Annotated in this window: 55 protein-coding genes and 1 pseudogene; 23 read left to right on the top strand and 33 right to left on the bottom strand. The window is 63.4% G+C overall.

The window, feature by feature from the left end:
• Positions 1–828 precede the first annotated feature (828 nt).
• The 5 genes from rpsN to ACIQLI_RS22250 form a co-directional block, all read right to left on the bottom strand.
• Positions 829–1,134 (bottom strand): 30S ribosomal protein S14, encoded by a 306-nt coding sequence (rpsN, locus tag ACIQLI_RS22270; protein ID WP_011776360.1) that lies wholly within the window; start codon positions 1,132–1,134, stop codon positions 829–831.
• A 4-nt stretch (positions 1,135–1,138) separates the two neighbouring features.
• Positions 1,139–1,306 (bottom strand): 50S ribosomal protein L33, encoded by a 168-nt coding sequence (gene rpmG / locus ACIQLI_RS22265; protein WP_003798558.1) that lies wholly within the window; start codon positions 1,304–1,306, stop codon positions 1,139–1,141.
• Positions 1,306–1,542 carry a 50S ribosomal protein L28 gene (gene rpmB, locus ACIQLI_RS22260; protein ID WP_011776361.1) on the bottom strand — a complete coding sequence of 79 codons (237 nt, stop codon included), beginning with the start codon at positions 1,540–1,542 and terminating at the stop codon, positions 1,306–1,308. The genes rpmG and rpmB overlap by 1 nt, the downstream gene beginning before the upstream one ends.
• 403 nt (positions 1,543–1,945) lie before the next feature.
• Complete coding sequence (locus ACIQLI_RS22255) at positions 1,946–2,710, bottom strand: SGNH/GDSL hydrolase family protein (RefSeq protein WP_354232820.1); 765 nt, start codon at positions 2,708–2,710, stop codon at positions 1,946–1,948.
• Positions 2,711–2,753: 43 nt separating this feature from the next.
• The gene (locus ACIQLI_RS22250; RefSeq protein ID WP_400392555.1) at positions 2,754–3,233 is read right to left on the bottom strand and encodes a MarR family winged helix-turn-helix transcriptional regulator; all 480 of its coding nucleotides are present in this window, start codon (positions 3,231–3,233) and stop codon (positions 2,754–2,756) included.
• A gap of 68 nt (positions 3,234–3,301) precedes the next feature.
• On the opposite strand from ACIQLI_RS22250, the gene ACIQLI_RS22245 reads away from it, so the two are divergent.
• The gene (locus ACIQLI_RS22245) at positions 3,302–3,589 is read left to right on the top strand and encodes a YciI family protein (RefSeq protein WP_311212088.1); all 288 of its coding nucleotides are present in this window, start codon (positions 3,302–3,304) and stop codon (positions 3,587–3,589) included.
• Here ACIQLI_RS22245 and ACIQLI_RS22240 read toward each other — a convergent pair.
• From ACIQLI_RS22240 to ACIQLI_RS22210, 7 genes are all read right to left on the bottom strand, one after another.
• On the bottom strand, positions 3,565–4,389 hold the full coding sequence (locus ACIQLI_RS22240; RefSeq protein ID WP_400392553.1) for an SGNH/GDSL hydrolase family protein: 825 nt from the start codon (positions 4,387–4,389) through the stop codon (positions 3,565–3,567). The two genes, ACIQLI_RS22245 and ACIQLI_RS22240, sit on opposite strands and share 25 nt — an antisense overlap.
• A complete protein-coding gene (locus ACIQLI_RS22235) occupies positions 4,386–5,216 on the bottom strand; it encodes an SGNH/GDSL hydrolase family protein (RefSeq protein WP_400392552.1) in 831 nt (276 codons plus the stop codon). The genes ACIQLI_RS22240 and ACIQLI_RS22235 overlap by 4 nt, the downstream gene beginning before the upstream one ends.
• A 238-nt stretch (positions 5,217–5,454) precedes the next feature.
• A complete protein-coding gene (locus ACIQLI_RS22230) occupies positions 5,455–6,510 on the bottom strand; it encodes a siderophore-interacting protein (RefSeq protein ID WP_089596483.1) in 1,056 nt (351 codons plus the stop codon).
• Positions 6,507–7,343 carry an ABC transporter ATP-binding protein gene (locus ACIQLI_RS22225; protein ID WP_400392549.1) on the bottom strand — a complete coding sequence of 279 codons (837 nt, stop codon included), beginning with the start codon at positions 7,341–7,343 and terminating at the stop codon, positions 6,507–6,509. Before ACIQLI_RS22225 ends, ACIQLI_RS22230 begins: the two co-directional genes overlap by 4 nt.
• Before the next feature lies 1 nt (position 7,344).
• Complete coding sequence (locus tag ACIQLI_RS22220; RefSeq protein ID WP_400392546.1) at positions 7,345–8,454, bottom strand: FecCD family ABC transporter permease; 1,110 nt, start codon at positions 8,452–8,454, stop codon at positions 7,345–7,347.
• Complete coding sequence (locus tag ACIQLI_RS22215) at positions 8,451–9,563, bottom strand: iron chelate uptake ABC transporter family permease subunit (RefSeq protein ID WP_354232825.1); 1,113 nt, start codon at positions 9,561–9,563, stop codon at positions 8,451–8,453. Before ACIQLI_RS22215 ends, ACIQLI_RS22220 begins: the two co-directional genes overlap by 4 nt.
• Before the next feature lie 5 nt (positions 9,564–9,568).
• Complete coding sequence (locus ACIQLI_RS22210; RefSeq protein WP_354232826.1) at positions 9,569–10,639, bottom strand: iron-siderophore ABC transporter substrate-binding protein; 1,071 nt, start codon at positions 10,637–10,639, stop codon at positions 9,569–9,571.
• A 489-nt stretch (positions 10,640–11,128) separates the two neighbouring features.
• On the opposite strand from ACIQLI_RS22210, the gene ACIQLI_RS22205 reads away from it, so the two are divergent.
• Positions 11,129–11,623 carry an FBP domain-containing protein gene (locus ACIQLI_RS22205; protein ID WP_354232827.1) on the top strand — a complete coding sequence of 165 codons (495 nt, stop codon included), beginning with the start codon at positions 11,129–11,131 and terminating at the stop codon, positions 11,621–11,623.
• Between the two features lie 77 nt (positions 11,624–11,700).
• Here ACIQLI_RS22205 and ACIQLI_RS22200 read toward each other — a convergent pair whose 3' ends face one another.
• From ACIQLI_RS22200 to ACIQLI_RS22190, 3 genes and pseudogenes are all read right to left on the bottom strand, one after another.
• Positions 11,701–15,171, bottom strand: a complete 3,471-nt coding sequence (locus ACIQLI_RS22200; protein WP_400392541.1) for an ATP-binding protein — start codon at positions 15,169–15,171, stop codon at positions 11,701–11,703.
• Between the two features lie 230 nt (positions 15,172–15,401).
• Positions 15,402–16,220 (bottom strand): annotated as a pseudogene (locus tag ACIQLI_RS22195) (DUF4194 domain-containing protein); the annotation flags it as partial.
• Entirely contained in the window at positions 16,213–17,670 is a 1,458-nt protein-coding gene (locus tag ACIQLI_RS22190; RefSeq protein WP_400392538.1) for a DUF3375 family protein, read from the bottom strand. The gene ACIQLI_RS22190 and the pseudogene ACIQLI_RS22195, both read right to left, overlap by 8 nt.
• 247 nt (positions 17,671–17,917) lie before the next feature.
• Between ACIQLI_RS22190 and ACIQLI_RS22185 the strand changes: the two genes are divergently transcribed.
• Positions 17,918–18,220 (top strand): hypothetical protein, encoded by a 303-nt coding sequence (locus ACIQLI_RS22185; RefSeq protein ID WP_354232830.1) that lies wholly within the window; start codon positions 17,918–17,920, stop codon positions 18,218–18,220.
• Positions 18,221–18,282: 62 nt separating this feature from the next.
• Positions 18,283–20,247 (top strand): acyl-CoA dehydrogenase family protein, encoded by a 1,965-nt coding sequence (locus ACIQLI_RS22180; RefSeq protein ID WP_400392535.1) that lies wholly within the window; start codon positions 18,283–18,285, stop codon positions 20,245–20,247.
• Between the two features lie 4 nt (positions 20,248–20,251).
• On the opposite strand, the gene ACIQLI_RS22175 is transcribed toward ACIQLI_RS22180, so the two are convergent.
• Positions 20,252–20,707, bottom strand: coding sequence for a YchJ family protein (locus tag ACIQLI_RS22175; RefSeq protein ID WP_400392532.1), 456 nt, complete (start codon positions 20,705–20,707; stop codon positions 20,252–20,254).
• A 135-nt stretch (positions 20,708–20,842) separates the two neighbouring features.
• Between ACIQLI_RS22175 and ACIQLI_RS22170 the strand changes: the two genes are divergently transcribed.
• Positions 20,843–21,781, top strand: a complete 939-nt coding sequence (locus ACIQLI_RS22170) for a hypothetical protein (protein ID WP_400392529.1) — start codon at positions 20,843–20,845, stop codon at positions 21,779–21,781.
• A 3-nt stretch (positions 21,782–21,784) separates the two neighbouring features.
• Here the strand turns inward: ACIQLI_RS22170 and ACIQLI_RS22165 are convergent, their stop codons facing one another.
• A complete protein-coding gene (locus ACIQLI_RS22165) occupies positions 21,785–22,276 on the bottom strand; it encodes a flavin reductase family protein (RefSeq protein ID WP_400392528.1) in 492 nt (163 codons plus the stop codon).
• A 295-nt stretch (positions 22,277–22,571) separates the two neighbouring features.
• Between ACIQLI_RS22165 and ACIQLI_RS22160 the strand changes: the two genes are divergently transcribed.
• From ACIQLI_RS22160 to ACIQLI_RS22140, 5 genes are all read left to right on the top strand, one after another.
• Complete coding sequence (locus ACIQLI_RS22160) at positions 22,572–23,606, top strand: aldo/keto reductase (protein ID WP_400392525.1); 1,035 nt, start codon at positions 22,572–22,574, stop codon at positions 23,604–23,606.
• Between the two features lie 164 nt (positions 23,607–23,770).
• The gene (locus ACIQLI_RS22155) at positions 23,771–24,874 is read left to right on the top strand and encodes a sulfite oxidase (protein WP_400392522.1); all 1,104 of its coding nucleotides are present in this window, start codon (positions 23,771–23,773) and stop codon (positions 24,872–24,874) included.
• A gap of 177 nt (positions 24,875–25,051) precedes the next feature.
• A complete protein-coding gene (locus ACIQLI_RS22150; protein WP_400392520.1) occupies positions 25,052–25,429 on the top strand; it encodes an RNA-binding S4 domain-containing protein in 378 nt (125 codons plus the stop codon).
• A gap of 97 nt (positions 25,430–25,526) precedes the next feature.
• Complete coding sequence (locus ACIQLI_RS22145) at positions 25,527–26,201, top strand: DUF6318 family protein (protein WP_400392517.1); 675 nt, start codon at positions 25,527–25,529, stop codon at positions 26,199–26,201.
• 22 nt (positions 26,202–26,223) lie between these two features.
• Positions 26,224–27,159, top strand: a complete 936-nt coding sequence (locus ACIQLI_RS22140) for a PKD domain-containing protein (protein ID WP_400392514.1) — start codon at positions 26,224–26,226, stop codon at positions 27,157–27,159.
• A gap of 203 nt (positions 27,160–27,362) precedes the next feature.
• Here ACIQLI_RS22140 and ACIQLI_RS22135 read toward each other — a convergent pair whose 3' ends face one another.
• The 3 genes from ACIQLI_RS22135 to ACIQLI_RS22125 all read right to left on the bottom strand — a co-directional run bounded on the left by ACIQLI_RS22135 (position 27,363) and on the right by ACIQLI_RS22125 (position 29,100).
• Positions 27,363–27,824: a DUF3817 domain-containing protein gene (locus ACIQLI_RS22135; RefSeq protein WP_400392511.1), complete on the bottom strand. Its 462-nt coding sequence runs from the start codon at positions 27,822–27,824 to the stop codon at positions 27,363–27,365.
• Positions 27,825–27,906: 82 nt separating this feature from the next.
• Entirely contained in the window at positions 27,907–28,515 is a 609-nt protein-coding gene (locus tag ACIQLI_RS22130; protein ID WP_400392508.1) for a hypothetical protein, read from the bottom strand.
• A 78-nt stretch (positions 28,516–28,593) separates the two neighbouring features.
• Positions 28,594–29,100 (bottom strand): hypothetical protein, encoded by a 507-nt coding sequence (locus tag ACIQLI_RS22125; protein WP_400392505.1) that lies wholly within the window; start codon positions 29,098–29,100, stop codon positions 28,594–28,596.
• Positions 29,101–29,234: 134 nt separating this feature from the next.
• Here ACIQLI_RS22125 and ACIQLI_RS22120 point away from each other — a divergent pair, with 134 nt between their 5' ends.
• From ACIQLI_RS22120 to ACIQLI_RS22100, 5 genes are all read left to right on the top strand, one after another.
• Positions 29,235–29,954: a FadR/GntR family transcriptional regulator gene (locus ACIQLI_RS22120; RefSeq protein WP_354232842.1), complete on the top strand. Its 720-nt coding sequence runs from the start codon at positions 29,235–29,237 to the stop codon at positions 29,952–29,954.
• Entirely contained in the window at positions 29,951–30,979 is a 1,029-nt protein-coding gene (locus tag ACIQLI_RS22115; RefSeq protein WP_400392502.1) for an asparaginase, read from the top strand. Before ACIQLI_RS22120 ends, ACIQLI_RS22115 begins: the two co-directional genes overlap by 4 nt.
• A gap of 13 nt (positions 30,980–30,992) precedes the next feature.
• Positions 30,993–32,408, top strand: a complete 1,416-nt coding sequence (gene aspA / locus ACIQLI_RS22110) for an aspartate ammonia-lyase (protein ID WP_354232843.1) — start codon at positions 30,993–30,995, stop codon at positions 32,406–32,408.
• A 138-nt stretch (positions 32,409–32,546) separates the two neighbouring features.
• A complete protein-coding gene (locus ACIQLI_RS22105) occupies positions 32,547–34,055 on the top strand; it encodes an amino acid permease (protein WP_091463511.1) in 1,509 nt (502 codons plus the stop codon).
• 201 nt (positions 34,056–34,256) lie between these two features.
• Entirely contained in the window at positions 34,257–34,928 is a 672-nt protein-coding gene (locus tag ACIQLI_RS22100) for a FadR/GntR family transcriptional regulator (protein ID WP_400392498.1), read from the top strand.
• Here the strand turns inward: ACIQLI_RS22100 and ACIQLI_RS22095 are convergent.
• The 5 genes from ACIQLI_RS22095 to ACIQLI_RS22075 are packed head-to-tail and all read right to left on the bottom strand — an operon-like array spanning position 34,925 to position 39,665.
• On the bottom strand, positions 34,925–35,794 hold the full coding sequence (locus ACIQLI_RS22095) for an amidohydrolase family protein (RefSeq protein WP_400392495.1): 870 nt from the start codon (positions 35,792–35,794) through the stop codon (positions 34,925–34,927). The two genes, ACIQLI_RS22100 and ACIQLI_RS22095, sit on opposite strands and share 4 nt — an antisense overlap.
• Positions 35,791–36,765: an aldo/keto reductase gene (locus tag ACIQLI_RS22090; RefSeq protein ID WP_400392492.1), complete on the bottom strand. Its 975-nt coding sequence runs from the start codon at positions 36,763–36,765 to the stop codon at positions 35,791–35,793. Before ACIQLI_RS22090 ends, ACIQLI_RS22095 begins: the two co-directional genes overlap by 4 nt.
• On the bottom strand, positions 36,750–37,064 hold the full coding sequence (locus ACIQLI_RS22085; RefSeq protein WP_400392489.1) for an L-rhamnose mutarotase: 315 nt from the start codon (positions 37,062–37,064) through the stop codon (positions 36,750–36,752). Before ACIQLI_RS22085 ends, ACIQLI_RS22090 begins: the two co-directional genes overlap by 16 nt.
• Positions 37,057–38,364 (bottom strand): alpha-L-fucosidase, encoded by a 1,308-nt coding sequence (locus ACIQLI_RS22080; RefSeq protein WP_400392486.1) that lies wholly within the window; start codon positions 38,362–38,364, stop codon positions 37,057–37,059. The genes ACIQLI_RS22085 and ACIQLI_RS22080 overlap by 8 nt, the downstream gene beginning before the upstream one ends.
• On the bottom strand, positions 38,361–39,665 hold the full coding sequence (locus ACIQLI_RS22075; RefSeq protein WP_400392483.1) for an L-fuconate dehydratase: 1,305 nt from the start codon (positions 39,663–39,665) through the stop codon (positions 38,361–38,363). Before ACIQLI_RS22075 ends, ACIQLI_RS22080 begins: the two co-directional genes overlap by 4 nt.
• A gap of 138 nt (positions 39,666–39,803) precedes the next feature.
• Here ACIQLI_RS22075 and ACIQLI_RS22070 point away from each other — a divergent pair, with 138 nt between their 5' ends.
• The 4 genes from ACIQLI_RS22070 (at position 39,804) to ACIQLI_RS22055 (ending at position 44,291) form a co-directional block, all read left to right on the top strand.
• On the top strand, positions 39,804–40,730 hold the full coding sequence (locus tag ACIQLI_RS22070; protein ID WP_400392480.1) for a fumarylacetoacetate hydrolase family protein: 927 nt from the start codon (positions 39,804–39,806) through the stop codon (positions 40,728–40,730).
• On the top strand, positions 40,730–41,500 hold the full coding sequence (locus ACIQLI_RS22065) for an SDR family NAD(P)-dependent oxidoreductase (RefSeq protein WP_400392477.1): 771 nt from the start codon (positions 40,730–40,732) through the stop codon (positions 41,498–41,500). The genes ACIQLI_RS22070 and ACIQLI_RS22065 overlap by 1 nt, the downstream gene beginning before the upstream one ends.
• A 107-nt stretch (positions 41,501–41,607) precedes the next feature.
• On the top strand, positions 41,608–42,933 hold the full coding sequence (locus tag ACIQLI_RS22060) for an ATP-binding protein (RefSeq protein ID WP_400392474.1): 1,326 nt from the start codon (positions 41,608–41,610) through the stop codon (positions 42,931–42,933).
• A 113-nt stretch (positions 42,934–43,046) separates the two neighbouring features.
• Positions 43,047–44,291 carry a low temperature requirement protein A gene (locus ACIQLI_RS22055; RefSeq protein WP_400392471.1) on the top strand — a complete coding sequence of 415 codons (1,245 nt, stop codon included), beginning with the start codon at positions 43,047–43,049 and terminating at the stop codon, positions 44,289–44,291.
• Positions 44,292–44,399: 108 nt separating this feature from the next.
• On the opposite strand, the gene ACIQLI_RS22050 is transcribed toward ACIQLI_RS22055, so the two are convergent.
• Together ACIQLI_RS22050 and ACIQLI_RS22045 are read right to left on the bottom strand one after the other, a co-directional pair.
• Positions 44,400–44,981 (bottom strand): HD domain-containing protein, encoded by a 582-nt coding sequence (locus ACIQLI_RS22050; protein ID WP_354232853.1) that lies wholly within the window; start codon positions 44,979–44,981, stop codon positions 44,400–44,402.
• A gap of 47 nt (positions 44,982–45,028) precedes the next feature.
• Positions 45,029–45,820, bottom strand: coding sequence for an SDR family NAD(P)-dependent oxidoreductase (locus ACIQLI_RS22045; protein ID WP_400392468.1), 792 nt, complete (start codon positions 45,818–45,820; stop codon positions 45,029–45,031).
• A 103-nt stretch (positions 45,821–45,923) separates the two neighbouring features.
• Here ACIQLI_RS22045 and ACIQLI_RS22040 point away from each other — a divergent pair, with 103 nt between their 5' ends.
• On the top strand, positions 45,924–46,535 hold the full coding sequence (locus ACIQLI_RS22040; RefSeq protein WP_400392466.1) for a TetR/AcrR family transcriptional regulator: 612 nt from the start codon (positions 45,924–45,926) through the stop codon (positions 46,533–46,535).
• A 51-nt stretch (positions 46,536–46,586) separates the two neighbouring features.
• Here the strand turns inward: ACIQLI_RS22040 and ACIQLI_RS22035 are convergent, their stop codons facing one another.
• Together ACIQLI_RS22035 and gluQRS are read right to left on the bottom strand one after the other, a co-directional pair.
• Positions 46,587–47,717: a serine hydrolase domain-containing protein gene (locus ACIQLI_RS22035; RefSeq protein WP_400392463.1), complete on the bottom strand. Its 1,131-nt coding sequence runs from the start codon at positions 47,715–47,717 to the stop codon at positions 46,587–46,589.
• Positions 47,718–47,742: 25 nt separating this feature from the next.
• Positions 47,743–48,630, bottom strand: coding sequence for a tRNA glutamyl-Q(34) synthetase GluQRS (gene gluQRS, locus ACIQLI_RS22030; RefSeq protein ID WP_400392460.1), 888 nt, complete (start codon positions 48,628–48,630; stop codon positions 47,743–47,745).
• Between the two features lie 312 nt (positions 48,631–48,942).
• Here gluQRS and ACIQLI_RS22025 point away from each other — a divergent pair, with 312 nt between their 5' ends.
• Positions 48,943–49,452, top strand: coding sequence for an Lrp/AsnC family transcriptional regulator (locus ACIQLI_RS22025; RefSeq protein WP_354232858.1), 510 nt, complete (start codon positions 48,943–48,945; stop codon positions 49,450–49,452).
• Between the two features lie 7 nt (positions 49,453–49,459).
• Here the strand turns inward: ACIQLI_RS22025 and ACIQLI_RS22020 are convergent, their stop codons facing one another.
• Entirely contained in the window at positions 49,460–49,915 is a 456-nt protein-coding gene (locus ACIQLI_RS22020) for an Lrp/AsnC family transcriptional regulator (RefSeq protein WP_400392457.1), read from the bottom strand.
• 105 nt (positions 49,916–50,020) lie between these two features.
• Between ACIQLI_RS22020 and ACIQLI_RS22015 the strand changes: the two genes are divergently transcribed.
• Positions 50,021–50,677 (top strand): LysE family translocator, encoded by a 657-nt coding sequence (locus tag ACIQLI_RS22015; RefSeq protein WP_354232859.1) that lies wholly within the window; start codon positions 50,021–50,023, stop codon positions 50,675–50,677.
• On the opposite strand, the gene ACIQLI_RS22010 is transcribed toward ACIQLI_RS22015, so the two are convergent.
• The 3 genes from ACIQLI_RS22010 to ACIQLI_RS22000 all read right to left on the bottom strand — a co-directional run bounded on the left by ACIQLI_RS22010 (position 50,674) and on the right by ACIQLI_RS22000 (position 52,620).
• Positions 50,674–51,141 (bottom strand): SRPBCC family protein, encoded by a 468-nt coding sequence (locus tag ACIQLI_RS22010; RefSeq protein WP_400392454.1) that lies wholly within the window; start codon positions 51,139–51,141, stop codon positions 50,674–50,676. The two genes, ACIQLI_RS22015 and ACIQLI_RS22010, sit on opposite strands and share 4 nt — an antisense overlap.
• Entirely contained in the window at positions 51,138–51,524 is a 387-nt protein-coding gene (locus ACIQLI_RS22005) for a metalloregulator ArsR/SmtB family transcription factor (protein ID WP_354232861.1), read from the bottom strand. Before ACIQLI_RS22005 ends, ACIQLI_RS22010 begins: the two co-directional genes overlap by 4 nt.
• Positions 51,525–51,648: 124 nt before the next feature.
• Positions 51,649–52,620 (bottom strand): hypothetical protein, encoded by a 972-nt coding sequence (locus tag ACIQLI_RS22000; RefSeq protein WP_400392451.1) that lies wholly within the window; start codon positions 52,618–52,620, stop codon positions 51,649–51,651.
• 156 nt (positions 52,621–52,776) lie between these two features.
• Between ACIQLI_RS22000 and ACIQLI_RS21995 the strand changes: the two genes are divergently transcribed.
• Complete coding sequence (locus tag ACIQLI_RS21995; RefSeq protein WP_400392449.1) at positions 52,777–53,256, top strand: DUF4383 domain-containing protein; 480 nt, start codon at positions 52,777–52,779, stop codon at positions 53,254–53,256.
• Positions 53,257–53,606: the final 350 nt, after the last annotated feature.

Genomic DNA, 53,606 nt, shown 5'->3' with positions numbered 1-53,606 from the left:
TGGCACACTATTGAGTTCTCAAACAACAGGTCACTATTCCAAAGCAGTACCACCAGCCTTCGCTGGATCGCTCCGGAGCAACTTTTCAAACTTACCCGATCAACCAGATCTTGGCAAATCAACGTTTCCGCGATTCATGATCCAGTCTTCGGCCCCACCCTGCACAGGAACGCTCAAAAGCGAACCATTTTTCAGGCTGTCATCAAGGGGGTTCGGCCTCCGCGGCTCTCAGCTCCAGGCTGTCTCACTCGCGGCGACTCAGAAGACATTACACGCCTACGCGCCCCGGCACAAATCACTCCCAACACCATCCAAAACCCCGTCCTCACAGGCCAAAAGGGCCAATCGAGGCCTCAAACCAACCAAAATCCGCCGGAAACAGGACGAGTGAAGCCCGTCACGCCACCAAGACCCGCCAAGGCCTCCGCCTCGGCACAAAGCCAACAACCGCCGTCGAGCATTCCACCAAACCCGAGGGACATGTGCGAGCGACGACTCCAAACCCGAGGGACGTGAGAGAGCGACCGGCCCAAACCCGAGGGACGTGAGCGAGCGTCGGCCGGAAGCCCGAGGGATGTGAGATAGCGACGAATGGAAGCGGCGGTCATCCGGCAGCGCGCGTCCAAGGTGGGCCCACAGCCACCGGGTTCCCTGGGCGAGCTTGCGAGGCCAGGGAGTCGATGGGGAGGCACGACCGAGCGCGCCGAGGATGACCGCCGCCTCCGGCGCCACTGAACGCCGCCGCCTCCGCCACACACCGGAAACCACGCTTAAACACAAAAAAGGCCGGCAACCATAACGATTGCCGGCCTTTTCAGAGCTTCGTGATTACCAGGAAGACTTGGTGATGCCCGGGAGCTCACCGCGGTGAGCCATGTCGCGGAAGCGAACACGGGAGATACCGAACTTCTGGAGCGTGCCGCGGGGACGGCCGTCGATCTGGTCGCGGTTACGCAGACGGATCGGGGAGGCGTTGCGGGGCAGCTTCTGCAGGCCGAGGCGTGCAGCTTCGCGTGCTTCGTCAGTCGCGTTGGGATCAACCAGGGTCTTCTTCAGTTCGAGACGCTTGGCAGCGTAACGCTCAACAATGACCTTGCGCTGCTCGTTGCGAGCAATCTTTGACTTCTTTGCCATGTGTTTAGCGCTCCTCTCGGAATTCGACGTGCTGGCGGATCTTGGGGTCGTACTTCTTCAGGACCAGACGGTCAGGATCGTTACGACGGTTCTTGCGGGTTACGTAGGTGTAACCGGTGCCCGCGGTGGACTTCAGCTTGATGATGGGACGTACGTCCTTGTCCTTTGCCATTAGAGCTTTACTCCTCGTGCCAGGATGTCGGCGACGACTGAGTCGATGCCGCGGACGTCGATTGTCTTGATGCCACGGGCTGACAGGGTCAGCGTGACATTACGGCGCAGGGACGGAACCCAGTAGCGCTTCTTCTGAATGTTCGGGTCGAACCGACGCTTGTTGCGACGGTGCGAGTGCGAAATGCTGTGTCCAAAGCCCGGCTCGGCTCCGGTCACTTGGCAGTGTGCTGCCATGACTCTCCTCCAAAGATTGAATGTAACGGCGTGCAGATGTTCCTGCGTTACCGTGCGACAGGCAGCGTCCGCATCCGGGTCCAAACCATTTCGGTAGTTTCCGCAGCAAGTGCGGCGAAGAAGGTTGGCCTCAGGACCGGGCAGTGATGAACACTGGAACAGGTCCTGGGATACCGGGCGAATACAGGAATGCACGCAACTTGAGCCCCTAACTACCGGCCACCGGGACGTCGGAAAAACCGACAGTCACCACCAACCGGAGCAATTGCACACGAACCGCACTACCTAGCGCCTAACTATTCTACGGGCCAGGCCAAATTAAGACCAATCCGGCATCATAAGCCCTGCGCGCCCACTGCCCGGACCACCGCCTCGACGCTGGCGGGTCGCCCGCAAGATCGGGCTAGAGGGGCCTGATCAATTCGGGGTACTTCGGGCTCAAACCGTCGCCGGAGGAGACGCCCCGGACCCGGCGGGCCACCCATGGCGCTGCGGATTCCCGGAACCAGCGTGCATTGGCTTTGAGTGCTTCAACCCGGTTCATCAGCCGCGCCGGCGCCAGCTCGGGGACCTCGATGACGTGCTCGTGCTCAAGGACATCGAGCACCCGCTTTGCCATGTTGACGTGGCCTGCCGTGGACATGTGCATCCGGTCTTCGCCCCAGAGGCGCCAATCGTCGTACTCGTCAAACCGCCAATAATCCACCAGCAAGGCGCCGTGGTTCTCGGCTATTTCGCGCACCAGTTCGTTGTAGATCGCGGTGCGGCCGCGCATGGCGCCGAAAACTTTGGAGCCCTTTGCGTCAAAGCCCGTGAAGAGGACAACGGTGGCGCCTGCCGCACTTAACTTGGCGATACCGGCGTCGTACTCCTCAAGAAGCGAGTCAATATCGATCTTGGGCCGCAGGATGTCGTTCGCCCCTGCGTACAGCGTCACCAACGTTGGATTCATGGCGATGGCGGCGTCCACTTGCTCTGCCATGATCTGACGGAGCTTCCGGCCGCGGATCGCAAGATTCGCGTAGCCGAAGTCCTCGTTGCTGCTTGCCAGCTGCCCGGCTACGACGTCGGCCCACCCTCGAACGCCATTGGGACGGCGGGGATCGTCGTCGCCGACGCCCTCAGTGAACGAGTCGCCCAAGGCAACGTAACGGGCAGAAAAATCCATGCCGTCAGTCTGCCACCTCAACGCCCGGGGCCACAAAGCACCCTCACGAGTCCCGCAGGATCCAGTGGTTGTTGTCCAGGCGGGCCACGATCTTCTCCCCGATCCGGGCGAGGTCTGCGACGTCGTCCGGGGTCAGCGAATCAAGCATCAGCGTACGCACGGATTCCACGTGTCCCGGGGCAAGGGAAACGATGGTGGACATGCCGGCCTCGGTGAGGTGCGCAACGGTCACGCGGGCATCGCCGGGGTGCGCCTGCCGCTCTACCCAGCCACGTTTCTGCAGCTTGGTCACCACATGCGACAGACGCGACAAGGAGGCACTTGTTCGCGCAGCAAGCTCGCTCATGGGAAGGTATCGGCCTTCGCTTTCGGAGAGCATCGCCAATACGTTGTAGTCGAAAAGAGACAGTTTGCCGACCGACTGGAGTTGAGTGTCCAACGCCGAAGGAAGCAAGGTGTTGATGCTCAGAAGGGCCAGCCAGGCACGGCGTTCGTCGGCGTTCAGCCAGCGGGGTTGAGTCATGAACCCATCTTAGGAGAATTCACAGCCTCCTTAGGTCCGGGGAGCAGCCCAACCGATAGGCTGGCCGCATGTTCGTAGTCTCGTTGACCTACAAAGTTCCCGACGAAATCGTCGACTTCCACCGTCCGGGCCACATGGCCTGGCTTAAGGACGCGTTCGACGGCGGCATCTTCCTTGCGTCCGGACGTCGCGTCCCGGCCACGGGCGGCGTGCTGCTGTCCAAAGTGGACCGGGCAACCTTGGACGCCTCCTTGGCCGAGGATCCGTTCTACAGCAATGGTGTGGCGGAGTTCGAGATCATCGAGTTCACGGCAACCAGCGTTGCCGAGGGTTACGAAAACCTGCTGGATAACTGAGGCGCCTGCGCTTTCGCGGTGCCCAGCCGCTCGGGCAGCACTACCGGCATGAGTTCCGGCCAGCGCGCCTCCACGTGGTCACCGCTGGATACTCCGCGAAGCCGACGCGAAAACCAGGGTCCGACGTCGCGCCTCAGCCAGGCGACGTCGTCGGCGATGTTTTCGGTGCGGGTCCGGGGACGAGGCGCTGCGAGCCTCGGCGACTGGAGTGAGTGCTGCGCCCCGAGCACCTCGAGGACCTTTTTTGCCATGTAGCTGTGGCCGGGAGTGGACATATGCAGGCGATCGGGGGCCCACATCCGCGGGTCCTGGAACTTCTCGAAGCACCAATAGTCCACCAGGAGCGCCTGGTATTTCGCGGCGATGCGCCGAATGTTGCGGTTGTAGATTGCCGTGCGGACTTTGAGCGGCTCCAGGAGGGGCGACAAGGGGACGTTGTACCCCGTGAACAGCAGCACCGTGGCTCCATTGGCTGTGATCCGTTGGACGGCATCCTCATAGTCCCTGATGAGGTTGGCCATGTTGGGCCGGGCCATCAGGAGGTCATTGCCACCGGCGTAGAAACTGACCAGCGTTGGTTTCATGGCGAGGGCGGGCTTGATTTGTTCGCCGGCGATCCGCTGGAGGCGCCTGCCACGGATGGCCAGATTTGCGTATCGCACGGTTTCGTCGTGCCGTGCCAGCTCTTCCGCAACCCGGTCCGCCCAACCCCGGCAATGGTTGGGAAGCCGGAGGTCGATGTCGCCCACGCCCTCAGTGAAGGAATCGCCGAGCGCCACGAACCTGGTTTGTTCCGTCACTGCGTTGCCTTTTCCACGAGCTTCTTCAAACCGCCCTTGCGCGGGACCTTCACGGGTTGGGGCCAGCGTGGGCTGAGTGCATCGCCCAGCGTGACGCCCCGCAGTTTCCGCCCGAAGAGCGGGACCACCCAGTCGTTCACCCAGCGACGCTGCCGGCGTTCCCATTCGCGCATGGACAATCGTGTGGGCGGGTCCCAATCCTTGGGCGAGAATTTGTGGGGGACGTTGAGGTGGTCCAGGACCTGCGCGGCCAGGTACTTGTGCCCCGCTTTGGACATGTGGAGCCGGTCCGGGGCCCACATCCGCCGGTCCTTGTAGGCGTCAAAGCACCAGTAATCCACCAGGACTGCGCCGTACTTGGCGGCGATATCACGGACCCTTTGGTTGTAGAGGGTGTTGCGCTTTTTGAAAGGCTCCAAGACCGCGGAGACTTTCACGTCGAACCCAGTGAACAGCACCAGGGTGGCCCCGGTTTCGCTCAGCCGGGCGACCAGCAGCTCATAGTCGCTGAGGAGCGCGTCCATGTCAGTACCAAAGTCCAGGATGTCGTTGCCGCCCGCGTAGAGCGTAATGAGCGTCGGCTCCATGGCCACCGCAGGCTCGAGTTGTTCATCAATGATGTGCCGGAGCCTTTTGCTGCGTACTGCCAGGTTGGCGTACTCCCAGCCCGGCTCCGCTTTCGCCAACTTCTCGGCCACCCGGTCCGCCCATCCGCGGACCCCGTTGGGCAGGACCTTGCTCGGGTCCCCCACTCCCTCGGTGAAGGAATCCCCGATGGCGACAAACCGCCGTCGAGCCTTAACCCCGTCCCCGAATTCCTCCCGCACCCCACCGAAGCTACCCGCCCCCGGTTACACCAGAGCCAACCCCAAGTGAACAAGCCAACGGGAAGTGAGAGAGCGCCGCCCCCAAACCCGAGGGAAGTGAGAGAGCGCCGGAAGGTGACTCGCGCGCAAGGCTGGTTGGCGGGCATCCGGCAGCGTGCGTCAGAGCGACGGAGGAGCAGCAACGCCGAGGATGGCCGTCAACCGGCCGCCCAGCGGCGGACTAAGCGGACCAGCAGGCTTAGCCCTCTGCCTTGCCCCGACGCCAGTAACCCATGAAAGCAACCTGCTTCCGGTCAATACCAACGTCCCGCACCAGGTAGCGTCGCATTTCCTTGATGACGAACGCTTCGCCGGCGATCCAGGCATAGAACGGCAGGGCACCGGCGGGAAGGGTGGGGTTCTTGGTTGCTTCGATGGCAGCGGCGTCCATGCGCTGCGGGGTTTCCCAGAGGATGTCCTGGTCAACATTGACGTCTTCGGGCTCGGGCCCGGCTGCGGTCCCGGCACCCTTGATGCCTACCCAGCCCGGCACGGGAACGGCCTTGGCCACGGCTTCCTTGAGGAGTTCTCCGTGGGGACGTGCGCGTCCGATGGCCGCACCGCGTGCAAGCCAGGTGATTTCGATGTCGGCTGCGGTGTTGATGTCCTGGAAGTCGCCGGCTTCCGGTACTTCGAGGAAGGCGTGGCCGGTCATATCGGCGGGCAGGCTTTCAAGGATGGCGCTGATGGCGGGGACGGCAGTTTCGTCGCCGGCCAGGAGCACGCGCTGGGCCATGCCCGGGCGCCATTCGATGCCACCATATGCGCCGGCTGTGGTGCATTGCGCTGCGCGGTTGTTGGGGCCGATGATGGTGAGCGCGTCGCCTGGTTTCGCTCCAAGTGCCCAGTTGGCTGCGGGGCCGCCGTGGCCGGCGTCGTCAAAGTGCATGACGAAGTCGATGTCGATCTCCGGGTACACGGCGTCGAGGCGCTCGGAGCGCACGGTGTAGGTGCGCATGTCACCGCGGACGGACGGGTCCATGGCGAGCCATTCCTGGTACCAGCCGGCTTCTTCCATCTTGAAGGGAGGCAGCGGAATGACGTTGCCGGACGCGTCGAAGGACGGGATCATCAGCTTCACGCGGAGGTCCAGGGTGTCACCTGCAACGCCGAAGTCACGCAGGGAGTAACCGCCGAAGGTGATGCGGCGGAAGTTCGGGCTCAATTCCTGCACGGCCGTCACAGTGACGTCGAAGGCGAGGGTCATGGGCTCCACGGCGGCGCTTGCTTTTGCCTGTGTCGGTTGTGCACTCATGAGGCGATCTCCAGTTCGTTGGTTGAAGCGGGGCGTGCGTGGTGGCGTCCGATGGGGACGATCAGCGGTGTGCCTGAAATGGGGTCCGGAACCACGCGGGATTCCAAGCCGAAGACGTTGTAGACCAACTCTTCGGTGACGACGACGGGAGCGGGCCCTTCGGCCACGATGCACCCGCCCTTCATGGCGATGACGTGGTCCGCGTACCGTGCTGCCAGGTTGAGGTCGTGGAGCACGATCGCCACCGTGGTGCCGCGGCTGCGGTTGAGGTCGGTGATCAGGTCCAGGACTTCCACTTGGTGCGCGAGGTCGAGGTAGGTGGTGGGCTCGTCCAGCAGCAGGACTTCGGTCTCCTGCGCCAGGGCCATGGCGATCCAAACACGCTGGCGCTGACCGCCGGACAGTTCGTCGATGCTGCGGTCAGCGAGTTCCAGCGTCGAGGTGGCGTCGAGCGCGCGTTGCACCGCGAGATCGTGCCGGGACAAGTCCCCTGCGCTCCAGCTGCGGAAGAAGCCCTGGTGCGGGTAACGGCCGCGGCCCACGAGGTCGCGCACGGTGATACCGTCCGGGGCGGTGGGATGCTGGGGCAGGAGTCCCAGCGTGCGCGCCAGTTCGCGGGCGGGACGGGTGTGGATGTCTTTGCCGTCGAGGGTCACCGATCCGCCAGCGGGTTTGAGAAGCCGTGACAGACCGCGCAGGAGCGTGGACTTGCCGCAGGCGTTGGCGCCCACAATCATGGTCACTTTGCCCTCGGGGATCTCGGTGCAGAGTCCCTCCACTACTTTGCGTGCTTCGTATTGGAGCGTCAGGTCCTGGGCATTAAGGACGGCCATGTCAGGCCTCCTTTCGGTTCGACGTGACCAGCAGCCACAGCAGGAAGGGAGCACCGAGGGCGCCGGTGATGACGCCGACCGGAAGGACGGTTCCGTCGAGGATGACGGGAGCGATGTTGGAGGCGAAGAAGTCGGCCAGGAGCACAATCAGCGCACCGGTCAGGGCGGACGCCGGGAGGCTCGGTTTACGGACGATCCGGCGTGCGATCGGACCGGCGAGGAAAGCCACGAACGCCACCGGGCCCGCAGCGGCGGTTGCGACGGCGGCGAGTCCGACGGCGGTCAGGACCAGTCCCAGCCGGGCGGCGTTGACCTTGATTCCAAGGCCTGCAGCGGCGTCGTCGCCAAGTTCGAGGATGCGCAACGGGCCGGCGAGGGCAATGACAGCGGGGATCAGGACCAGCAGCGAGACCGCAAGAACGCCTGCCCGGTCCCAGGTGGCGGAGTTCAAGGATCCGTTAAGCCAGATCAGGGCATCGGCTGCAGTACGGATGTCAGCGCGGGTCATGAGGAAGTTGACCACTGCGTGAAGTGCGGCGGCGATGCCCACGCCGGCCAGGATGAGGCGGTTGCCGGCGGCGTTGCCGCGGCTTCCGCCGCCAGCACCGGTTCCACCGCGGGAGATTGCGTAGATGATGGCGGCGACGCCGAGCGCTCCGCCAAGTGCTGCCCCGGAAACTACGGCTCCGGAAGCGCCGAAAATCACGATCGCCGTGACAGCCGCCGCGCTGGCACCGTAGCTGATGCCGATGATGTCCGGGCTGGCCAAGGGGTTGCGCAGCATGGTCTGGAACAGTGCGCCGGCGAGGCCGAAGGCGATGCCGATCATGGTTCCCACCACTGCGCGGGGAAGTTTGTGCTCCATGACAATGAAGCTGGCCCCGGGGATCTTCTCCCCGCCGGTCAGGTGGTTGATGACTATCTTGAAGAAGTCCGGGATGGTGACGGTGTAGCTTCCCAGGAGTACGTACACCGCGAACGTGACCACTACAGCGAGCCCGAGGAAGAACGTAGGGCTCAGCACGCGCCGAAGTGACAATTGATGGCCATGTTTGCCGGGATCTTTGGCATTAAGTGCCAACTTGGTGGGGAGTTTATGGACGGTTGTCACAGTCCGGCCCCCTTGCCGCGGCGGATGAGCCAGACGAACACGGGAGCGCCGATGATTGCCGTCATGATTCCTGCGGGGACTTCGCCCGGGAGAAGGATCACGCGGCCAATGATGTCGGCGCTGATCAGCAGGATGGGTGCCACAACGGCGGAGAACGGCAGGATCCACCGGTAGTCCGGCCCGGTCAGCGAGCGGACAGCGTGCGGAATGACGAGGCCCAGGAAGGCGATCGGTCCGGCCACAGCTGTGGCGGATCCACAGAGCAGGACGATGCCCAGCCCGGTGATACCCCGGGCCAAAGCCACGTTCTGGCCGAGGCCGCGGGCAATGTCGTCACCAAGTGCCAGGCTGTTCAAAATGCGGCCGCCGGCCAGGATGATCAGGGCCCCGATGGCGAGGAATGGCAGCGCGGGAAGGAGGACGGACCAGTCACGTCCACCAATGGTGCCCACCTGCCAGAAACGGAAACGGTCGAACGTGTCCTGGCTCGAAACCAGGATGACGTTCATCAGGGAGAACAGGCCTGCGCTCAGGGCCGCACCCGCGAGGGCGAGTTTGACCGGCGTCGCGCCATCACGACCCAGGGAAGCAACGGCATACACCACGACGGCGGCCGCAGCGGCGCCGATGAAGGCAAACCAGATGTAGCCGGACAGAGAGCCAATACCGAAAACGTAAATCCCCACGACTACGGCCAAGGCAGCGCCGGCGTTGAGTCCCAGGATTCCGGGATCGGCCAGCGGGTTGCGGGCCACGCCCTGCATGGCTGCACCGGCAAGGCCAAGTGCGGCTCCGGCAAGCAGGCCCAGGACAGTGCGGGGAATCCGGGCGATGACCACTGCGTGGTTACCGTCTGCCGGATTGAAGTTGGTGAGGGCTTCCCACACAGTGGTGAGAGGAAGCCCGCGTGCGCCGATCGCCAAGGATGCGGCGCAGACTGCGACGAGTACGACGACGGCCGTCAACAGCCAAGCGGTGCGCTTGCCTGCCGTGCCGCGGGAACCGGTTCCCCCTCCGGTTCCAGCAGTTTCAGGGGTGATGCCTCCCGGGCCCGGCACCGAAGTGCCGTTGCCCCGCCCCTGGACTGCCGTCGTCGTACTCAGTTTCATTGCAGTTACTTGCCCGCTGCGTCTGCTGCTTTACCCAGCTGCGGCAGGAACGTATCCAGCGCCCACGGCAGGCTCAGCGGCGATGAGGCGGAGATGGAGAGCGTCAGCGTGTTGTCCGAATCGGCAACCAGGGCGCCCTTCTTGATGGCCGGGATCTGTCCGAGCAGCGGATCAGCCTTGATGGCATCTGCCGTGGTGGCGTCCGGGACCCAGGTGACAAAGATGTCGGAATCGAGCTCGTTGGCCTTCTCAGCGGACCACGGAATGAAGAACTCAGTAGTCGACTTGGTGTTCTGCTCAACTACGGGAGCCAGCTTCATGCCGATTTCGGAGAGGAAGCGGGGACGGTTGTCGATAGCCGTGTAAACGTTGGCTCCGTCGCCCTTGGCGGGCTCGAGATTGCCGTAGATGAAGGTTTTGTCCTTGATCTGCGGGAACTTGGAGACCTTGTCCTTGACGGTGGCCTCGGTGTCTTCGATCAGCTTCTTGGCTTCGGCTTCCTTGCCCAATGCCTTGCCGATCAGAGTGGTGCTTTCCTGCCACGGAGTGCCGTAGGCGAGTTCCGGCTGCGCCACGACGGGGGCGATTTCGCTGAGCTTCTTGTAGTCAGCTTCCTCCAGGCCCGAGTATGCGGCCAGGATGACGTCCGGGCTGAGCTTGGCGATCTCGGTGAAGTTGATGCCGTCTGCTTCGGAGAACTGGACCGGAGCCTTGTCGGTGCCAAAGCCGGCGCCGAGCTTCTCGAGTGCGGCGTCCTTCCAAGGGGTGGAGCCCTTGTCGTTATTGCCCCACTCGTTCTTCGGGACGCCGACCGGAACAACGCCCAGGGCGATCGCGACATCGTCATTGACCCACGAGACGGTGACTACGCGCTTGGGCTGTTCCTTGATGGTCGTTTCACCAAAGACGTTCTTGATGGTCACCGGGAAAGCCGAGGATGCTGCCTGCTCAGTTGCCGGAGCGGAAGTTGCCGGACCAGTGGAGCAGCCGGTGAGGGTAAGAGCGACGGCGGCCAAAGCGGCCGTCGCGGTTCCTGCTGTTTTGAGCAGGGCGCGGCGTGGGAGAAGGGATGCCACGGGACTCCTTAAGTAAGTGATGCGAACCTAAGTAAGGCTAGCCTAGCCTCCCGATAATTAAGAAACGTTTGCGTCACCTAATCCTCCGCATTCGCAAAATGCGATGCAGATCACACCCTCTCCCACATCCCGCGCCCTTCAGCCGGGCCCTCTCGCACATCCCACGCCCTTCAGCCGAACGCTCTCGCAGTGGACAGCTGCCCTGAACTTTTGAAAGTATGAACGGCAGCGGACTACCGCTTCTGACGGAATTTAACGAGGGGATGAGCGTGCGCACTGTTTCAGTTGCTGCAGCCATGGTTGGCGAGGTGGCCGTTTTGGCCTGCTTGGCACTCCCCCACACGTCGGCATCCTTCTAGGCACTCACCCAGCACCCTTTTTGGGGTCCCTTTGCAGTGCCCTCTTTCTCGGTGACCGACGTCTTCTGCCAATTCCCGCGCGCCCAACCTCAGCGCGCGGACGTCGACCATTCTCGAAAGAAGCTTTGCCATGCAAAAAATCACAGCCCAACAGATCCGCTCGTCATTCATCAACGCCAGCCGCTCGGAGGCCGCCAAGGCCAACCTCCCCAGCGATTTCGAAGCCCTCGACTGGGACAACCTGGAGTTCCTGGGGTGGCGGGACGAAAAGATGCCCCAGCGCGGCTACCTCGTGGTTCCGCACCGGGGCAAGCTCACGGGCATCCTGCTCCGGGCTCCTGAAGGTGGGTCCGGCAAGAGGCGCGTTGTCCTCTGCGAACTGTGCCGTGACGTCTTCTCCAAGGACGACGTCTACCTGTGGGTTGCCAAAAAAGCCGGACAATCCGGCAAGGACGGGAACACCGTGGGGACACTGATCTGCGCCGAGTTCGGCTGCAGCGCCAATGTGCGGAAGGAACCGCCTGCCAACGAGATCAACCCGGACCCGGCCGCCGTCGTGGTTCGTCAGATCGCCGGACTGGAGTCCAGGACCGAACAGTTCCTGGACCGCGTCCGGGCGAAGTAGCCCAATGTAGCTGGCAGTAGTGGTTGCTATGAGAGCTCATAACGACCACTACTGCCAGCCAGTTGGGTGGGCGGACCCTAACGCAGGACGATGTCCACCGGGTTGGCTTCGGACCGCCATGCTCCAGGCTCGCCAGGTCCGGCAATGACTGGAGCCGTGAGCACACCCGAGCGGTTGGTTCGCTTGTCCCGGAGGATTTCCGTGACGGATCCAAGGTGCCGGGACAGGTCAATCACGTTTTCCGGGGCAGCAAGCAGCAACTGGAACCCGAATTCGTGAAGCGCCTTGATACCCGCACCTGCGAATTCCTCGGAAGCCAACACGAACGCCTCGTCCATCATCACGGTGCCATACGTCGTGAAGCCCTGCTCGGCAATGCCCAACTGGTAACTCAGTGCCGCAGCCATGATGAACGCAGTGAAACGCTGGCGCTCACCGCCGGACATGGAGCCGGTGTCGGCATGCATGAAAACTTCGGTCTTCCGCTTGGTTGCCTTGCCGGTGCCGGCCTTGCCCGATTTCGAAGCAACTTCCCGGTGCTCCTTGCACTGGATAAACAGGTGCCCACGAACATCCAGCACCTCGGACCGCCAACGTCGATCCTCCGGGGTTTGGGATCCAAGGCGCTTGACCAAGGTTTCCAACGACTTGTAACGCGCGGTGAGTTCGGCGTCGTCGTCCACTTCTGTGGCTGAAGCGGCGCCGCGCGAGGGGCGCGTGTGCTTCGCCTTCAAGGCGTTCTGGATCGCATCCTTGAACTGTTTGGCCGTGGCCGGAAGCGTTTGTTTGATGTCCAGTTCCAGGAAGCTTCCCTCGTGGAAATTCACCTGGGACAGGATGCCGTTGAGCGGCAGGATGCGGCTGGTGATGCTGCGGCGTTCCTCGTCCAAGAGGTGCAGGAGCGTGCTGAACGACTCGTGGGTGCGCTGGTTGAAGAACAGCCGGAACTCGGCCTCCTGCGCAGGCAAGCCATCGCTCACAATCGCGTGATACCGGGATTCGAAGTCCCCGGCAGCACCGATCGACGTACCGTGGTCGGCGCTGATGGCACTTCCCCAGTCGCGCACGAAGGCTTCGAACATGCGGGTCAACCGCTCGGCCGTCGCCTGGCCACGCGATTCCGCGGAATGCAGTTCGTCGAGCAGCTTGTTGCGGACACTGTTGGCGAGGTTGTCCAGCTCATACAGTTCAGAGACCTCGCCGACGCCGTCAAAGTACGGCTCCAGCGCGGTGACGGTAGAGGCCGACGGCGGTGCTTGCTCCAGCTTCAGCCTCGCGGCATCGAGCAGGCCGTCCGCCGTGGTCATCTTGTGGTCCAGCGCCTTGTATTCGCTCTGGAGCACAGCGGCCGAACCTGTGGAGGACTGGTGCTTTTCGCGCACGGATTCGATGGTGGCCCGCAACGGTTCAAGGTCTGCCTGCGCGGCCAAAGCATCCGCGAGGCGCTGTTCGATCCGGGCAAGTTCCTCGGCTGCGACGGCTGCGGAAACCTGCTCCCACGGCCGCTCATCCTCAGCGACGCGGCGCAGTGCCTCAAGCTGGCGGGCCATGCCCTGGTGCGAATCCTCGCGGCTCTGCGCAAGTTCTGCGGCTTTAGCGAGCTCGTTCTCCAACTCGCCCACGCGGGCTGCCACAAGCTCCAGTTTGGACGCGTTGTCGAAGCCCAGGACGTAATCCTGTCGGCTTGTGAACCGGTCGTCCTTTTCCACGGTGTGACGGTTGCGCTTGACCACCCCACCCAGGCTCAGGCCCTTGTCCATCGACGCAAGCTCGTCGGGATCCTCCACGCACGGATACGCGAAGTCCACGGCGATCCGCTCGCGGATCCACTCTCCTGCGTCCGCGTTGGCGCCCGAGGTGAGGATGCTCAACTTCGTCAAGAGGTCGCCGTCGGACACGTCCTCCACAGCCAGCGCGCCACCGGCGAGCGGCTTGGACACATCAACGGCGCGGAGGGCGCCACGGACGCTGTTGTCATTCAAATACCGGGTCACCGCAGCAAAATGCTCACCCGGGACCAGCAGCGTGGTGGCGAGGTTACGCAGCGCGCGCTCAGCGGCCGGACGCCACTGGTCCTGCCCCTCCGCGAGGTCGATCAACTCGCCGCCAAACGGCATCCGCTCTTCCGGGACGCCGGTTGCGGCCGCGATGGCAGCGCGGTTTTCAATGCTCGACGGCGGCAGCAAGGACTTGCGCGACCGCAACGACAGGAGTTCCTGCTGGGCCGCCGCAAGTTCACGCTTCTTGGTGGCGTGCCCGTCGAACGCCTCGAAACGAAGCTCCTTCAGGGCCTCCGAATCGTCCTTCAACTCTGCCGATCGAGCTGCCGCCTGCTCGTGTGCCTGGTCCCACCCTTCGGCGGACCACTCGAGGTTCAACCCGGCGTCGGCCAGTGCTTTCCGGGCCGAGTCCTCTACCTGCTGACGGAGCTTCAAGCCAACTTTGGCGTTCTCCAGCGACTGTTCAATGGCCGAAATCGCGTTGCCGCCGCGGTTGTTGTAATCGAGTTCAAGGTCGCGGAGTTCCTTGGCCAACGCATCCCGCACGGTGCGCTCGGCGGCGAGTTCCTGGGCCTTGGACTGCGCCAACTCCTTGAAACGGGCCAGCGTCTTGGCGTGCACCGTGACCGCGAGCTGCTGCTTGTACGCTTCAAACTCCTCGCCGGCCAGCTCCCGGAGACGGTTCGCGTCCAGCAGCGCCTGCGCGTACTCCTTGTTCAACCCCGGAACGGGTGCCAACTGGTCGCGCTGCTGGCGGACATCCTCGAGCCGCTGCCGGATGGACATCAGGTTGCTGAATTCCTCCACCACATCATCAGCGGCAGCCAACGTGGCCGGAGCATCGAGCACCTGATCGCGGAAGAATGTGTTCACGCTGCCGCCCAAACCCTTACCGGCCTGGATCACACGAAGCAGCGGAAGCGCCTGGTCCGAGTTGATACCCAGGAGCCTCCGGAAACGCTCGGCGAACGCCTTGTGGACATCGAAAACCTGTCCATCCGGGAAGATCGACTCCAACGCGCCCTTGGTAAACCGCTTCTGCGCGATCCCCTCAATGGCCTCAAGGTCCAACGGCTTGCTGTCGATCACATAAAAGCGCCCAACGCTCGACTCCGTACCGTTTTTTGGCAGATCGAAAAGCGCCGACACCGTCACCTTCGTGCCAGCCGCATTATCAAACGTCAGCGCGACGGCGGACCAGGTGGCACCCGGGCGCTGGAAGGCACTGGCCGAGCTGTCGCCCACCGCCTTATCACCCACCTTGCCGCGCATGTAAGTGAACGTGGTCCTCTTATCCTCCACAGCCCCGCCGGACCGCTGGGCAGCAGCCTCATTCGAGCGCGGACGGGCATCGAAGACCCGGAGCATCGCATCAAAGAGCGTCGACTTACCGACACCCGAGTTACCCGTCAGGAGGGTGCCCTTGCGGTCCACGTGCATGGTGTGGGCCCCATGGAAGGTGCCCCAGTTGACCACCTGCACGAGGGCCAACCGCATCTGGCCCGGGTTGGTGAGCTCGCCGAGCGGGAGCATGCTTGCGATGGTCACTTGGTGATCCCGTCAGTCGTGGTTGCGTCCGCGGCGGTACTGGACACATGCTCTGCATGCTCGCTCGTACCTCGCTTAGACGCATGCTGCCGCATGTCTCCGGCATCGCCGCTCGCTTCGGTGAGGTGCTCGCGCGAGGTAGACGACGATGCCGCCCCGGGAGTGGCTTCGGGCCTGTCGGAGCCGGCAGCATCGTCCGCAGGACGAGTGCTGTCCGGCGAAGGGGCGGGGGCGGCATCGGCGTCGTCGTCCCCATCAGCAGAGGAGTCGGGGTCCAGGTCCAGGAGGGGTTCTGTTCCGGATTCGTCGGCGGCTACTGCTACCAGGGCCTCTATTTGGGCCGGGATGTCGCCGATGTTTTCGAAAGGCAGGGCCAGCGGAAGGGCGTTGCTGATGGTGTAGCTGTCGTCCAGCGGGGTGGGGAGGAGGAGTTGGCGGGCCAGGAGTTTGGTGATGGTGCGGGTGACCACGTCGGAGTCGCGCAGGGCGTCTTGCTGGCCTGCGGGTGTGTAGTTGGCGACGAGGTCCGAGATTTCCTCGCGGGTGATCGTCGGGTCCGTCTGGGCGGTGACGTGGCGGTCCAGCAGGAGGCGCAGGCGCAGCAGGACGATGGTTTCCACGCGGCTCAAAGCACGCTGCTGCCGGAGGATGCTGGACCGGGAGCTTGCGCCGATGATTTCGGGATCGACAGGGCGGAGGACCGCGATTTTGCGGTCGTGATCGAGCTGGAGGGTGAGGAACAGTTCGGACAGGCGGCTGCGGAGGATCAGCTGGTTGTCCAAGAGGGTGGTCCACAATTTCTCGTCACGGCCGCCGTCGATGTAGGGGCCTTTAAGGAGCTTCACCAAGGCGTGGCGGACTTTCATGGGGAGTACGCCCGTGTCGCCGGGGAACAGCGCGGCGCCGTCAACGAAGGAGTCCCGCGGAGTCACCCGGAACGGATCCGCATGGCTGATTTCAACACCACGCTCAGCCACCTCCTCGGTGACCTCGTCCGCTTCGGCGCCATCCGCCGTCGTGATGTCCTCTGTTGTGATTTCCTCAGTCATCAGAATCCTCATTCAGCGTGACGACGGGCAGGTATGCCGTGCGGATGCTGCCGTCGATTTGTTCGAAGTCGATGTGTTCCCAGGCGGCCCGGTCGAAGGCGGCGCCGCCTTGCAATGCCATGGACAGCAGGGTGCGCACGGTGTTGATGTGCCGTTCCTCGGCGGGCAGGTTGTCCCAGGCGTCGCCCAAGGTTGCCGCGCCGGCCATGGCTGCCCGGATAACGGCCGGCTTGGCCTTGCCGGTGCGCGCAGACCGCACCCGGTCGGAGTCGCTGAAGGCGATGGGGTCGGCCAGGCGCGGGGGCGTGGCGAATTCGTCGGGGTCGAACAATTTGACCATCGCCAGCGACTCGAACCCGGCATTGAACAGGACTGGCCCTGGGATCAGGCCGGGTCGGTCCCGTTCGTACGGCATGGAGCGGATGGCTTGCTCGGCCTCGGCCAACACCTTGCGGAGGCTGACGGATTGCCGGACGTCGTCGCTCTGGATATACGTATTCAGGCTTTCGGACAGCTTGCCGTAGATACGTTGGATCTGGCTGTGCTGTGTTCGCAGTTCGGCCACGAGGTTCTTGAGCGTCTCGCGGTCTTCGTGGGAGAGGTCGTCGGCGAATTGCCTGCTCAACACTTCGCCGATCGCCGAGCGGAAGCGCAATTGCTGCTGCGGGTCCTCCAGGAAGGCCGTGAACGACCGGAAGGTGCGGCCCTCGGGGCTTTGGCGCAGCCGCTTGTCGGCCTCCAAAACCTGGGCCATGGTGGCGCCCTTGCTCAGGGACTCCTCGATGATCTGGTTGCGGAGTTCACCCACCAATTCCTCGATGCGGTCACGCATTTTTTTGTAGTCCGCGGGTAGGCTGGCGGCGAGGTCCAGGATGTTGCCGGCAGCTTCCACAGCTTCTTCGTCGTCCAGAAGGCCATCGAATTCGCCCGAGCTGATGTCCTCCACCAACTGCTGCCGCTCCTGGATTTCCTCCTCCAGGGCCTCCAGCCGCGCACTCTGGTCCGGGTTGGTCTCGTTGGCGAGCTTCTCCACATCTCCCAGAAGCGTGCCGAGCCGCGATCCATTCAGCGTGGAACGCTCGCTGGAAAGGCTGTCCAGGAACGCCAGCACGCGGGCGGCGGGTTCTGTGACTTCATAGACGATCTGGCCGGACTGATTGCGGCGGGTCAGGAACTGCTTGCGCGTCCATTCATCGCCGAACAGCTTGCCGTTCTGCTGGCCGCCCAAGGCCGGGTCCTGGCGCCGGAGCTGCTCAAGGAAAGCGTCGACGTCGGCGTGGAACTCTTCGAGCGGAAGCTGCGGCCGGGTGCGGGTGAAGGATGCTTGCAGCACGGCGATGACCCACGGTGCCGATCGGGTCAAAGCCCACGCTGGGCCTTTGGTCAGCTGCTCGAGGTCACGGAGCCTGGCGCTGATGGCGTCGGCGGAGGACATGGCTGAACGGGACAATTACTCTCCTTCAGCTGCTGCGTAACCTGGCTGGCAGCGGAAACTGCCCCGTACAAGGTTAACGCAGAGCGTCAGAGCCTCCCCACCGCAACCATTTCGTAACCTACCGTGCGGTATGGTTTCGATCCCATATCAACGGCGTCGCGAGGCGTTTCCGCTCTGGCCGGAAAGCATTCACACCCCTAGTGTCAGAACATCGACGCAGCCACGCCGCGCCGACCCACGCACCGTCGCTCCGGGGGGAACCATGGATTTCGATTTCACTGCGCTGGAAACAGGCACCTACGTAGTTATTGGAACGCTGGTCTTCGCTGCACTTTTAGTGGCATTCATCGCAGCAGCAGCAATGGCAACAATCATTCTTATTGGCACCATGGGCATGGTCTGGTACGCCGTCAAAGGCATTCTGGGTGGCCTCGTCCATGGCATTAATTTCGCGTGGGACCGCCTGGTTCACCACGCAGGCCAAGTGGAAATTCCAGCTGAATTCCAGCCACAGATTTCCTCTGGCACGGGTAGCTACCCGCGGGTAGCATTGAGGGACAGCTGAAGGGTTCCCACCCACGGCGGACCCTGGCTCCATCCGGCACAACCGGCTAGAGGAGTTACTCCATGACGTCCGCCACTGACAACAGTCTCGCCGCCGCAAGCGTCAACGCCACCGCAGAAGAAGCCCGCGCCGTCGCCGAGGCCGCGCGCGAAACCGAATGGAACCGGCCCAGCTTCGCCAAGGGCCTCTACCTGGGCAGCTTCGACCTCAGCCTGATCCACCCCTGGCCACAAGCACGGGCAGGCGACCTGGAGCGGGGTGAGGAATTCATGGGCCGGCTGCTCACGTTCGCCAAGACCATGTCCGGCCGGGTCATTGAACGCGACGCCAAGATCCCTGACGAGTACCTCCGAGGACTCGCGGACCTTGGCGTGTTCGGCATGAAAATCCCGCGCGAATACGGCGGGCTGGGTTTGTCCCTGGTCTACTACGGCCGGGCGCTGGCCCTGCTGGGATCGGTTCATCCAAGCCTCGGCGCCCTCATTTCCGCGCACCAGTCCATCGGCGTCCCGGAGCCTGTTAAGGAATTCGGCACACCGGAACAGAAACAGGAATACCTGCCTCGCTGCGCCGCCGGCGCCATCACCGCTTTCCTCCTGACAGAGCCCGACGTCGGCAGCGACCCCGCGCGCATGGGCGCCACTGCCGTGTTGTCCGACGACGGCGGCTCTTACCTTTTGGACGGCGTGAAGCTCTGGACCACCAACGGCGTGATCGCCGAACTGGTGGTGGTCATGGCCCGGGTCCCGGCACATACCGACCCCGACGGGACGGAGCACAAAGGCGGCATATCCGCTTTCGTGGTGGAGATGGACTCCCCCGGTATCACCGTCGAGAACCGCAACGCCTTCATGGGCCTTCGCGGAATCGAAAACGGCGTGACCCGGTTCCATCAGGTCCGGGTCCCTGCAGCCAACCGGCTTGGCCGCGAAGGTCAGGGACTCAAAATTGCCCTCACCACCCTCAATACAGGGCGGCTTTCCATTCCCGGTTTGTGCGTTGCCGCCGGAAAGTGGAGCCTGAAAATCTCCCGCGAATGGTCCAACGCCAGGACCCAATGGGGACGTCCGGTGGGCCAACACGAGGCCGTGGGCAAAAAGATCGCGTTCATCGCCGCCACCACTTTTGCGCTGGAGGCGGTGTTCGAATTGTCCGCCGAGATGGCCGACGCCGGCCAGAAGGATGTGCGCATCGAGGCTGCGCTGGCCAAGCTGTGGTCCACTGAACTGAGCTGCAGGATCGCCGATGAACTTGTCCAGATCCGTGGCGGCCGGGGCTTCGAAACCGCTGATTCCCTTGAGGCCCGGGGCGAGCGTGCTGTCCCCGCCGAGCAACAGCTCCGGGACCTCCGCATCAACCGGATCTTCGAGGGTTCCAGCGAGATCATGAAACTCCTGATCGCCCGCGAAGCCGTGGACGCGCACCTTGCCGCCGCGGGCGACCTCGCCTCAGCGGATGCGAGCCTGCAGGACAAGGCGAGGGCCGCCGTCGGGGCCTCTGGCTTCTATGCGAAATGGCTGCCGAAACTCGTGGCAGGTGCCGGCATGGATCCGCGGTCCTACGCGGAATTCGGACGATTGGCCAAGCAGCTGCGATTCGTAGAGAGGTCCTCGCGACGGCTTGCACGGCAAACCTTCTACGGCATGGGCAGGTGGCAGGCGAAGCTCGAGCACAAGCAGGCGTTCCTGGGCAGGATCGTGGACATCGGCGCCGAGTTGTTCGCGATGGCCGCGTGCTGCTCGCGGGCTGAAATGCTGCTCCGCAAGCACCCGGAACAAGGTGCCACCGCGTTCGAACTGGCAGAGGCATTCTGCGAGCAGGCCCGTGTGCGGGTGGACGAATACTTCGATCAGCTGTGGAGGAATACTGACGACGGCGATCACGGACTCTCGCGCAAAGTCCTCGCCGGTGACTACGCCTGGCTGGAGGCCGGAGTCCTGGACCAGTCCGAAGGTACCGGGCCGTGGATCGGCGACGCCTCGCCCGGAGCCTCAACCAAGGAGAACCTGCACCGCAACTATCGATGAAGCGCTAGCGAACGTCCCCCTCCACGTAGAACCATCGCTTGCCTTCCCGAACAAAGCGGCTGACTTCGCGCTGGACGCCGCGTTCGCCGTCGAGCCTGTAATGTGCGGCGAACTCCACGGTGCCCGTCGTGTCCAAGGGGCCGCCACCGGACGCAGACACGATGTCCAGCCTGCGCCACTGCATGTCCGCATCGAGGTCCATGGATTCCGGCCGGGTGGAGGCGTGCCAGGTGCGCAGCAGGTAGCTGGGGTCCAGGACAACGAAAGCCGAATAGCGGGAACGCATGAGTTGTTCGGCGGTGGGCGCGTCGGCGGCATCGCGGTGGAACCGGGCGCAGCAATCGTCGTACTGCTCCCCGGAGAGGCAGGGACAGGCGCCGTTGTGGAGTCTGGCAAAGTCAGGGGTCACGAGGTCCCAATCTGAGGCTGTAAATGAGAGCTGGGCAACATATTTTCCCACGCCATATAACAGCTTTGAAACAACCCCGCCAGAGTAGGGGGCGGCGCGTGATTCCGTCGGTGCTGGACCTTAGGCTAGATACGCAAGCTGGGTGGGCAATGCGCGCATCACAAAACGACAGCCAGGGGAGGCTACGTGGAGGATCCGACAACACTCGCCATCAACCTGACGTACTTGGGAACACTCGGACTTGCCGTCCTCATGTTCCTGGGTCTCGGGTTGGTCATCATCATCACGTTGGTGGTAGCGGGAGTCGGGCGCCTGCTCTCGATTGTTCTCCTGGCGATGGTGGGCATTTTTCCGAAGAAGGAAACCACTCCGATCGTCAAGTTGCCGCCGCGCCCCGCACGCGTCCCTGATCCTGTGACCGGCGTCGAGTCTCCGGCAGCTGTTGAATCACCTCTGGATGACCTCGCTTATCTTGAAACCGGATCTACTGCGGCGCAGGCTCCCACCGCGGTTGCTACGGCTTCACAGCCTGCTGCCTCTGCGCCGGTTTCGAAGGTTGCCGCCGCGCCTTCCGCTCCTGCCCGACCTGACGCGCCCAAGCGCGACCTCCTGGGAGACGTTCGACGACGACTCTCGGGTGCGTCGGCCGCTGTCAAAGACGGCGCGTGGAAGGCCAAAGTAGACCCCCGCAACCTTCCCAAGCCGGCGGAGGTCAAGTCGGTGGTCGAAAACCAGGCTGCCCACCATCCGATTCTCGTGGCGGCCACCAAGGAGCCGCCGGTTCTGGCGAAGGATTGGGCTGATGCCGTGGCTGAGGCCGATCGTCGTGCAGCCGCCCGCGCTCAGGCTGAGCAGCCGCCCGCCATCAAGGTGACGGTCCGCGACGTCGGCGAGCCCACGCCGTCGTCGTCCAATGGCACAAAGCCAGCTCCGAAGACGCCGGACAATTCGGCAAAACCGGGCGGCAATGGCACCGGCAAAACCGGTTCCGGCAGCGACGGCGGCAGCGGAAGTGGCAGCAGCGGCAGCGGCACGAAGAAATCGGGCCCGAACACTTCCAAGAATGGGAAGTCTCCGAGCCCAATCCGAAAAGGTTCGCTCAGCAGCGCCAGCCGCAACTCCTAGCGGCTACGCAGCCAACTGCCGGAACGACGCGCCATGGTAGATCAGCGGCCTTGACTCCAGGTTGATGATGGTCGCTTTGACCTCCAGGACCACGATCGCGTGATCACCGGCGGGCGTCTCGGAGACAACTTCGCATTCGAAGCCCAGCACTGCACCGTCGATCAGCACTGCACCTGAGTCGCTCACGCTGGTGTCCAGCCCCGCGAAACGGTCGCGCGTCTTGGAGGCCAGTTGGAGGGCTGCCGCTTCCTGGCCCTCGGCGAGCACCGAAACACCCAAGCGCTGGGCTTGGCGGAGCTTCGGCCACGTTGTGGAGGAGTTCTGCACGGCAAACATCACCAGGGGCGGTTCCAGCGAAACACCCACGGTGAAGGACGAGGCCACCAGGGCTTCCGGGGTGAAGTCCACCATGGCGCTGAACGCGGCAATTCCGGACGGGAACTGCGCAAATGCAGCCTTGATGGCCGCCGTTTCTTCCACTGTGGTCTGTGTCATTCCGCTGTCCCCTATTCGTGCGTTGCTTGAGTTCCTTTCCCATAATTCCCCTGCTTCCGGGAACAGCAATATTTGTTGATTCGAAAGACATTTGTGTTGCCGTGTGTCAAGAAATGTCGCGAACTAAGGCCTCTTCCATTACTTCGCAAGACGAAAAACGAAGAAGTTCTACCGCTTGCGTTTATGCCTCCGACGGCCGTGTGTAGCCTCGATTGAACATCCCGTCCGTGGCCACCGACTTACGCCTGGACACCAGCACCGCCCCCTCAGCACAGTCCCACCACAGGAAGCCGACATGAGCCTCAACGAGCTACGAACGCTTGGACGCACTGGCGCCCTGATCAGCCCGCTCACCCTGGGCACCCTCAACTTCGGCACCGGCGCCGCGCCCACGGGTCCCGCCGAGAGCATCCGCATCATCAAAGCAGCGCTGGACGCCGGCATCACCAGCGTCGACACGGCGGACATCTACTCCCAGGGCGAGGCCGAAACTGTGGTTGGCCAGGCCATCCACAGCCGGCGCGACGACGTTTTCCTCGCCACCAAGTTCCACGGCCAGATGGGTTCCAACCCGGCGCACGCAGGCAACTCACGCCGTTGGATCGTCCGGGCTGTGGAGGACAGCTTGCGGCGGCTGAACACGGACAGGATCGACCTTTACCAAGCGCACCGGCCTGACTACAACACTGATCTCCTGGAAACCATCACAGCGCTGAACGACCTCATCCGGCAGGGAAAGATCCTGTACTACGGCACGTCCGTGTTCAGCCCCGCCCAGCTTGTTGAGGCCCAGTGGATCGCCAACACCAACCACCTCACCCCGCCCGTGGTTGACCAGGTGCCGTACTCGCTCCTGGTGCGCGCCAACGAACGTGACGTTTTCCCCATCACCCAGCAGTACGGCGTCGGGGTTTTGAGTTATGGACCGCTCGACGGCGGGTGGCTGGCCGGCGGATACCGCGTGGGTGCAGGGCAGCCTGAAAGTTCGCGATCGGCTGCCGTCCCGGGCCGCTTCGACGTCAACGCGCCCTTCAACCAGGGCAAGCTGCATGCGGCCGACGCCCTTGCGCAGCTCGCGGCCCGGCACGGGCTGACCCTGATCCAGCTCGCTGTGGCTTTCGCACTGAATCACCCCGCCGTGACCAGCGTCGTCATCGGGCCGCGCACCGAGGACCACCTCACCGACTATTTGAAGGCAGCAGACGTGGTGCTCAGCGAGGCTATCCTCGACGAAATCGACGACATCGTTGCACCCGCCGTGAACTTCCTTGAACGCGACGCCGGTACAGTTGCACCGCACCTTGAGTACCCGGAATTACGACGTCGGTAGCCTCCTTCGGGTTGCGAGGCCTCCTTTGCGCGCTCCTTGCCCCCGTTGGGGCGCAGAGCGGGCCTCGCAACAGACTCTTGACGGGGTTCGGCCGCGGCGTGATCCTTGTCCTAAGTGCTGCGGCACTCCGCAGCGTTTAGCTTCCAGTAGAACGCCGCCATCCCATGTCCAAGCACCACGTCAAGCAAAGGGCAGCAAAAGCCGCCACCCCCGGGCAGCCGACCGAAGGTCCCCTGACCCACGAAGAACTGCAACTCTCCGGCCGGAACCATTCCATGCCGCTCGAGGCCCTGCACGACGACATCACGCCGGCGGGCCTCCACTACCTGCTCATCCATTTCGACATCCCGCACGTTCCCGCCGACACTTGGCGGTTGCGGCTGGGCGGGGCCATGGATCACAGCCTCGAACTGAGTCTTGAGGACATCAAGGCCAGGCCCGCAGTCACCATGCCAGTGACCATGGAATGCGCAGGAAACGGCCGGTCACTTTTGGAACCGCGGCCGTTGAGTCAGCCGTGGGTACTCGGTGCAGTGGGCACCGCCGAGTGGACCGGAACTCCCTTGGCACCCCTCCTGGAGGAAGCAGGTTTGGCGAGTGACGCCGTCGAACTTGTCTTTACCGGTGCCGACGCCGGTGTCCAGGGTGGCATCGAAGAGCCGTATGCGCGCAGCCTTTCTCTCGCCGAGGCAATGCATCCCGAGGTCATGCTGGCCTACGCCATGAACGGAAGTCCCCTGCCGATCCAGCACGGGTTCCCTCTCAGGCTGCTGGTGCCGGGGTGGTATGGCATGGCGAGTGTGAAGTGGTTGACGTCGATCGAGGCTGTGACGTCGCGGTTCATGGGTTTCCAGCAGGCGGTCGCGTACCACTATCTGCAAGGACCCGATGGGCCTGGGCTGCCTGTCACACACATCCGGGTTCGATCTCTGATGGTGCCTCCCGGGATTCCTGATTTCTTCACCCGACGCCGCATTGTGGACTCCGGCCCGGTCATGCTGCACGGCCGCGCGTGGTCCGGCCACGGCGAGGTGGAACGGGTGGAGGTAGGGATCGACGGCGAATGGATGCCTGCCCATGTGGACCCGCCCGTGGGTGATTTCGCGTGGAGGTCGTGGTCCATGGTGTGGGTCGCGAGTCCCGGCGAGCACGTGCTGCGGTGCCGGGCCATGGATACGTCCGGTGCGCTGCAGCCCACCGACCAGGTGTGGAACTATCAGGGCATTGGGAACAACATGGCGCAGCGGGTTGAGGTGACGGTTCGGTAGTTTGTTCCTCCTGGCCCCGTCGGACGGGCCGCGCCTGCCCCGCGCCCGTCGGCCCGAGATCGCTGGAATGCTCCGGGATCGCCGGAACCTTCCAGGGGTTTTGACTGGCTTTCCACGATCTCGCTGCTCCTGGCGTTCCCGCAGGGCTTGCGAGGCCCGGTTAGACTCTTCCCAATCATGAGTATCCCGTCATCATCCCCGGCAAACGTCCGCGTCGACGCCTGGCTGTGGGCGATCCGCGCCTACAAGACTCGCTCGGCCGCCACCGCTGCCTGCCGTGCCGGGCACATCCGCATCAACGGGAACCCGGTCAAAGCGTCGCAAAGCGTGATCATCGGAGACATCATCCGGGTCCGCGAATCCGGCTGGGAACGCATCCTTGAAGTCCGACGACTCATCGCGAAGCGTGTAGGTGCGGAAGCTGCCTCACACTGCTTCACGGACCACACTCCCCCGCGTCCTGTGGCACCCAAGCTCGGACTCCCCCAGCGCGACCGCGGCGCGGGTCGGCCCACCAAGAAGGACCGCAGGGATATGGAGAAGCTGCGCGGGTAGGTGGTTTTCCACAGGCCGCCGTTACCGACGTGAATCTGGCTTCCCTCCCGACCTAGACTGACCGGCACACCGCCAAACAGCTGCTGGGGAGCCTGTCATGTCACGCCTTTCGTTTGCCACTTTTCCGTTGGTCCTGGCCCGGACGGGAGCCATAGCTGCGGCATTGGCCCTGCTCCTCACGGGTTGCCAGGGCGGCACCACACCCAGCGCGCCACCCTCCGAACCAAGCACGACGACGGCGTCGCCCACCACGAGCGCTTCGGTTCCGGCGGCTTCGGCTACTCCGGATAGTCCGCCGACATCCGCCGTATACAAGCCCGCGGATGCCAAGGGGAAGGCTGAGAATGTGCCCGTTCCCGTGATGCCCGAGTTGGCGAAGGAGAACTCGAAGGCGGGGTTGGAGGCGTTTATTGGGTACTGGTACGCGCAGCTGTCTTACGTGGGCGAGACAGGAGACATGTCATCATGGCTGCCGTTGATCTCCCCAGATTGCCTGCTTTGTCTCCGCCTCCAAGAGTCCGGTGAAGATGGATACATCGACGGACGGTGGTTGTCGGGCGGAAGGATCTCGGTCCCGGTTGTAGAGGTGCTTTGGAGGGACAACTCCCTACCGTCAGCAAAAGTCCAGGTGATTCAGCAGCAGATTGACTATTACAACGCAGACGGCAGCATTGGGCGGTCGAGTTCAGAAGCGTCCAATGATGCGTTCGCCCTGTTCGCCAAGTACGTTGACGGTTCATGGGTCGTGGTGGATCTTGGCGTCATTGCGTAAGCCCATCGTGAAAGTTATTGCAGTGGTCGCTTGGCATGCGATCTGGTTTGCCGCCTGCCTCGCCGTGGCGACCCCGTCCTCGGCATCTGACGATACGTGGGCCGCCAACAACGCGGGTGATCGAGGGATCGACATCGGCGCGCGTTTTAGAATCGACCCCCAGACAGGGCTGCTAGGCGCCCGCCTCGATGGTTCACCCGCATCGCAAGCTATCGATGACCCCAACCAGTACATGGCTGACACCCACTGCCGTGCCGATGGACCTGACACCAAGGACCCCGGTTGCGATGCCCTTGAGTGTCCAGCCACCGCAACCAACAGTGAAGCAGGCACCCCCGTCATCTGGAAGGAAGCCCCCAAAGCCATCACCAATCCGGGTTGGACAGACTGGATCCCAGTCAGCGGACCCACCTGCCTCTACGACCCCCAGCCGGAAAACGTCCTGGCCAACATCGCAGCCCGCATCCTCACCGACTTCCAACAACTACCCGTCAACCCCGGAACCCTCCAAGCCCAACCCTTCCCGCACACCCTCAAAGGCGGACCCACCAACTTCTACACCACCACCGCAGAACAAGGCTTCAACCTCACCATCCTCGGCCAAGCAGTCCACCTCACCGCAACACCGACCAACTACACCTACACCTTCGGCGACGGAGGAACCCTAGGCCCCACACCGGTGGCCGGCTACTCCATCCCCGAAGCCGACTGGCTCACCAACCAGACCCGAACCAGCCACACCTACACCGAAACCGGCAACTACCAAGCCACCCTCACCACCGCCTTCACCGGCACCTACTCCGTCAACAACGGACCACCCCTACCCATCAACGGAACCCTGAACCTCACCACACCAGCCAAAACCATCCACGTCTGGAAAACAGAACGAGCACTCGTCGCCGACACCTGCCAGCAAAACCCCAACTCCTGGGGCTGCCCCGGCGCAAAACCGAGATAGCCGGTGACTCACCTTGGGCCTTTGCCCGCATCACGAACCGCAGACACCCACTTCGAAGGCGAACAGCCCATCGACACACCGTGCATACGGCGCGTCTTGTCATTCAAGATTCAAAGTGGGTGGTGGCGGCCCCCCCCGGAACGGGCACGCCAAAAAGAAGAAAGCACCAGTTCCGAAGAACGGTGCTTTCCGCTGGCTGAATTCTAGGAGAACCACGTACCTGGAGGGCCCATCAACAACAGGAAGCTGAACACTGCGCCCACGGCAACCAGGGTGACAACTACGGCCAGAATGGGATTGCGCAGAACCCAAGCCTGGGCTTTCTCGAATCCGCCTCGCGGCGTTTCTCCCCCGGCTGCCAGGCGCCAACCGCCGGCGAGGAGGCCACGGCGGTCCAGCGACTTCTCCATGGGAATGGTGGCATACGGAATCACGGCTGAACCGATGGCAAGGAGACCGGTTCGTGTTGACCACTTCTGGTTGATCCAGGTGAAGGCGGCCGTCGCTGCGTAGCAAAGGAAGACGAAGCCGTGAATGCCACCTGCGATGCTGACCCCAACCTCGGTGGTGCGTGTGACGTACTTAAGGAACAACCCGATCAGCAGCAGCGTCCAAGTCACGGCCTCGGCAAAAGCAACGGTGCGGAACAAAGTGCGGGGCTGCATGGAAGTCCTCAGGTAGCAAACGGGAGACACGTCGTATTTTACCGGCTGTAGAACTTTCCGTGCGTCACCTCCCAGCAACAATTCACTTTGCCGAGGGCAGTGCCTGCCCGTTCCGGATACGGGAATCGCCACATTCGATGGCAACGGGCGCGATTTCCATCTCAGGTTCGTGACGGGTCCGGGCTTTGCCGACGGCGATGTGAGGCAACCAGCGGGGTGACCTGTAACCCAGTGCGGGTGAGCTCAGGATGAAGTCGTCAATGTTGTCCAGGCCCAGATCGTCCAGAAGTGTGTGAAGCCCTTGCACCAAAAGTGCCTGATAGTCGTGCACTTCCTGCGGCACATCCACCTCGAGCCCCATCAGGCGGCCACCGCCCAACGGGATCAACTTTTCCGACTTGCCCAGAAAGCCCTGCAACACCGGCAGCTCGGTCAACCAGCTGGCGATCTCCGGAAGTGTCTTTTCAGGAGATGACAAACCTTTGGTCCACGCCACGATGTCCTGGGCCAAGTCGTCGAGGATTCCAACGTGCAGCAGGGTCAGGTGCAATCCCGGCGGATTCCGGAGGGAATCTACGTACCGGGCCAGGCCCTCATAGTCGGAGGCTCCCTCTCCGATACGGAGAACGGGCACCTCAACTGTGATGCGAGGCCCCTCGGATTTGCTTCCAACTGGCTTGCTGGCCGTCATGGTTGCCATTATGCGCCGAACGCCCAGCGGGCGGGAGGCCGACGGCGGAACTCACCTGACGCCGTCGTGCCCTGTTCGCTACTTCTTGGGACGCGCTTGGACGAGGTTGGCGAACGGAAGCCGCCCGAAAAACAAAACGAAGTCAGAATGGTAGTCAGCTTCGGCGGCATTGACCTCGGAGGCCGGGAGCTCCTTCCAGGCAACGATGAGGTCCAAGGCGTCCCGCAATTGCCAGATGAGCCGCGCATCCCAGACAACGGTGGGCCGTCCCCGGCCATAGTCCATGAATTCCTGGATCTGCTTGCGAAGCCCTCGGTTGCCTTGGCTGCCGGCGTTCGCTTTGCCTATGTAGACCACGGATGCATCCGCAATCCATTCGGCTTCCAAGGCTTCCCGCTTGAGCGAGGGGTCCTTCTTCTTGAACGTGCCGGCAGTGCTCTTGCTAAGGAATACGGGGTCGAAATCCGCGGGGCACAGGATGGCGAAGACGCCGGGGCCTTGGGGAATCCTCATGGGATCGAGTTCGTCGAGCGGCCGGAATCCGGTGAACCCGTCCTGCATGAGGGACTTTTTGGTGAAGAGCATGGTCCATTGTGTCAAGGATGGCTCGTCCCAAAGAAGCGCGTGGTGGCGGCCACAGAACGCCTTACCAGTCCCCAAACCGTGAAGCAAGCCTTTCAGCGTTGACAGCCCCTTGTGACCCGTGCCATATTCGAAGCGTGAACCTGTCAGACAGCCGGACAGCCGGACAGCAAGAGCCCCAGGGCGGGCATATGCCCATTTCGCGCATCTCCGCAGCTGAAGCGGTCTTCGCGGCCCTGAGGCGTGCGATCGAGGGCGGCCAGTTCGATATCGGCACCAAGCTGAGCTCGGAAGCGACTTTGGCGGGCCAGTACGGCGTCAGCCGCTCCGTCATCCGGGAAGCGCTGCGATCCTGCAACACCTTGGGCCTCACCGTGACCAAAACGGGCAAGGGCACGTTCATTGTGGCCAACAAGGTCGCTAACGACCTTACCTTGGGTCAGTACAGTGCGCGTGATCTCAACGAGGCCCGCCCGCACATCGAGATCCCGGCAGCGGGCCTCGCCGCGCAAAGAAGGACGGAGGAGGAACTTGAGCACCTCAAGGAAATCATCCAGGAAATGCTCAGCGAGACCGACCCCGAGGCCTGGGTCAACCTGGACGCGAGCTTCCACTCCGCTGTAGCCCGCGCCAGCGGAAACCGGGTGTTCGCCAGCGTCGTCTCGGATATCCGCGAGGCCCTGGCGCACCAATCCGAAACCCTCAACCTCGTCGCAGACCGGCAACACCGCTCTGATGAAGAACACGTCGCCGTGCTCAACGCGATCGAAGCCGGAGACTCTGAAGCCGCAAGCAAAGCGATGGCTGCCCACCTGCAGGCCGTCAGCGTGGCACTGGACACGATCCTCAGCAAATGAATATCCCAAAGGACACCATGCCCGCCCCCGCAGCAACCGCCAACCGAACCGCGGCACAAAACCTCAAAGCGCCGCACCACGTCCCCCTCGTCGAGGTAACCCGCGACGGCCTGGTGGAGAGCATCCACTACGGCTCGCTGATCGCGCTCCACAAAAACGGCACCACCGCCGCGGAAGCCGGCGAACCGGACGCGCCGATGTACCCGCGTTCAAGCCTGAAGCCACTGCAGGCCGTTGCGCTGCTCAAGGCCGGTTTGGACATCCCCCAAAACCTCCTGGCTCTCACCGCTGCCAGCCACTCGGGCGCACAGATGCACCGCGATGGAGCCACTGAAATCCTGAAGCTGCACGGACTGACCGAGGCGGCACTGGCCAACAGCACGGACCTGCCGTACGGCGTTCAGGAGCGCGAAGAGTGGCTGCGCGCCGGCAACGGTCCCACCCAAATTGCACAGAACTGTTCCGGCAAGCACGCTTCCATGGCCGCCGTCTGCATCATCAACGGCTGGCCTGTGGAGGGGTATTTGCACCCCGAGCATCCCTTGCAGGTCCTGGTCCGCGACACCATCACGGACCTCACCGGCGAGGAAGCAGCAGCGGTCAGCACCGACGGCTGCGGGACTCCGCTCTTCGCACACTCCTTGCACGGCATGGCCCGGGCCTATGGCCGTCTCGCCGCTGCCGACGCAAGCACCGATGAGGGCAAAGTCGCCCACGCCATGCGCCGCTTCCCTGAGATGGTGGCAGGCGAAGGCCGCGACGTCACCGCCCTCATGCGGGCCGTACCTGGGCTTCTGGCGAAGGACGGCTTTGAGGGCCTCCAACTGGTGGGCCTCCCGGACGGCACCGGTGTAGCCGTGAAGATCTCCGACGGCGGCGATCGCGCCCGCATGCCTGTCACCGTTGAGGTTCTTCGCCGGCTGGGCGTCGACGGCGGCAGCTTGGACACGCTTCAGAGCCCACCCGTGCTGGGCGGCGGCCTTCCGGTCGGCGAACTCCGCGCGGCCCACATTTTCAGTAACTAAACCAAGGACAGCTATGACCACCGTCGATCAGGCGATCCCCCTCCGTTCCGAACACGACCTCTTGGGCGACCGTGATGTACCCGCGGATGCCTACTGGGGCGTCCACACCCTCCGTGCCATGGAGAACTTCCCCATCACAGGGCAGCCCCTCTCCACCAACAAGCACCTGGTCCGCGGCCTGGCCGCAGTGAAGCAGGCCGCAGCCCGCACCAACCACGAGCTTGGCCTCCTGGATGCCGTGAAGGCGGATGCCATTGTGCAGGCCTGCCAGGACATCATGGACGGCATGCTCCACGAGCAGTTCATGGTGGACGTGATCCAGGGCGGCGCCGGCACCAGCTCCAACATGAACGCCAACGAGGTCATCGCCAACCGTGCACTGGAAATCCTGGGGCACCCCAAGGGCGAGTACTCCAAGCTGCACCCCAATGACCACGTGAACTTGAGCCAGTCCACCAACGACGTTTACCCGACGGCGGTGAACCTGGCCACGATCTTCTCCGTGAAGGAGCTCCTGGAAGCCCTCGAAGAACTCGAGCTGGCCTTCGCTGAGAAGGGCCGGGAGTTCCGGACTGTGGTGAAGATGGGTCGCACCCAGCTGCAGGACGCTGTTCCCATGACGCTGGGCCAGGAGTTCGGCGGCTACGCCGTGACCATCGGCGAGGACCGGGCACGGCTGGACGAGTCCCACATGCTGATCCATGAGATCAACCTTGGGGCCACCGCCATCGGCACCGGGTTGAATGCCCCGGCAGGTTACGCCGAGGCCGCCTGCCGGCACCTCGCCGAAATCACGGGCCTTCCCCTCCTCACGGCCGCCGACCTCATTGAAGCTACCCAGGACGTTGGCGCGTTTGTTCACTTGTCCGGCGTGCTGAAGCGCGTGGCAGTAAAACTCTCCAAGATTTGTAATGACCTCCGCCTGCTGTCTTCCGGACCGCGTGCGGGTTTGGGCGAGATCAACCTTCCGGCCGTGCAGTCCGGCTCGTCGATCATGCCCGGCAAGATCAATCCGGTGATCCCGGAAGTGGTCAGCCAGGTGGCATACGAAGTCATCGGCAACGATGTCACCGTCACCATGGCCGCGGAGGCCGGCCAGCTTCAGCTGAACGCCTTCGAACCGATCATTGTGCACAGCCTGCACAAGAGCATCTCCCACCTGGAAGCAGCGTGCCGCACCCTTACGGCGCGTTGCGTCCGGGGCATCACTGCAAACACCGAACGGCTACGGCTTACCGTGGAGCAGTCGATCGGTCTCGTCACGGCATTGAACCCCCACATCGGTTACGCCTCCGCCACCGCTATCGCGCAGGAAGCGCTGGCAACGGGCAAGGGCGTTGCGGAACTCGTGCTGGAGCACGGTCTTCTGACCGCCACCCAGCTGGAGGAACTGCTGAGCCCCGAGCGTCTGGCAAATCTCAGCAAATAGGCCGAAACTGGCCTGCAAAACCTCCAACCAGCCGTCCCGCCCCATGAGGCATACCCCCACGAGGCTTTGCTCTGTGTGCCCGGATCCCCAACCGGACGCGCCCAGGACACCCCCAACAGGACACCCCTAAGGATTCCAATGACCAATCCCATCACGGACCACACGGTCCCGGCCCAAGCGCACGCCAGCGAGAAAGCCCTCCACAAGGAGGACTCCGGCTACCACAAGGACCTCAAGCCCCGCCAGATCCAGATGATCGCGATCGGCGGCGCAATCGGCACCGGACTGTTCCTGGGCGCCGGCGGCCGACTCAACGCAGCTGGTCCCTCCCTCGTTATCGCGTACGCAATCTGTGGCTTCTTCGCCTTCCTGATCCTCCGGGCACTCGGTGAACTGGTTCTGCACCGCCCGTCGTCGGGATCCTTCGTCTCCTACGCCCGTGAGTTCTACGGCGAAAAGGCAGCCTTCGTTTCGGGCTGGTTCTACTGGATCAACTGGGCCACCACCACCATCGTGGACATCACCGCAGCGGCCCTCTACATGGAGTTCTTCGGCAAATACGTCGCCTGGATTGGTGCCGTTCCACAGTGGGCGTGGGCGCTCATTGCGCTGGTTGTCGTGCTCTGCCTGAACCTGGTCTCCGTGAAGGTCTTCGGTGAAATGGAGTTCTGGTTCGCGCTGATCAAGGTGGCAGCGCTGGTGGCCTTCCTCCTGGTGGGCACCTACTTCGTCATCTTCGGCACCCCGGTGGAGGGCCAGGAAGTCGGCTTCAGCCTCATCGCAGACAACGGCGGAGTCTTCCCCAATGGCGTCCTGCCCATGATCATCCTCATGCAGGGTGTGCTCTTCGCTTACGCCTCGATCGAACTCATCGGTACCGCAGCCGGCGAAACCGCCAACCCGGAAAAGATCATGCCCAAGGCCATCAACTCCGTGGTCATCCGCATCGCCCTCTTCTACGTCGGCTCCGTGATCCTGCTGGCTCTGCTGCTCCCGTACACCTCTTACGAGAAGGGCGTCAGCCCGTTCGTGACGTTCTTCGGCTCGATCGGGGTGGAGGGCGTGGACGTCATCATGAACCTTGTGGTCCTCACCGCAGCCCTGTCTTCGCTGAACGCCGGGCTCTACTCCACAGGCCGCATCCTCCGCTCCATGTCGGTTGCCGGCTCTGCCCCGAAGTTCGCCCAGCGCATGAACAAGGCAGGCGTCCCCTACGGTGGAATCGCCATCACGGCCGGCGTTTCCCTGCTCGGTGTTCCGCTGAACTACCTGGTCCCGGCCGACGCTTTCGAGATCGTCCTGAACGTCGCTTCCGTGGGCATCATCGTCACCTGGGCCACCATCGTCCTGTGCCAGATGCAACTCAAGCGCTGGGCCGACAAGGGATGGCTGAAACGCCCGTCCTTCCGGATGTTCGGCGCCCCCTACACCGGCTGGTTGTCCTTGATCTTCCTGGCGGCCGTGCTGATCATGGTGTTCATCGAGTCCCCGTTGACCATGCTGGTCACCGCGATTGCCTGCGGACTCATGGTGTGGGGCTGGTTCCTGTGCCGCAAGCAAATTCATGAGCTTGCTGCCACCCGCGACGGCTACACCGGCAGCGCGCCGGTGATCGCCAACCGCCCGCTGCCCGGCGGCGACAAGTAACAAGCAACAACCGCTGAATCACGACGGCGGCACCCGGGTTCCGTAACAAGCGGAACCCGGGTGCCGCCGTCGTTGATTAACACCCCAAACCAGGTCGCAGTTGAGCGCGTTTTGAGCACTGAAAACGCGCTCAACTGCGACTCAGTTGGGTGGGGACGCGGCGGAGGCAGACATCGGATCATTCGTGGCTACTATTGGTCCATGGCTGTCACAGACGAGGCGATCAGCAAGATCAAAGACATGCTGATCCGCGGGGAACTCAAGGCCGGCGATCGACTTCCGCCGGAAAAGGAACTGAGCGAGCGGCTCGGTCTTTCAAGGAGTTCGTTGCGCGAGGCGGTCAAAGCCCTCGAACTGATCCGCGTGCTGGATGTCCGCCGCGGTGACGGAACCTATGTCACCAGCCTCGACGCCAAGCTGCTCAACGAAGCCGTGGCGTTCGTGGTGGACCTGCATCAGGACAAGTCCATTCTGGAACTCTTCGAGGTCCGACGAATACTGGAACCTGCCACCGCGCACTTGGCGGCGGGCAAAATCACGCCGGACGAGCTCCTGGCCCTCCGGAGCACCATGGACGGCATCGACGAGAACACGGACGTCGAGGAACTCGTGGCCCACGACCTCGAATTCCACAGCATCATCACCGAAGCCGCGGGAAACGACTACCTCGGCAGTCTCTTGGAGGCCCTGTCCAGCAGCACAGTCCGGGCACGGATCTGGCGCGGACTGACACAGGAAAAAGCTGTGGCCCACACCTTGGCCGAGCACCGTGCGATCGCCGACGCCCTTGAACGAGGCGACGCCGAACTGGTGCGCGCGCTGGTGACGGTGCACATCAGCGGCGTGGAGAACTGGTTGCGGCAGGCGCTCTAACCTTCGGCCAGGGGCGTGACAGCCAAGCCATACGTCCGGATGGCGGTCTCTTCCAGCACGGCGTCCTGCTCCGACGGGCTCAGCGAAGACACCAACTCCAACAACACATCCAGCGTCCGGCCATACGGCGCCCCGAGCGTGCTGACGGGCCAATCGCCGCCGATCATCAAACGCTCCGGCCCGAAGGCCTCCAACGCTGATTCGAACAGCGGCCGCAGTGCCTCCGGTGAATACTCGACGCCGGGCAGGTGAAGTCCGGAGAGCTTGGCCACCGAGTTCGGCTCCCGCCCCAGCGCCCGGAAGTCAGCGCTCCACGCCTCCATGGCGAGGCGGTCCGTGAGCGGCGGCTTACCCAAATGATCCAGCACCACAGTCAGTTCCGGCATCTCGCGGGCAAGCCGGAGCGCCCCTCCCAGATGCCGGGGAAAAGCGTCCGAAATATCCACGGTGAGCCCGCGCTGAGCCGCCAAGGCCAGGGAATCACGAACCGCGGGAAGATCCAGGAAATCATCCCTGGGATCGTCATGCACCAAATGCCGGACACCCTTGAAAACGGGTTTGGCCGTGAACCGGTGCAACTGCTCATCAGCCTCAGCCGGCGCATCCAGCCTGACCCAGCCCACCACTCCGAAGACCCACGGATTCCGCGAGGCAACGGCCAACATGCTCTCGGTGTCGGCAACGGTATCGTCCGCCTGGACCAGCACCGCTCCCCGCACACCGGCCGCATTCAACGTCTCATGCGCCTCGTCCTCGCCAAAGCTCCGGAACAGCGCACCGTGCTGCGGGCCGAGCCAACCATAGGGGCGCACTCCCCCGGTGACGAAGGAATCCAAGGTCCACAGATGCAGGTGCGAATCAATCACCGGCCAACACGCTCCAATGCCTCCCATAGCTCTTCCGGCACCGTCTCCTCCATGCGGGCAGCATTCATGGACACCTGCTCAGGGGAAGTCGCGCCGGCTGTCACGTTCACCACGGCCGGATGCCGCAACGGAAACTGGAGTGCCGCCGTCGGAAGTTCCACTCCAAAGTCGCGGCAGATGGTCGCGAGGCGACGCGCCCGCGCCAGCACGTCCGGCGGTGCCTGCTGGTAGTTGTAGTGTGCGTCTTCGGAAACATCGGGCCGGGCCAGAAGGCCCGAGTTGTAGGCGCCAACGCTCACGACGCCGGTGCGGCGCTCCACACAGCGGTCGAGCAGCGGAACGCCGGGCTGCTCAAGCAAGGTGTAGCGGCCTGCCAGCATCACCAGGTCCAGGTCAGCGGCGTCGACGCATTCCAGTGCAGCCTCGGCCGAGTTGATCCCCACGCCGATGGCCTTGACCACTCCCTCTGAGCGCAGCCTTTCCAACACGGGCAATGCTTCGGAGATGCCGGCTTGCAGATCGTGGACATCGGGATCGTGGAGATAGGCAATGTCCACGTGGCCCAATCCAAGCCGTTCCAGCGAGTCCTCGATGCTGCGGCGGATTCCTTTCTCGGAAAAGTCCCACACACGACGTGTAGTGGCCGGGACATCGAATCCTTCAGGGTCCTGCCCGCCGCCGGGGTTCGCTTCCAGCAGCCGCCCCACCTTGGTGGAGACGACAAACTCGTCCCGGGGTTTGTCCCGGAGAACGGCACCCAATCTCTGCTCGGACAGACCCAGGCCGTAGTGCGGGGCCGTATCGAAGTACCGGATGCCGGCGTCCCAAGCGGCTAGAACGGTGGCGAGCGCTTCCCCGTCCGGAATGGACCGGTACAGGTTCCCAATGCCCGCACCGCCGAAGCCAAGCTTGCCCAATCTGCGCGGGTCAAGGTCCAGGCTCGAGTCAAGGGAGTTCATGGCAGTTCCCATACCTTCTGGATACCCGCATCCTCCCCCGAGTAATCATCCTGGACCGTTAAAAGTTCAGCCATCCGGGCCTGCCACGGAACGTTGGCGGGGTGGTCGGCGAGCGCGTGCCGCATGGCCTGGTAGTTTTCAACGTCCACCACATGGAAGAGATCGAGACCGCTGCGCCAGATCCGCCAGTTCTTCACCCCGGCTTCTTTGAGAGCCACCACCAGTTCCGGCGGGATGTGCGCGTGGGCGTCGGCGTACTCGTCCTCGGTTCCCGGCTTGAGCTTGGTGTGGAGGGCGATGCTCTCAGCCATGGACGTTCTCTTGCCGGAGGGCTGACGGCTTCAGGAACAGTTCCAGCACAGGTACGGCGACGTCGGGCTTTTGGACGGGCAGCTTGATGGTGAGCGTTCCGGGTGGCTGGCCGCCCGGGGTCATGTTCATGGCTTGCTGGGCCGGGTCCAGTTCCCGCAGGAACACCTCCGAGGCGTCGTTCAGCAACTGGGCGTATTCCACCTTGCCGGCGAGGTCAGGCAGGTGGACGTACTCGAAAGGCCACGCAAAGAGATGGACGTACAGCCTGTCCCCACGCTGCGTGTAACGGGCATCCGTCGGCGCGGTGAAGGACGAAGCTCCTGCCCCGTAGATGGCGCGCGAGTGCAGCTTCATCCATTCCGCGATGCCCTCCAGCGAACCCAGCGCCCGCGGATCCAAGCTGCCCCTGCCTGTGGGGCCCACGTTGAGCAACAGGTTGCCGCCCTTGGAAACGCCATCCACCAGCATACGGATGAGCAGGTCCACGGGCTTGTAGTTCAGGTTGTCCCTGTCGTAGCCCCAGCTGCCGTTCAGCGTCTGGCAGGCTTCCCAGGTGACCGGTTCGCCGTCGACCATCATGGGGCCGGCGGGCTGGTACTGCTCCGGTGTGACCAGGTCTCCCGGGATTTCCAGCCGGTCGTTGACCACAATGGCCGGTTGCAGTTCCCGAACCATGGCGAGCAAGGCTTCCGAGTCCCAGTCTTTCCGGCCTTTGCCGCCCCAATATTCTTCTTGGTGTCCGCCTGTGTAGGAGAAGTCGAAGAACAGGTAGTCGATGGTGCCGTAATTGGTCAGGAGCTCACGCACTTGGCCGTGCAGGTACTTGCGGTAGCGGTCCATGTCACGCCCGGCGTTCAAGCTTTCGACGTCGGCCGCGTTGCGTTGGGGATGTACCCCGTCCACGGTGAAGTCGGGGTGGTGCCAGTCGATGAGTGAATGGTAGAAACCGACCCTCAGTCCCTCAGCCCGGAGTGCTTCCACATAGGGAGCGATCAGGTCCCGACCGGCGGGCGTGTTGGTGGCTTTGTAGTCCGTCAGGGCGGAATCCCACAGGCAGAAGCCGTCATGGTGCTTGGTGGTGAGGACCACGTACTTCATCCCGGCGTTACGTGCGGCCCGGGCCCACTCGCGGGGATCGTAGAGGTCCGGATCGAAGCGCCGGAAGTACTTGGAGTACTCCTCCACCGTTGTTTCCTCTTGGTTCATCACCCACTCGTGGCGCGCTGGAAGGGCGTAGAGGCCCCAATGCACGAACATGCCAAAGCGTGCTTCCTCGAACCAAGGTGCGTGCTGGATCAACGGGATTCCTTCCATACGGGGCCGTTCGGAAAGCTGTACGCGGCCAGTGTTTCACGGAGCATTTCGTTTCCGGCGCCAGGGTTCGACGGCGGCCAGTAAGCGCCGTCGTGGACATCAACGGGTGTGACGAAGTGTTCGTGGAGGTGGTCCACGAATTCGATGGTCCTGTTCTCCTTGGTTCCGGACACGGCGATGAAGTCCACCATGGACAGATGCTGCACGGCCTCGCACAGACCAACACCACCGGCGTGCGGACACACCCTGACGCCGAACTTTGCAGCGAGCAGCAGGATGGCGATGTTCTCGTTCACTCCCGCCACCCGGGCGGCGTCGATCTGCAGGACCTGCAGTGAACCGGCCTGCAACATCTGTTTGAACACCACACGGTTCTGGATATGCTCCCCCGTTGCCACCGGAATCGGTGCCACTCCCCGGGCGATGGCAGCATGGCCCAGAATGTCGTCCGGGCTGGTGGGCTCCTCGATCCAGGCAATGTCATAGGGGGCCAGATGGGCCATCCAGTCGATGGCTTCCTGGACATCCCAGCGCTGGTTGGCATCCACGGCAATCTTGATGTCGGGCCCAACAGCAGCGCGTGCCGTCCGTACGCGGCGGATGTCGTCCTCCAAAGACGCACCCACCTTCAACTTGATCTGGGTGAAACCATCGGCAACTGCTTCCTTGGCCAGCCGCTTCAGTTTCCCGTCGCTGTACCCCAGCCAGCCCGGCGTCGTGGTGTACGCGGGGTAACCCTCGGCGCGAAGTGCCGCCTTCCGTGCTTCCCTGCCGGGTTCGGCAGCACGAAGGATGTCCAGCGCTTCCTCCGGAGTGAGCGCGTCCGTGAGGTAACGGAAGTCCACGAGTGCCACGAGCTCTTCCGGTGTCATGCCGGCGAGCAACTCCCATAAGGGCAGCCCGGCACGTTTGGCCTTCAGGTCCCAGAGGGCATTGACCACCGCCCCGATGGCCATGTGCATGACACCCTTCTCAGGACCCAGCCAACGGAGCTGCGAATCATGGGCCAGCAGCTTCCAGGTGGCGCCCATATCCGCGAGCAGGTCCTCAACCGTGCGGCCGAGGATGTGTTCGCGGAGCGCGTTGATCGCCGCCGTTTCAACCTCATTCCCCCGGCCGATGGTGAACACGAAGCCGTGGCCCTCGTGTGCGTCCCCGGCGTCAGTGCGGATGATCAGGTACGCCGCGGAGTAGTCCGGGTCCGGATTCATGGCGTCGGAGCCATCCAGCTCAAGGGATGTTGGAAAGCGGATATCGAACGTATCCATTGCGGTGATGATGCTCATGCGGCTCCTGAAGTGCGTCACGATTCACCACCGAGCCTAAACATCCGATGTCTTCCTTGTCAATGGGTCACATTTCCGTATTATGGGGGAGAACACCACACTAGAGCTCGGATGTTAGTCCCGAACACGGAGGAAGCCATGACCTTGAAATTCGCCAGGCTGGGTACGGCCGGAAACGAACAACCGGCCGTCATCGCCCAGGACGCCGACGGCACCGAGAAATACTTCAGCCTCACGCCCTTGACGCAGGATATCGACGGCGGATTCCTCGCCTCGGATGGCATCGAGCGCACCCGCAAAGCCCTGAACAGCGGGGAACTTCCCGAAATCTCCCCCGAGGGCCAGCGCATCGGCGCGCCGGTTGCCCGCCCCGGAGCAGTAGTGGCCATCGGCCTCAACTACACCGCCCACGCCGCCGAATCCGGTGCGACGCCGCCCGAGGTTCCCGTGGTTTTCCTCAAACCCACCAACACCATCGCCGGGCCGTTCGACGCAGCTCCCATCCCGCCGTCGTCGGACAAGTACGACTGGGAGGTGGAACTGGCCATCGTGATCGGCCGGGAAGCGTCATACCTTTCCTCCGTCTCGGAGGCGGAAGCCTGCATCGCCGGTTACGCCGTGGCGAACGACCTCTCCGAGCGCGACTACCAAATTCCCGGCGCTGCAGGACAGTGGACCAAAGGTAAGTCCCTCCCCGGCTCCACTCCCCTGGGCCCGTGGCTGGTTCCGGCCTCCGAGATCGACGCAAGCAACCTTCGCCTCCAGACCCTGGTCAATGGTGAAGCCCGCCAGGACTCCAATACCTCGGACATGATCTTCGACCCCGCCACGATCGTCCACCACCTGAGCCAATACATGGTCCTGGAGCCGGGCGACGTGATCATCACCGGAACCCCCGAAGGCGTCGCCCTGTCCGGCCGCTTCCCCTTCATCCAGCCCGGCGACACCGTGGAGTTGGACATCGAGGGACTGGGACGCCAGCGCCAGGAGTACTTCAGGGCACAGGCCGGCTCCGCGTCCGGCGATCAGTCCAGCGCAGCCGCTCCAGCCCACGTCAACGCCTGATGGCAGCCGCAGCGCCCTCGGCGGGCAACGACTTTGAGGGCCTAGCAGCCCTCGTGACCGGCGGGGCTTCCGGCATCGGTGCGGCCGTCGCGGACCGATTCGCTGCCGGAGGTGCGAAGGTCGCCGTCCTGGATCTCGCCCCGGAAACCAGCCCCCACTTTGCTGTCCAGTGCGATGTCGCCGATGACGCGTCGGTGCGTGCCGCCGTCGAGTCCGTTGTGCAGCATTTTGGCCGGCTGGACATCGTGATCAACAACGCCGGAATCGGCGCCCAAGGCGACATTGCGGCGAACGACGACGACGAGTGGCTGCGTGTCCTCAACGTCAACGTGGTGGGCATCGCCCGCGTCAGCCGCGCAGCCTTGCCGCACCTGCGCGAGTCACCGGCCGCGGCGATCGTCAACACCTGCTCCATCGCCGCGACCGCGGGATTGCCTCAGCGTGCGCTGTACTCGGCGTCGAAAGGTGCAGTCTTGTCCCTGACGCTCGCGATGGCTGCCGACCACATCCGTGAGGGAATCCGGGTCAACTGCGTGAACCCCGGCACCGCTGACACGCCGTGGGTGGGACGTCTGTTGGATTCCGCTGCCGACCCGGCCGGCGAGCGCGCGGCCCTGAACGCCCGGCAGCCCCACGGCCGGCTGGTTGACGCCGCAGAGGTGGCCGGCGCCGTCGCCTACCTTGCGAGTCCTCTATCAGGCTCGACGTCGGGAACCTCCCTGGCGGTCGACGGCGGCATGCAGGGTTTGCGGTTGCGTCCGGTTCACTAGGAGTTTCGTAACGCTACGGGCCTGCAACGTCCGGCACCGGTGGTTCGCCTATGCTCAACCTCAAGGAATCAACGGCGACTCACTTAGCAAACTCAGGAGCATTACCCATGAGCAACTGGCGCATCAGGGACTTCCACTCATCCGACCTCGATGGCATCCTGGACCTCTGGGAGTCACTCAAGGCCGACGGCGTGGAGCCGGTGTACGCGTTGTCCGAGGTCCTGGCGTCGTGCGAGAAGGACCACGCGGTGGTGGCGGTGCAGGGCGAGCAAGTGGTGGGTGCCGCCGTCGGACGCGCCGCACACGACCAAGGGTGGATTGTTTTCCTGGCCACGCTCACGGAATTCCGTGGCCGGGGCATCGGCACCTCGCTGCTGTCCGCCGTCGAGAACCGCATGGCGCCTCACGGTCTCAACAAGCTCTCTGCGCTCATGCCTGAAACCGAAACCCGCGTGGAAGCCTTCCTGGGGCGGGGCTTCGTAGTCAAGAAGAACCTGCGCTATTTCGAGCGCACCATTCCCGTGCAGCGGCAGGAGCTCGGAGCATTGGGGCTTCTAGGTGGCCGCATCCTTGCCCGGGATCTGTGGGAGAACGTGGCCGGCATGCGCCGCGAGAAGGAACTGCTGGAGCGCCGGCTGGTGCTTCCCCTGGCTGAGGCCGACCTCGCCGACGAATACGGCGTGGTGCCGCCCCGAGCTGTAGTGCTGTTCGGTCCTCCGGGTACGGGAAAGACCACGTTCGCCAAGGCCATTGCGTCGCGGCTGGAGTGGCCGTTCGTGGAGGTCTTCCCGTCGCGCTTGGCCGCTGACCCCAAGGGCCTGGCGGGAGCACTCCGCGAGACCTTCCTGGAGATCGCAGAGCTGGAGCACGCCGTGGTGTTCATCGACGAGGTGGAAGAGATCGCATCGCAGCGTGCCGGCGATCCGCCGTCGCCGTTGCAGGGTGTCACCAACGAGCTCCTGAAGATCATCCCGGCCTTTCGCGAACAACCCGGCCGCTTGTTGGTCTGCGCCACGAACTTCATCCGTGCCCTGGACACCGCATTCCTCCGCCACGGCCGGTTCGACTACGTCATCCCCATCGGCCTCCCCGACGTCCACGCCCGCGAAGCCATGTGGCAGCGCTTCATCCCCGCCTCGGTGGTGGACTCCGTGGACATCGCCCAGCTGGTGGAACGGACGGAAGGCTTCTCGCCCGCCGACATCGAGTTTGCGGCCCGCAGTGCCTCCCAGCGTGCTTTGGAAAAAGCAGTGTACGACGACGGAGCTGCTTTGGGCGGTTCAGTCGGCGCTGCGTCCGGGTCCGGGTCCAGCGGGCGCAAGGGACCCGTGACGCAGGACTACCTTGACGCGATTGGTGACACCCGCACCACCGTGAGCCCCGAGGTACACCAGGACTTCCTCGAAGACATCGACGTCCTGGGCCGGGTGTAACTCCTTCCCGCGAGATCGCCGGAACGCTGCGGGTTCGCTGGAACATTCCGGGTGATCCCGACGCATTCCGGCGATCTCGGCGTGGAAGCAGGGGCAGCGGTAATCTTTGAGCCATGTCCTCGAATCCCCTTCGCCATGCGCTGTCCCGCATGGGCGGCCGTGATCCCCATGAAAAGCACCGCACCGCAACCCCGCTGGAGCTCTTCTTCGACCTCACCTTTGTCATTGCCTTTGGCGTGGCTGGGAGCCAGTTCGCCCATGCAGTGGCTGAAACACATTTCTGGCCCGGGCTGCTGGCCTTCTCGTTCGCCATGTTCGCGGTGATCTGGGCCTGGATCAACTTCACGTGGTTCGCCAGCGCCTACGATACCGATGACTGGGTGTTCCGGGTTGTCACCATGGTCCAGATGGTGGGCGTGCTCATCCTGGCTATGGGCATCGAGCCGATGTTCCACTCGATCATCGAGGGCAAGCACGTGGACAACGTCACCATGGTGCTGGGCTACATCATCATGCGGGTGGCCCTGATCTTCCAGTGGCTGCGCGCTGCCCGCCAGGATCCCGAACGCCGGGAAACCTGTTTGCGCTATGCAAAGTACGTGGCGATCGTCCAGATCGGGTGGGTGGCGGTCCTCTTGATCGATGCCAGTGTCCTCACCACGTTCCTCATGGCAGCTCCGCTGTTCGTCATGGAAATGGCGGCACCATACTTCGCGGAACGCAAGATGCGTACCCCGTGGCATGCACACCACATTGCTGAAAGGTACGGGCTCCTGGCCATCATCGCCCTGGGTGAATGTTTGATCGGCGCCATTGAGACGCTGCGGGCGATCGTGGCAACCCATGGCTGGTCCGTGGACGCCGCGCTGGTTGGCCTCAGCGGTACAGGCTTGGCTTTCGCCATGTGGTGGATCTACTTCATCCTGCCCTCAGGCCCTGCGCTGCACGTTCAGCGGCACCGCTCATGGATCTTTGGCTATGGGCACATGCCGCTCTTCGCTGCCATTGCCGCAACAGGTGCGGGACTCCACGTTGCTGCATACTTCATCGATCACGAAGCCCACATTCCTGCGTGGGCTGCGGTGGCGTCCATCGCCATCCCGATCATCCTTTTCAAGGCCTCACTCACCACTATTTACAGCTTTATGCTCGGCCCGGACCGCGAGCTTCTCTGGAGTTCGTCCCTTGTGCTCCTTGGCTTGGCTGCGAGCATTGTCATGGCGGCGGCCGGCGCATCCGTCCCCCTGTGCATGCTGGAGATGATGCTGGTCCTGGGCTTGTCCATCGCCTACGACGAACGGCGCGGCCACAAAGGCCGGGCCGCCGCGCTCCGAAGGCTGGAGAACGCGGCGGGCTAAGGCACTCCCCCTGCGTTGCGGGGCCCGCTCTGCGCCCCATTTACTCTCCGAGGCACGCAAAGTGGGCCCCACAACTCACCACTCCGCCCGTTGCGGGGCCCGTAGGGGTTACTCGGGAGCGATCTCGTCCAGTTCCTGGAGCAGGTACGGGTTGATCCGTTCCAGGATCATCCGGACCTCGTCGCGGGGAACGGCTGTGTACAGCACAGGCCGGGCATCGGCGTAGCGGGTGACCGGCGGTTTGTCCGGCCACTTCTCCGCAAGTGCCTGAACCCGTTCCGGCAGGGAATTATGGGCGTTGTCCGCGATCTTCACCAACGTGGCGTCGTGGTCCTCCGCAACAAATCGGATGCCGGCATCGTAATCATCCGGGTCGTCATGGAAGCGGCGGGTGACGCGCTCGATGATGTCTACCGCACGCTCGGAAACGCCCATTTCCAGCAGGGCCTGCCGGGTGATGGGAGTGTCCTCGGCGATGTCATGAAGGTATCCGGCGATCTGGATGTCCTCGTCAAAGTCGGCCAGAGCATCGCCCACTGCCAGGACATGCTCGCGGTATGGGCGCTTGAGCTTGTCCTTTTGCCGGTTGTGGGCCACCTCCGCCAGGACCTGGGCTGTTTCTACGGTGAAGCGTGGTTCGGTCATGCTGGCCTCCGGGTTGAACATGGGATCAACGGCGATCGATCCCATGTTCAGGCTATCGGTTGTTCCGGGGCGGCAAGCGCCGTGGGCGGGATCTACCAGTCCTGTACGGCGCGGGCAGCGACGGCGACGGTAACAGCCCTCGGCATACGCTGGGCGAACCCGGCGGTCACCCGGTTGACCCAGCCCGAAACCACGCTGCCTGGAGTGTCTTTGCGATCGAGTGCCTTGAGCGCAGTGCCGACCACCTGCTCAGGGGTCTGCATCTTGCCTACTGCCGCGGATTCACCACCGAGGACCTCAAAGAACTCAGTACGTGTCGCACCTGGGCAAAGGGCCAGGACACTGAGCCCGGAGTTCTTGGTTTCGTGGGCCACGGCTTCGGTGAAGCTCAGGACGAAGGCCTTGGTGGCGCCGTAAACGGCCATGCCGGGGATGGGCTGGAACGCGGCAGTACTGGCCACGTTCACCAGGGCACCCTTCCCGGAGGCGAGCAAACCGGGGAGGAATGCCCGGGTAATGTCCACGAGGGCAGCCACGTTCAGGGAGATCTCCGAGGCAATGGTGTCCGGGTCTTCCTCCACCAAAGGACCGTGGGTGGCGAAACCTGCGTTGTTGATCAGCGTGTCCACTGCGATACCGCGGCTGGTCAGTTCGTTGAAAAGTTGGCGTCCTGCTCCTGCCCGGCCCAAGTCCAAGGGCAACACGGTCACTGTGACACCGTGGCGGGAGCGCAGGTCCTGGGCCAACTCCTCCATACGGTCTGCGCGCCTGGCCACCAGGACGAGGTTGGAACCCCGGGCAGCAAATTGTCCGGCAAACTCAGCGCCGAGGCCGGAGCTGGCTCCTGTGATGAGTGCGGTGGTACCTGCGTAAGTCATGGTCATGGCGGAATCCCATCGGTTGAGTCGGAGACTAATGTAGTCGCTGTCTACATGGTAGGCAGTGTCTACTTTGTTGTCAATGACTACATTGGCTTAGACTTGAGCCATGACTGACCAGCCCTACCACCACGGCAAACTCCGGGAAGCCCTCTTGGAGCGCGCCATGGACACCATCGAAGAAGCCGGTGTGGACGGACTCTCACTGCGGCAGCTGGCCCGTGATGTCAACGTCAGCCATGGCGCCCCCGCCAAGCACTTCCGTGACAAGCAAGCCCTGATCGACGCGGTGGCACTGGCCGGCTTTGAGTCAATGAACCGCCGCATCCTGGGCGCCGCCCAGTCCGGCGAGGACCTTCGCGGCCGCTTCGTCAGTGTTGGGAAAGCGTACGTCGACTTCGCAGTTGAGCATCCCGGCCTGCTGACGGTGATGTATTCCACCAAGCACCACCCCGATTCCAGCGAGGAACTGCGGAACACCGGCGCGCAAGGAATACACGTTGCCCAGGCCATGATCGCCGAGGCCCAGGCAACCGGCGCCCTGGCCGACGGCGACCCCGGGACACTGGCCATGGTGTGCTTCGTCAGCCTTCACGGGACTGCCCTCCTAGCTGCCGGCGGGCACTTGGACGGGACTTCAGTGGAGGACGTAGTCACCGCTGCCACCGACACCCTGTGGGCAGGCATGGCGGCCGGAGTCCCAGCCGCCCAGCTCAGCTAGACAGCCCAGCTGCACAGCCCAGCCCAGCTAAACAGCCCAGCCCAGCTCAACTCAGCTACGCCGCTGGGCCGCGAGCCCCGCGATCACTTCCCGCACCGCCGCGCCCAGCTGGAAGTTGCGGCAGCCCAGGCCCCCCGGCTCCGCCTGCTGCGGCACGTACCCAAAGCCGAGTTCATACACGGGGTCCGCGAACCCCAAAGCTGCGCTGGCGCCGTCGTGCCCGAAGGCGCGGTAGCTGCCGAACGGCATCCGCGTGTGGGACTTCATGAAAACGGTGCCGAAGCAGCCGGTCTCGCCGAAGACGCGGTCAATCCCAAACACCTGCTCAGCTGACACCGTCCGAATAGTCCCCTCCGTCAGAAGCGGCGCGAGGGCATCATCGCCTGCCAAACCGGTCAGTGCCGCCGCATAAATCCTTGCCATCCCTTCCGCACTCGCCACACCAGCCACCGAGCTCAGCCCCGCGGCCCGCACCTCCCGGATGTTGGGCAAGTCCAAAATGTCACCCACGGCAGAGTTGGCCGCGAGACCGGCGTGGCTGGCAGGATCCACCCACGGCCACGCCGGATCGGCCGCCCAGCGGAAGGGTGCGAAACGGGCCTCTTCGGCGTCGGGCAGACCAAGGTAAAAGTGGGCTCCGGTCACGGCCCGGATCCGCTGTTCAAAGACGGTTTGGAGGGTGGAACCGGTGATCCGGCGGCACAATTCCTCCATGAAGATACCGATGGTCAGTGCGTGGTAGCCGAAAGCAGTGCCGGGTTTCCATAACGGCGGCAGTTTGGCGAGCTTGGCGGCCGCGAGCCCTGAGTTGTTGACCTCGTGGAGGGTGAGGCCGCCCTCCACTCCAAGAAGCCCGGCCTGATGGGACAAAAGCTGGGCAACCGTGATCGAAGCTTTCCCTTCGACTCCAAACTCCGGCCAATACTTGGTCACCTCGGCATCAAGGTCCAAAGTGCCGTCCTGAACCAGCATCGCCATCACCAGGCCCGCCATGCCTTTGGAGCAGGAGAAAACGCCTGTGACCGAGTCCGGGCGGATATGAGGTCCGCCGCTGAGGTCCAGCACTTTGACGCCGCGATGGTAGGCGGCGACTTGTGCCGAATAGGCCGGATCCTGATCAAGGAAACTGCCGAAGAGCTCGGCGACGGGTTCGAAACCTGGGGCGATCACCTGTGCATGCATCCAGACAGCCTACGTGCCGGGCGGTTCAGGGCCGGGGAGTTTTCCACACCCACGGCTCCGTGGGGAGACTCCGGGGGTGGAAGTGCGGCAGCGCCTCCCCCAAGGTTCCGGCGGGCAGGCCCACCGATTCTAGGATCAGGTTACGGACCCTGTCGGCAGAAATTCCGACGGCGGCGAGGTCGCCCAGCGTGACCGCACCGTCGCGCTTCGCCAGCCGGGCGCCGTCGTGGTTTACCACCAGCGGAACGTGGGCATATTCGGGAACGGGCAGGCCCAGCAGCGTCGCCAAGTAGGCCTGCCGGGGAGTGGAGGGGAGGAGGTCGTCGCCGCGCACCACCTGGTCGATTCCCTGGGCGGCATCGTCCACCACCACTGCCAGGTTGTAGGCGGTGACTCCGTCATTCCGACGCAGTACAAAGTCGTCCACCACGCCCACATAGGTGCCGCGCAACTGGTCCTCCACAGACCACTCAACAACGTCCGTTTGGAGGCGGATCGACGCCGGACGTGACGCACGCCGGATCTCCCGTTCGGCGTGGGACAACCGCCGGCACGTCCCCGGATACGCACCCTGCGGCGCATGCGGCGCCGACGGAGCTTCCTGGATTTCCCGGCGGGTACAGAAGCATTCATAAGTGCGGCCATCAGCGGTGAGGCGCGCAATCGCTTCGTCGTAGAGCGCCGCGCGCTCGGTCTGGCGTACGACGGCGGCGTCCCACCTGACGCCGACGGCCTCCAGGTCGCGGAGCTGCTCCGCCTCGGCGCCGGACCGGGCACGGTCCAGGTCCTCGACGCGTACCAGGAGGTCCCTGCCGCTGGACTTCGCGAAGAGCCAGGCCAGGATGGCTGTTCGAAGGTTGCCGACGTGCAGTTCGCCGGAAGGGCTCGGGGCGAAGCGGCCTGCGGATGTCATGATCCAAGCCTATGTGGCTGCGCGGCGCCCGCCGCGAACCGGGCTGGGCAATGCAAGAGCCCCTCAGCTACCGCAACGATCCGGTGGCTCAGGGGCTCTTACTGTGCTGCCCGCACGATACGGGCGAGTGCAGAATGACAATGCTGTGAACAAGAGTCAATCAGCGGCTGCTTCCTTGCGGGAAACCTGTACAGGGATCCGGGTGGTGTTCCGGGTACCTGGTGCCTGCGGGGTCCGGCGGTAGCCTTACCCTGCTTCGTTGTCATCATTTGAGCAGGAGACATACAGTTGGTGCAACGGACACTCAAAAGAATGGTCGATCTGACCACTCTGCCCGGAAAACTTGGACAGGAAGTGGTCACTTTGCAGGAACTCGACGCGACGGACCGCAGGATCCTCGCTGCCTTGGATGAGGATCCCCGCGTGCCCATCATGGTGCTGGCGCAGAAACTGCACCTCGCTCGCGGAACAGTTCAGTCACGCCTGGAACGGATGACGGCCGCCGGAGCCCTGCGACCCAACAGCAGCCGCGTCCTGCCGTCGGCCCTGGGGCGTGGCGTAGCTGCTGCGGTCAGCGCCGAACTGGACCAAAGCCACTTGAACGAAGCCATCGCCGCACTCCGGGACATCCCCGAAGTCCTCGAGTGCCACGCCCCCGCCGGCGATACCGACCTCATCATCAGGGTGGTGGCCAAGAGCCCGGACGACCTTTACCGCGTGTCCGAGGAAATCCGCCTGTGCCCCGGGATCGTGCGCACGTCCACCAGCATGTTCCTCCGCGAAGTGATTCCCTACCGGACGACGGGGCTGCTTGCGGAGTAGGGCGGGATTAGACGGGTGGGCCGATGTTGGTTTTCAGGTTCTTCATCACCAGGGTTGATGTCAGGCGTTCCACGGCAGGAAGGGCCGCGAGTTCGTCGTCATAGAAGCGCTGATAGGCGGGCAAGTCCGCGGCAATGACCTTCAACAGGTAGTCGGGAGAGCCGAACAGCCGCTGCGCCTCAACAATGTTGGGACTGGCTGTTACGCGCTCCTCGAACTCCGCCATGATGGTCCGCGCCACCTGCTTCAGGGTGACGAACACTATCGCCTCGAAACCCAACCCCACGGCAGCAGGATCGATGTCAGCGCAGTAGCCGCGGATCACCCCTGACGACTCCAAATCCCGGAGCCGCCGATGGCATGGAGCCACGGTCAAACCCACCTTTGAGGCCAGGGCTGTGGCCGTCATTCGGCCATCCTCTTTGAGGTGGCGCAAAATACTTCTATCGATTCCGTCAATCACGCAAGAATCTTACCCAAAACCCCCGTAAGCGAGCTAAAAACGGGAACACTTATTGGTCGCTTTTCCCTAGAGTTTTCCTACCATCTAGCCCTGGAGAGAGAAAACGTGAACCCGCAGCTGTTCCTGGCCTTCATGATCGTCGCCGTCAGTTTGGCGTGCACCCCTGGCGTCGACTGGGCGTATTCGATCTCGGCCGGCCTCCGCCAACGCAGCTTCGTTCCCGCAGTGGCCGGCCTGTGCAGCGGGTATGTCATCCATACAGTGCTGATGGTGGCGGGCTTGGCCGCACTGCTGGCAGGAGTCCCGGGACTCCTGGGATGGCTGACCATCGCCGGGGCGGCCTACTTGTTGTGGCTCGGCGGCTCTACCATCCGCTCATGGCGAGGCGCGAGCTTCAGTGCGGAAGCCGGCGTCGTGCAGTCCGGCAACCAACTCCGCACCTTCCTTCAGGGCATGGGCACCAGCGGCATCAACCCCAAGGGCCTGCTCTTTTTCATCGCGCTGGTACCGCAGTTCGTCAGCCCCGAGGCAGCACTGCCCGTTCCGGTCCAGTCCGGTTTACTGGGCCTGACCTTCGTAATCCTGGCCGGGGCGGTCTACACCGGCGTGGCGCTGACGTCCCGGAAGCTGCTGGCTTCCCGGCCCGGCGCCGCACGGATTGTGACGCTGACCAGCGGGATCATCATGATCGGACTGGGAACAGTGCTGTTGACGGAGCAACTCCTTCCGCTCTTGCTGCAGCTGCAGCCGGCGGGCGCTTAGGCAGCAAGCAGTTCGTCAAGCCGCTCATATCCTTCGATCACGCCGTAGTCCATACCTGTAGCAAGGGCCATGTCGCGGGCCTCCACGGAAGGGTAAACCTCATGGGCTACCATCCGGGTCCTGCCGTCGATTTCATCGAAGGTGGTGGTACTGATGACCACTTGGTTGGGTGCGCCTTCGAATTCAATTGTCTGAATGATCAGCGCATCGGATTCAACGGTGTGGAAGACGCCGCGGAAGCCGTACATTCCGTTGTCGTCACCGCTTTCGTAGCGCCAGCTGCCGCCCGTGGTGGCGTTGTACTCGGTAATTTTCGTGACCGTGCTGCGCGGGCCCAGCCATTTGGCCAAGAGGTCCGGGTCAACGTGCGCCTTGAAGACAGCGCTCACGGGAGCATCGAATTCGCGGACCGTATCAACGAACGGGACACCGCTGTCAGCCGTGATGGTTGTTGGATTGCTCATGTCAGTTCCTCTTTCTTCTTTGCTGTTGTGTTCTCGTGTTCCTGGTGGGAGATGCCAGCCCCCAGCAGCTCGTCCAACTGCCGGAAGCGGGATTCGGCGATCAGCCGGTACTGGTCAATCCAGGCCGTCAACCGCTCCAAGGCTGCCGCATCCAAATGGACCGGCCTGCGCTGTGCGTCGCGCGAACGGGTGACCAATCCTGCGTGCTCAAGGACCTGTATGTGCTTGGAAACCGCCTGCTTGGTGATGGCGAATGGTTCTGCGAGCTCGTTGACGGTGGCGTCCCCCCGGGAAAGCCGGGCCACGATGGCCCGCCGCACCGGATCAGCCAAGGCCATGAAGGCCCTGTCCAGGGTGTCTGACCCCAGAGCATCGTGTTCCATCGCCGCTTCAACCCTTCGTTATCAACCGAACCTCAATCAACCGAAAATTAATCAACCGATACATTGATCAACTGTTTGGTTGATTAAAAGACTACGCTTCCTCCCCGGAGGACGCAATGGTCTTTTATTCGCCGCCCAGCTGCCTGAAGTCGTTCTCCCAAAGGCGCCGCATTTCAGCGTCTTTCCGGATGACCTCCAGCGTCTCCAGCTCCGCAGGCGGGGCCGGCCGCTTGGATCGCGGAGTTAACGTACGGCGTCCCTGGTCAAGCGCGAGCAGGGCCCTGTCAGTCAAAGCATCATTCTTCAAAGCCAGGTTGGTCTTCCGCCGCCGGAGGACTTCCTTCAAGGCCAACTGCGCGGACTCGAAGTCACCCCGGGCCCGCTGGGAACGCGCACGGATCAACAACAGGGCAGCCGAAAGGTCATCCGTGTTCAGCAAACCTTCGGTCCACAGCACCACATCGCGGTGGCGTTCCAACGAATACGCCGCCGTGCAGCGCGCCAACGCAGAAGGCAACGACGGCGGCAAGCCCACCACTGCTTCCAACGCCGACTCGGTCATTCCCATCTCCCGGAGGCAATGGGCCAGCGCCAGGAACACGGATTCCTCGCTGAACAGAACCGGAACCTCAATGCGTTCCGCTACCTCGACTTTGGTGACCACTTGCCCCAGGTACGTCGCCGAGAACTGGCTGGCGTCGTCGTCGATCCTTGTTGTTAAACCGCGCTGCAGCAACTCCGAAGCCCTCAGGAACCCGCCGTGTTTGTACGCGAGCAAGCCCGCCATCACGTGGCACAAGCCGGCCCACCCCGGATTCATGCGGCCGAAAGCGAGAAGCCCATCCGGCTCCGTGGAGGTAAACACGGCGTCGTGCATCGCCTTGGCAGTCTTGGAGGACAGCATCTTCAACCGCGGGACATTACCCACCACGGACAATCTCGCGTGGTCACGGCCGCTGAGGACCCCGGAAAGCACGTCATTGACGCCGTCCGCAAGGCCACGGACCGAGGTGCGGACGTAACCCTCGCGGAAAGGCGTGAGATCGCGGGTGTCGTGGAAGATGGTGTGCACACGTCCGTTCGGAGCTTGGCTCATGAATCCATGCTAACCGGCGCTGAACTGGGCACATCCCCTGCTATCGGAGGCATTTCAGGAGTATTATGGCGGCGTCGGCAAGGTTTTGCGACACCCCTTGCCGCAGGTCGGCTCTCCATGAGAAGAGCCGATTAACAGCGTGAAAGGGAGGACTTGATGACCACCGCTTCGCACCCCGCCGAACACCACCACATGATGGGGTTGACGCTTCGCAACACCGCCATGGGCGTTGGCATTGTATTTCTGCTGGTAGGCGTCCTGGGCTTCATCCCGGGAATCACCACCAATTTCGGCGCCATGACCTTTGCGGGACATGAATCCGGCGCCATGCTGCTTGGAGTCTTCCAAGTGTCCATACTCCACAACATCGTTCACCTGCTGTTTGGCGTGGCCGGCTTGGCCATGGCAAGGAACCCACGCATGGCCCGCCTGTTCCTCCTGGGCGGCGGCGCCGTGTACATCGTTCTTTGGATCTACGGCCTGGTCATCAACCAGGGAACAGCTGCCAACTTTGTCCCGTTCAACACGGCCGACAACTGGCTGCACCTGATCCTCGGCGTTGCCATGATCGGCCTGGGCGTCTGGCTGGGCAGGGATGCCATGGACGAAACAACAACAGCCCGACGGAAGATGTAAACCTCCCGCACGCGTTGTGAACAAACGACGGCGACCGCCCCCTGAGGGGACGGTCGCCGTTTTTCTTTTCACATCCAGGCCTTTTCGTCCCTCTCTCACATCCCTAGCCCATCCGCCCCACGCTCTCTCACTGGGTTGAAGAAGGCCGCCCACCGTCAGGCAACCCAAGTGCCAATGACGCAGCTAGGGGCGGCCACGGCAGCGCCCCCAAGTCGCAGTGAAGGGCTAGCGGAATTCGGCCCAGACACGCGGGACGTGAGAGTGCCCCTATGTTTTTCGTCAAGCGGTTGCGGGTGTTGGGGGTTGGTAGAGGGTGCCGTCGCGGAGCATGGCGTAGAGGGTGTCGCAGC

Origin of the sequence: Paenarthrobacter sp. NPDC091669 (genome assembly GCF_044756725.1) — a bacterium.
Taxonomy (GTDB): domain Bacteria; phylum Actinomycetota; class Actinomycetes; order Actinomycetales; family Micrococcaceae; genus Arthrobacter; species Arthrobacter bambusae_C.
The sequence above is the reverse complement of the archived record's forward strand: the minus strand, read 5'-3'. Positions and strand labels throughout refer to the sequence as shown.

Excerpts from the sequence above, each read along its gene's own strand:
- rpsN (WP_011776360.1), bottom strand. The coding sequence starts at position 1,134 with ATGGCAAAGAAGTCAAAGATTGCTCGCAACGAGCAGCGCAAGGTCATT.
- rpmG (WP_003798558.1), bottom strand. The coding sequence starts at position 1,306 with ATGGCAAAGGACAAGGACGTACGTCCCATCATCAAGCTGAAGTCCACC.
- rpmB (WP_011776361.1), bottom strand. The coding sequence starts at position 1,542 with ATGGCAGCACACTGCCAAGTGACCGGAGCCGAGCCGGGCTTTGGACAC.
- ACIQLI_RS22255 (WP_354232820.1), bottom strand. The coding sequence starts at position 2,710 with ATGGATTTTTCTGCCCGTTACGTTGCCTTGGGCGACTCGTTCACTGAG.
- ACIQLI_RS22250 (WP_400392555.1), bottom strand. The coding sequence starts at position 3,233 with ATGACTCAACCCCGCTGGCTGAACGCCGACGAACGCCGTGCCTGGCTG.
- ACIQLI_RS22245 (WP_311212088.1), top strand. The coding sequence starts at position 3,302 with ATGTTCGTAGTCTCGTTGACCTACAAAGTTCCCGACGAAATCGTCGAC.
- ACIQLI_RS22230 (WP_089596483.1), bottom strand. The coding sequence starts at position 6,510 with ATGAGTGCACAACCGACACAGGCAAAAGCAAGCGCCGCCGTGGAGCCC.
- ACIQLI_RS22225 (WP_400392549.1), bottom strand. The coding sequence starts at position 7,343 with ATGGCCGTCCTTAATGCCCAGGACCTGACGCTCCAATACGAAGCACGC.
- ACIQLI_RS22215 (WP_354232825.1), bottom strand. The coding sequence starts at position 9,563 with ATGAAACTGAGTACGACGACGGCAGTCCAGGGGCGGGGCAACGGCACT.
- ACIQLI_RS22205 (WP_354232827.1), top strand. The coding sequence starts at position 11,129 with ATGCAAAAAATCACAGCCCAACAGATCCGCTCGTCATTCATCAACGCC.
- ACIQLI_RS22185 (WP_354232830.1), top strand. The coding sequence starts at position 17,918 with ATGGATTTCGATTTCACTGCGCTGGAAACAGGCACCTACGTAGTTATT.
- ACIQLI_RS22180 (WP_400392535.1), top strand. The coding sequence starts at position 18,283 with ATGACGTCCGCCACTGACAACAGTCTCGCCGCCGCAAGCGTCAACGCC.
- ACIQLI_RS22165 (WP_400392528.1), bottom strand. The coding sequence starts at position 22,276 with ATGACACAGACCACAGTGGAAGAAACGGCGGCCATCAAGGCTGCATTT.
- ACIQLI_RS22160 (WP_400392525.1), top strand. The coding sequence starts at position 22,572 with ATGAGCCTCAACGAGCTACGAACGCTTGGACGCACTGGCGCCCTGATC.
- ACIQLI_RS22155 (WP_400392522.1), top strand. The coding sequence starts at position 23,771 with ATGTCCAAGCACCACGTCAAGCAAAGGGCAGCAAAAGCCGCCACCCCC.
- ACIQLI_RS22150 (WP_400392520.1), top strand. The coding sequence starts at position 25,052 with ATGAGTATCCCGTCATCATCCCCGGCAAACGTCCGCGTCGACGCCTGG.
- ACIQLI_RS22145 (WP_400392517.1), top strand. The coding sequence starts at position 25,527 with ATGTCACGCCTTTCGTTTGCCACTTTTCCGTTGGTCCTGGCCCGGACG.
- ACIQLI_RS22135 (WP_400392511.1), bottom strand. The coding sequence starts at position 27,824 with ATGCAGCCCCGCACTTTGTTCCGCACCGTTGCTTTTGCCGAGGCCGTG.
- ACIQLI_RS22130 (WP_400392508.1), bottom strand. The coding sequence starts at position 28,515 with ATGACGGCCAGCAAGCCAGTTGGAAGCAAATCCGAGGGGCCTCGCATC.
- ACIQLI_RS22125 (WP_400392505.1), bottom strand. The coding sequence starts at position 29,100 with ATGCTCTTCACCAAAAAGTCCCTCATGCAGGACGGGTTCACCGGATTC.
- ACIQLI_RS22115 (WP_400392502.1), top strand. The coding sequence starts at position 29,951 with ATGAATATCCCAAAGGACACCATGCCCGCCCCCGCAGCAACCGCCAAC.
- aspA (WP_354232843.1), top strand. The coding sequence starts at position 30,993 with ATGACCACCGTCGATCAGGCGATCCCCCTCCGTTCCGAACACGACCTC.
- ACIQLI_RS22105 (WP_091463511.1), top strand. The coding sequence starts at position 32,547 with ATGACCAATCCCATCACGGACCACACGGTCCCGGCCCAAGCGCACGCC.
- ACIQLI_RS22100 (WP_400392498.1), top strand. The coding sequence starts at position 34,257 with ATGGCTGTCACAGACGAGGCGATCAGCAAGATCAAAGACATGCTGATC.
- ACIQLI_RS22090 (WP_400392492.1), bottom strand. The coding sequence starts at position 36,765 with ATGGGAACTGCCATGAACTCCCTTGACTCGAGCCTGGACCTTGACCCG.
- ACIQLI_RS22085 (WP_400392489.1), bottom strand. The coding sequence starts at position 37,064 with ATGGCTGAGAGCATCGCCCTCCACACCAAGCTCAAGCCGGGAACCGAG.
- ACIQLI_RS22075 (WP_400392483.1), bottom strand. The coding sequence starts at position 39,665 with ATGAGCATCATCACCGCAATGGATACGTTCGATATCCGCTTTCCAACA.
- ACIQLI_RS22070 (WP_400392480.1), top strand. The coding sequence starts at position 39,804 with ATGACCTTGAAATTCGCCAGGCTGGGTACGGCCGGAAACGAACAACCG.
- ACIQLI_RS22065 (WP_400392477.1), top strand. The coding sequence starts at position 40,730 with ATGGCAGCCGCAGCGCCCTCGGCGGGCAACGACTTTGAGGGCCTAGCA.
- ACIQLI_RS22060 (WP_400392474.1), top strand. The coding sequence starts at position 41,608 with ATGAGCAACTGGCGCATCAGGGACTTCCACTCATCCGACCTCGATGGC.
- ACIQLI_RS22055 (WP_400392471.1), top strand. The coding sequence starts at position 43,047 with ATGTCCTCGAATCCCCTTCGCCATGCGCTGTCCCGCATGGGCGGCCGT.
- ACIQLI_RS22050 (WP_354232853.1), bottom strand. The coding sequence starts at position 44,981 with ATGGGATCGATCGCCGTTGATCCCATGTTCAACCCGGAGGCCAGCATG.
- ACIQLI_RS22045 (WP_400392468.1), bottom strand. The coding sequence starts at position 45,820 with ATGACCATGACTTACGCAGGTACCACCGCACTCATCACAGGAGCCAGC.
- ACIQLI_RS22040 (WP_400392466.1), top strand. The coding sequence starts at position 45,924 with ATGACTGACCAGCCCTACCACCACGGCAAACTCCGGGAAGCCCTCTTG.
- ACIQLI_RS22035 (WP_400392463.1), bottom strand. The coding sequence starts at position 47,717 with ATGCATGCACAGGTGATCGCCCCAGGTTTCGAACCCGTCGCCGAGCTC.
- gluQRS (WP_400392460.1), bottom strand. The coding sequence starts at position 48,630 with ATGACATCCGCAGGCCGCTTCGCCCCGAGCCCTTCCGGCGAACTGCAC.
- ACIQLI_RS22025 (WP_354232858.1), top strand. The coding sequence starts at position 48,943 with ATGGTCGATCTGACCACTCTGCCCGGAAAACTTGGACAGGAAGTGGTC.
- ACIQLI_RS22010 (WP_400392454.1), bottom strand. The coding sequence starts at position 51,141 with ATGAGCAATCCAACAACCATCACGGCTGACAGCGGTGTCCCGTTCGTT.
- ACIQLI_RS22005 (WP_354232861.1), bottom strand. The coding sequence starts at position 51,524 with ATGGAACACGATGCTCTGGGGTCAGACACCCTGGACAGGGCCTTCATG.
- ACIQLI_RS22000 (WP_400392451.1), bottom strand. The coding sequence starts at position 52,620 with ATGAGCCAAGCTCCGAACGGACGTGTGCACACCATCTTCCACGACACC.
- ACIQLI_RS21995 (WP_400392449.1), top strand. The coding sequence starts at position 52,777 with ATGACCACCGCTTCGCACCCCGCCGAACACCACCACATGATGGGGTTG.